Source organism: Massilibacteroides sp. (assembly GCF_028705895.1).
Taxonomy (GTDB): domain Bacteria; phylum Bacteroidota; class Bacteroidia; order Bacteroidales; family Tannerellaceae; genus Massilibacteroides.
Genome location: NZ_JAQWCQ010000018.1, coordinates 1 through 57,671 on the forward strand (window position 1 = coordinate 1; position 57,671 = coordinate 57,671).

Consider the following 57,671-nt stretch of genomic DNA (forward strand, 5'->3'; position numbering starts at 1 on the left):
TCTCATAAGCTATATTGTTGAAGTTAACACTCTGTTATTCTTGTAAATACAAAGTTAACTAAAATGATATAGCTTATTTCTTGCCTATCTAACTGGAATCTCCTTTTTCAAACATAGGAACTATTTTGTGGGAAGCCATCGTAAACGGCTTCCCTTTGTTCTTATATTCTTTACTTAACCTCGTGACGATACTGGCCGTCTCCCTGAAGATAAATAATAATTGTAGTATTTGCTCCGTCGAACTGATCTGCAAATTTCCACTTGTTGTCCCATTGTGTTACAGAAGGTGCTAATTGCATAAAGAAATAATCATCAGAACCTGTCGGAGCACTGTCCAAACCAGAGATCGTTGGTCCCCATTGAGCCGTTTCTGCATCACCGCCTTTATTAATCGTTTCCATCTGGAATTTATAACGCTGATCTCTACCCCAGCTTTCTTGTTTGAATTCAACCTTGCCGGTTCCTTCCCAAATACCTTTGCCTTTATATTCCAAATCCCAGATAGTGGCGTTGGATGGAGAGAAGAAAACGCTCATTTTAGTAATCTCGGTAAATGAGATTGTCGCAACGTTGAAATCTAATTCTATACGGTAAACACCTGTTTTCTGCGGAGTAATAGCTCCTTCTTCTTCAGCTTCTTTCAATGATGTGTTATTGTCAGTGTAGAAGATACGCGGACTTCCTGAATTGCGATCCGTGAAATAGTATGATTTTCCGGCTTCTAATTTTGTATAGATCTCGAACTCTCCTTGTCCTACCAATTTAAATGGAAGAGCGTCTGATAATGTTGTTCCCGTTTCAGAACCTTCTCCGGTAATAAATACTTCGTCCGGAATTTCGGTAAATCCGCTAAGACTTGTTATCGTTAACGTGCGGGAAGCTTCCGAGAAAACACGATTAATACCACGTGATGAAGCTACTTTCCAGATAACATCACCTGTTTCTCCAGGTGCTATACCAGCTTTAGTGGCTATTTTATTCAATACCTTATGCGTAATCGTTGCAGCATTAGTATAACCATTATTGTCTGACACAACAATATAAATTGGTTCAGAGAAGTCACCTCCTGCCTTATCGAATAATACTTCATATTGTGCTGCTCCACTATCTTCTACGCGAACAGCTTCCCATTCGAAATAAAGAGATGCTGAAGCAGAACTTAATAATTTTACAGATCTGTTATCCGTTGGTTCATAAAGCGCTTTTACAGGAGTTACTGCAGCATCTTTATAATTCATGTCGTCAGTACCGCAAGCAGAAAACGCAAATGCGATTGACAATAAAAGACTTATATTTCTTAAGATAGTTTTCATAATTATATTGTTTATTTTTTCTTCTGTTGAACATTATTTTGCATATCCCGGATTCTGTGGAGCCAGATTCTTATTCAGGTCTAACTGAGCCTGAGGAACAGCCCACAAGTAATCGCGACTTTCAATGAACTGGCGATTATCTAAACGTATATAGCTTGTGTTTCCATTTCCGAATTTTGCACCATATACATACCCATTCAGATATTGTGTCCCTGCTTTCCAACGAACAATGTCGTAGTAACGAAGACCTTCCATTGCTAATTCACTTCTACGTTCATTTCGTATTACGTCGCGTAACGCATCTGTGGACAGACTTGAAGGATAGCTTAATGCACCCGAGAGCGTAAATCCTGCTCTTTCTCTGATCGCTTTGATTGTAGTATCCCACACAGCTTGATCCATTTTTCCGGTCTCAAACATTGCTTCAGCATACATAAGTAATACGTCTGCATAACGGAACATAATAATATTTAAGCCGGCATCAAAAGTAGAAGTTGCCTTTTCATCATAATATTTCTTGACATAGTAGCCTGTTGAGGTAGAATTAGAACTTGCACTTACGTATAAATCTAATTTCTCACTTTCGGTTTCTCCTGTTCCGGGTTTGATGAAAATCGTTTTCTTTGTTCCATCAAACATTTCCCATTCTCCACCATGACGAAGGATAGTCACATCTAAACGAGGATCTCTGTTATCGTACGGATTATTGTCATCGTAATTTGAGTCGTCTGTTATTGCCTTACCATTTAATGTGATATAGCTATCAACCAAGCCTTGAAGAGGAGCAAAAGCATTCAAACGCGCACCTGCTGAAATCGGAGCCATATCGTAGAATTTAGACCATGTTTTCAAAGAAGGTACATAACCATAGTCTAAAATTACTTCTTTATTATATTCATTTTCAGCTTTAAATAGACCAGCGTAATCTGAGAATAAACCATATGTACCATATTCTCCTTGATTGTTTATCAGGCGGTTTGTGTATTCTATAACTTTTTCCCAATTACTTTCATAGAGGTAAGCCCTTGCCTGGAATGCACAAGCAGCACCTTTGGTGATACGTCCGTTTTCGTCTGCAGACAATTCACTGTTAGCCGGAAGTATTGCCATGATTTCATCTAATTCCTGATGAATGAATGCCAGAACTTCAGATTTGGATGTTCTTGAAATCGTTTTAGACTCTTCCAGCGTAATATCTTGCGTGAAGAAAGGTATATCACCATAGAAATTCACTAAGCGGAAGTAAATAAAGGCACGAATAAAACGGATTTCAGCTTTACGCCTTTCTATTAAAGAAGGATCCATATCAGGAACGTTGTCCACGTACTGAAGAAAGATATGGCAAGTCTTGATACCTCCATAAGCATCTTTCCATTCATCAGCGAAACGACCCAATGAAGGATCTGCTGTTCCATTACGTAAAGCTCTTTGAGCAGTATTGGAACGACCTTCAAAGACATTGTCGCTTAAAGCTTCGTCATTCCACATTCTATCGGCCGAATACACTTGATTATAAGCCATGTTGACCACCGTCTCCGCGTTATCTGCAGACTGCCAGAATGTAGCATCTGTGTATTTATTCGTTGGAACGGGATCCATGTCGTTACAACTGTTTAAGGAAATCATTCCTAAACAGATGCATATAATTGTAATAAATTTTATTTTTTTCATGTTCAATTTCCTCTTTTAGAATTCAATATCAAGACCAAATCCGAAATATTTCAATGAGGGATAGTTTCTTGCACTGTTCGCACTACCATCCATGTTTCCGTTGAATTCAGATGATTCAGGATCAATAAACGAGTTTTTACTGAATGTGAACAGATTCTGTGCATTTACATATGCATGGACATTCTGTAAGCCTAATTTCTTCGTCAAAGAAGATGGAATAGTATATCCAAACTGAATGTTTTTTACACGAAGATATTGTCCGTCGAATTTATAAAGCTCTGTACTGCGTTGATAGTTATTCTGTGTAGAAGTTGCACCGGCAGCCGTTAATCTTGGCCATTTAGAATCAGGATTAGTCGGAGTCCAGAAGTCTAATTGATGTTTATAGATAGCATATGAGTAATTTTCATGGAATGGTTCAACCAATTCACCACGAATCATCATATCTCTCTTGCCAACTCCCTGAAGGAATATAGATAGGTCAAACCCTTTGTACTCTACATTGTAATTAAAACCATAAGTGTAGCGAGGAAATGCATTTCCTAATACTGTACGGTCTTTAGAGTCAATTACTCCGTCTTTGTTCATATCTACATATCTTACGTCGCCCGGTCTTAGGTCTGATGCCGAAATTCCGGTTGGCAGAGCCGATGTTTCGATCTCTTCCATGCTTTGGAAGTATCCTTCCATCTTATAACCGTAGTAAGCCATGAAAGGTAATCCCTCACGAATAATTTTACTGATATTATCCGCTGTTTTAATCTGCTCTTCGCCCATAAAGCCGGTTACTTCGTTTTTGCTATCACCTACGTTCAATCCAAAATTATGATTGAACTCTCCGGTTCTCAAACGATAGTTCAGGCTGATTTCCCATCCTTGGTTTTTCATTTCACCGGCATTACTCTGGCTCAACTCTGTTCCGAATACTGTAGGTATCTCCGGTTTAATAAGGATATCTTTCGTTTTTTTGTGGAAATAATCAAAGGTTGCAGTCAAAGCATTGTTTAAGAACGAAGCATCAAATCCGATATTAAACGTATTTGTAGTTTCCCACTGTAACTCTTGATTGCCATAAGTAAATGCAGCTCCTGCAACACTACTATTATTGAAACCATAGCTATTACTACTGCTTTTATAAACTGTCAGATATTGGTAAGGGTCGATACTCTGATTACCCAACACACCATAAGTTCCACGTATTTTCAGGTCTCCTACTTTTTCTTTGTATTGTTCCATAAAACCTTCTTCAGAAATTCTCCAACCTAAGGATAGAGAAGGGAAGAAACCCCAACGATTTTCTTTGGGGAAGATAGAAGAACCGTCGTAACGGAAACTAAATTCAGAATAATATTTATCTGCATAAGAATAACCAACACGTCCTAAGAGTGAATTAATACTTGTTTCGCGCGTAGATCCTACAGAGTTATAGGTATCATCATCACTGATAACCACTTCACTACCAGTTGTTGGTGTGCCCAAAATGGGATCAGTATAACGATATTTCAATTGATTCTGACGGCGAGTATAAGATTCGTTTGTTGCTCCGAACAAACCTGTAATTGTATGATCTCCAAACGTCTTGTTATAATCTAATAATAACTGATAATTTAACAGATAAGCTTTCTCGTTGAAATCTTCTGTTTCTCTTTTAGCATTAACATAGACCGTTGGATTCTCTGCATCTGCACTTGAATAAAGAGGAACTTGTTTTCTTCTGATAAAACGATGATCAGCATAAATGTCTGCACCGAATACTCCACGTAGTTTCAATCCGTCAAAAAGCTTAACATCTAAGTTTAAATTTACGTTTACATAGTCGTTGTCTTTTTGTTCGTAACCCCCTTCACGTAATTCGCCAAGCGGATTCTGGTCTGTCAATGCATCATTGATCAGATATTTCCCGTTATCCGCCTGCATTCTATAATAGTAATATGAAGGAATACGAGAAGAATTAATTATCGCGTTTCCAGCTGTTGTCGCTTTTGAATTGTTTCTTGTATAAGCTAAGATTGAAGTCAATTTAAAACGACCATATTCGGTGGTAATATTTGAACGTAAATTATATCGGGTGATACCGTAACCATCTCCAACGAAATTACTTTCCTGATCATAAAAACCTCCCGAGAAAAGATAAGTCGTATTTTCACTACCTCCCGAAACGCTCATATTGTATGATTGTTGTAAAGCGGTACGTAAAATCTGGTCGTAATTCCATTCTTCTTCACTCTGATGATCATAAAGGTCTCTGATTTGTTCAGGAGTAAACTGAGGAGAAGAACCAACATTAGTCAATGCGAGATTTTTTAGTGTCGCATTTTGATAACCGGCTACCGGTCTGAACAACACAGTAGGGTCTTGCATCCCTATTTGTGAGTTCAAACGAACTGTGGGACGTTGATTCTTTTTCCCTTTTTTAGTAGTTACCAAAACAACTCCGTTTGATGAACGAGAACCGTAGATCGCTGCAGTCCCAGCATCCTTCAATACGGATACGCTTTCAATATCGGAAGGGTTCAATTTATTCAAACTTCCACTCTCTGATACCAATCCATCAATCACGATCAATGGACTGTTATTGTTCATCGTAGAGATACCCCGAATATTGATGTTTAATGAACCGTCATCGTTCGGGTTCATATTTCTTTGTTGGATATTTAAACTTGGTGAAGCTCCTTGTAAAGCCTGAGATACATTGGCTGTAGGTTTGCTTGCAATCATTTCTGAACGAACCTGATCAACTGCGCCAACGGCACTCTTTCTCGTTGTCGTACCATATCCGATTACGATAACTTCTTCCAATACTTCCGCATCTTCCAACATTGTGATTTTAAGAGAAGTCTGATTGCCGACAGTTACCTCCTGCATTTTGTACCCGATGTAGCTAACATGTAGAACATCGTTCGGATTACATTCGATTGAGAAGTTTCCGTCGAAATCTGTTACAGTTCCGTTGGTTGTACCTTTTACAACAATATTTACGCCGATCAATGGCTCTCCGTTTTTGTCAACAACAACCCCTTTAACCGTTGATTGCATAACAGAAGGCGATCCGGGGAGAATGTCTTTTCCTGGTTGGCTCGCGTGTGCTGTTGATGGCATCCCCGAAATAAAGGATAACAAAACGCAGATAAAAGCGCTTGTGCATAATTTCTTAATCATACCATACTTAGATTTAATAATTGTGTAGATAATTTTTTTAGAAGACCACTTTTAACTTAATGTGAATTGATTAGATTTTTTGTCTAATTCTTGATTCAGGTTATACATAGCATTTTCATTTCTTTATGATATTTTTATGTGTTTACATGTTGAGATTACGGAGGCAAATATATTTTCTTTTTAATGCAGTTATCACCCCTGCAGGTGTGAGAATTGTAGGTTGTCCTGATATCATACTAGATTGTCTCAATATGATACAAGTGTCAAAATGTACGGTAAGAAGTGTTTTAAGGCCTATTTTTCTCGTTCTGCCATGTGTTTGTCCCGATATTCTTTAGGAGTACAACCGAATTTGGCAGAGAATACACGGAAGAAAGTAGAGCGATTCGTGTATCCCGAACGATAGAGTATTTCATCTACAGTTAACTGTGTATTCAGTAATAAGTTCTGACTTATGTATAGACGGCTGTCTTTAATAATCTCAGAAAGACTTTTTTTGCTGATCGTACTTAGTTTCCGATAAAGATGGCGTGGGCTAATATGTAGTTCATTGGCTATAAATTCGGCGGATAGTTCTTTATTTGTTATGTTTTTATCGATAATATCGTATATGTCCTGTATAAATCGTATATCTTCTTTATGAGTCAGGTCTCCATCAATCATCTCGAAGGCGCTTAACGGCGAACTGTAATAATCTTTCAGTATCTCTTTTCTTGTAACCATCTGTTTGATTGTTGACTTTAATACTTCAGGATTAAAAGGCTTGGTGATGTACATCTCAGCGCCCGATTCCAATCCTTTTATCTGCGTATCCGTAGAGTGACTGGCAGAAATCAAGACAACCGGTATATGTGCTGTCTTTTTATTCTGTTTTACCATCTGGGTAATGCGAATACCGTCTAGACCGGTCATCATGACATCCGAAAGAATAATATCCGGATGTATTCTTTCAAGCAGACTTTCTACTTGCGTAGGATCGTTCACTTTTATCACATTATACTCATGCGAAAGCGTTTCATTAAGTAACCATAGCATTTCTTCGTCATCGTCAATAAGTAAGGCTGTTGGTTTGTTTTTGTCGAGTGTGATATTCGTACTCTCTTCTTTAACCGGAACGTAGGTGTTCGGAATTCTCATTTCCTGACTTAAGCTTTTGCGTGATTCGTTGTCTAAGTTTAAAGTGCTCTTACTGGCTTCCAGTTCCGGTAGTGTTACGATAAAATTCGTCAAATTATCTGGAGAATTGGTCGCTTCAATTTCACCACCCAGCAATTTGACCATACTATATGAAATGGCAAGTCCGAGTCCGTTTCGTGAAAGGATATTTTTGCTTTCCTGCTTCTCGAAATTGTCTAAAACGACATATCTGTCAAATATCCGGTCGAAATCTTTGGGAAGAATACCTTTCCCGGAATTGGCAACAGTTATGATTAATTTATCATCTTGCTCTATAAGAGAAACTCTAATCAGTCCTCCTTCAGGAGTATATTTATGAGCGTTAGACAATAGATTAGAGAGTATCGTGTAAAAGAAATTACTATCCGTATTCCATGTCATATCTTCTGCAATAGCTGTTTCCAGATGTATTTTTTTAGATTCCAATAAGTCATGGAATGACGTTAAAATATCATTGCTCATCTTTTCGATGTTCAATTGTTCGATTTGCGGCTTTTTATTTCCTGTTTCAATCCGTCTGAATTCAATCAAGTCCTGAATAAGATCATTAAGACGTACGGCGTTTCTTTGTATAATTTCAGTATAATTTTTAATGAACGGGTCAATATTATAACGAGACAAAATACGGGAACAAGGACCATATATTAATGCTAATGGGGTACAGAACTCGTGAGCGATGTTGGTAAAGAAACGAAGTTTAGACTCATAAACTTCTTCTCTGTGTCTGACTTCTTGTTTTTCTTTCTCTCTCGCCTTTCTTTTGTGTTCTTTTATTCTTGCCGACCGGATTAATAAAACTAATACACTTATTATTGCTATGCTATAAAAGAATACTGCCCAGCGGGATGCGTACCAGGGTACATGAATGGTTATCTCCATACGGTAAACGGAGCTTTCCTGTCCCGTCAAGCGATTTATAAATTTCACATTGAGCGTATAATTGCCCGGTGTTAGCCCGGTAATTGGTATTGTATTGGATATACCATTATCTATCCATGAGTCACTTAATGGATTTAACTGATAATAACAGGTGTAATTATGACTGTTTACATAATCCAATGTTACGAATGATAAGGAAAAGAAATTCTGGTTATGACGTAATCCGATATGTGTAGGAGAATCTTTATCTTCAAGAAAGTCATATAAATTAACTTCCTCCCCATATAAGATGAATTTATCAAATTTTACTTCCGGGCTAAATGGAGGAATCGTTTTACGCGTATCGGATATGGTGATAAACCCGTTTATGCCGCCGAAGAGAAAAACTTCTCGTTTCTTATCATAAAAAGAAGCACCATCACTGAACTCTATGACCTGTAATCCGTTATGTTCCGTGTATGTCTGGAATAATTGATCTGTCATGTTGAATTTAACAATACCCTTATTCGTACTCATCCACAAATTATTTGACTGATCTGCCAATATGCTGTGAATCGTATTGTTGAGGAATCCCGTTTTCGTATTAAATACTTGTAGCTGTCCGCTTTCCGACCTTTTAACCAATCCATCACTCGTGCCCAGCCAGATGTTTTTTAACTCGTCTTTATAGATTGAAAATACATCATTCATGGTTTGCTTATAAAAGGAACTAAGGGTATATATACTTGTCGGGAAAACCTCCAATGTATTTGTTAAAACGCGGAACGCGCCATAGCCACGATTTCCAAACCATAGAACAGAGTCATTTTCCTGATATAGCGTAAAGAAGTAATTATGACTTTCTTCATCTGTGTTTTTTATAATTTGTTTTGGATTGGCTAATACAGGCCTATCTTGAGTTCCTTCTATATCGAATCGGAACACACCCATGCCAACTGTCGCAATCCATAATGAATTATCCGGTAATTCCTTTAACGCATGAATGTATTTAATATCCTGTCCGTTAAATTGAATACGGGTTTTCTCTATCTTTTTACTCTTATAGGAAAAATAGTTTAATCCTTCTTCCGTTCCTATCCAGCAGATATCTCGTTTACTTTCATCGAGAACATACACCGAATTGCTTATTAATTCACTGTTATCTTCCCTGAAATGTTCAATCTCACCATCCGGAGTAATATAGCTATGCTGATTATTATTCGTTTTGAGTTTGAGTAGTCCGTCTCCTTTCGTGCCAATCCAAAGATTATCCTGTTTGTCCACCCATAACGCTCTTACCGGTTTTTCCACCTGAGGGTAAAAAAGACTGAACTCATATGATTGTATGGAGTACTGAGTTTGTGAATACATATATACTCCCTGTCCGTCTGTCCCGATCCATAGAATATCCTGACGTTGGTCTTTAAGCAAACAAAACACACCCGAATTAACATTAATCTCTTCTATAACATAGTGTTTGTCTTCCGGAGATTTCTTTTTTAATGCAATCAGACCATTTGTTTTAAAGCCTATAAAATATTCGTTGTTGAATTTAATAATAGAAGAAATAGTCCCTTTATCGATCAGTTTTTTATCTATTTTCCTTACATAAAAGGTCTTTTTCTTTAACGCATCATATTCGTACAAAACAAACTCATTGTCAATGAAATATAAAATGTTACTATTTTCCTGCTCATGAAAACAATACAATAAATTAGGGTCATGCTCAAATAATTCTACTGGCTTCAGCGTGATTTCTCCTTCTGCATTTTTCTGAATTTTATAAGCCGGATGCTCGTTTTTCTTTGTTATGATCTGTAAAATGTTATTGTCGGTGATAACAAAATCCAGAATGTCCGTATAAGATAACCGATTTAATGAAAGCGTATCAAATGCTCTTTTTACATTATTATAATAATGAATAGAATCATCCGAATTAATGATGTATATACCGTTTGAATTGTCTTTCTGAATATGATATACTCCTTTGAACTGTTCGAAAGACTCTGTTCTTTGTAAGAACGGATCAAGTCTGTCCAACCCATAATTCGTATGCACCCATAAAGTGCCATCGTTGGACTGGATAATATGTTCTATCAGATTTCCCGATAAGGCTTTACTGGCGTCGTCTGGATTATATAGACGGATATTGACCCCATTATAAATGTTTAATCCATCACATGATCCAAACCACATAATTCCGTCTTTGTCCTGACTAATTGATAGGATTGCACTGTTTGAGAGTCCATCTCGATTAGTTATTTGACGAAGATTATACGCAAAAACGGAAATTGGAATGAGTAAAAAGCAAAAAAACAGGCTTATTCTTTTTATCATAGTTGCCATGTTCAAACAAAAATAGGATTTTTATACCTTGCAAAAGTAATAAAAAGAAATAGTTTCGGATTGACTGGCCTTTTAGAGGCTGTTTAAATTTTTATTCGTGGCTTCTTAGAGCCTGTTTAAATTTTTATAGGATATTTCTTGAGGGCTTGTTTCGGTCTTCTTTCGTCTTCTTTTTTGCTTATCTGCATCTCCGCATTCAATCACATAGCCCGCTATGCTCATTCATGCGGATATACAACTAAACAAAAAATAAAATGAAATAAGCCACGAATAAGAATTAAAACAGGCTCTTATATTTTTTTCTTTATGGTGAAGAAGAACGTTACTCCTTTACCCAGACTGCTTTTAGCATAGATGTGCCCTTTGTGAAAGTTAACTCCATTTTTAACGATAGAAAGTCCGAGACCTGTTCCCCCGATTTTCCGACTTCTACCTTTGTCAACACGATAGAAACGTTCGAATATGCGGTTGATATGTTCCTCGTCAATTCCTACTCCATTATCTGAAAAGCTGAAATAATAAAATTTACTGTCCTCACGATAACAGTTTACGGTAATTAATACACCTTCACCGGAATATGCGATCGCGTTATCAAACAGATTGCGGAAGATGGAATAAAGCAATGAATAATTCCCATGTACACTCGGATCTCCAGGTAAGATAATTTCAGATGTAATCCGTTTTTCATCCATCTCCTTAGAGCATTCTTTTTGTATCTCATTAATAAGTCGTCCGATATTTATATCAGAAAGTTCGAACATATCTGATGCTTCATCCAAACGATTTAACACGGATATGTCTCGTAATAGGTCAGTCAGGCGACTACTTTGCGAATAGCACCGTTCAATAAAGAAGCGTTTTTTCTCTTCCGATAATTCAGGATTTGAGATGATTGTTTCCAGATAACCTTGAATACTACTTACAGGCGTCTTCAATTCATGCGCAATATTCTGAGTCAGCTGTCGCTTCATTCTTGTTTCCTCCTCTTGTCTTGAAATATCATTGATAGACAACTCATACGTATTGTCTAAGAATAAAAGACATTCTATCTGGAATATTTTCCCCTCTTTATCTATTGTTACAGGTTCAGGCAATACCTGTTTCTTCCTATTGGGATTATGAATATTGGAATTCAGGAAATACAAGATCGGTTTTAACTCTTCAATCTGCAACGCTTCCTCTGTCTGATCAATCCGGTTGTCTGAAATAAGATTGAGATACTGGATAAACAGGTTATTCGATAAAATCTCTTTTCCATCAGCCGTAAACATGGCAAAGCCTTCTTTGGAATATTGGAAATGCTTGATCAGTTTTTCCCTTTCCATGGAGACTTCATCCTTCGCTTTCTGCTGTTGTTGGTAAAGCGTGATGATGTTCTGTGAAATATCTCCTAATTCGTCATCCGGAAATGTGTATCTCACTTCCGGTATCCGGTTTAGATCTACATTAAGAGCGAAGTCTCTCAATTTTGAAATAGTCTTCCCAATGCTAAAGGTGAAGCGTGAAAGAACGACAAAGAACAGCAGCGTCATCAATAACATGAAATAAATAAAATCCTTATTGATGGTCAGAACATCCTTCACATACATATCGTATGGTAATGCTGTCCGGTAAATGAAATTATTAATATTACTTGCCGAATAGAAATAACGTTTTCCTGTAGAGCCTGACGAACGGATGGAATATCCTTCATTATTCGATCTGGCTTTGCGTACCTCTGTGCGATTGTTGTGATTGTCCAGATGCTCCACGCCACTGTTATCGAAAATAACTTTACCGTCAGGTGAAATAATTGTTACACGAATATCGTGTTGCGGTATTTCAACAGTGAAACCTTCTATTGTCTGTTTTATATCGTCGGATTGTGCTAACCTATAATAGAGTTGGTGGTTGTAGTTGGTTAGTACGATATTTAGTTTCTCTTGTGCAAATTCACGCTCCCGTTGATACTGGAAAATAAGAAAGCAGGTGATAAACGCCAAAAATATAGCAAAAACCGACCAGAATAGGCGGAGGCTAAACGATATTCGTCTTGGCTGTTTTGGCGGTAATTGCGACATATCTTTGATGTAAATTAATATTCAAAGCAGTAGCCAAACCCCAAACGGGTAACAATGTTTTTTCCGTACGGTCCGATTTTCTTACGCAAACGAGTAATATTTACATCCACAGTCCGATCAAGCACATATACCTCATCTTTCCAGATGCGAGATAATATTTCCTCACGGGAGAATACACTGCCTTTGTTTTCTAAAAGCAAACGAAGTATCTCAAATTCTTTCTTTGTCAGTGGAATTTCTTTATTATCAATCGTCGCTTTGATGCGTTTGGTGTCTAAGGTAAGTGATTCATACTCCAATATGTTATTTTCTGTTTCAACAGCCTTATCTGTCGTACGTCTGATCACTGCTTTAACGCGGGCAATGACCTGTCGGATCGAGAACGGTTTAGAAATATAATCGTCAGCTCCCAGACTAAATCCTGTTAGCATATCATTTTCGGTATCTTTAGCCGTAAGAAAAATGATAGGTGTATTTGCAGTAGCGGGATCTTTTCTTATCAGACTTGCCAATTTAAAACCCGATATTTCTCCCATCATGACATCCAGCAATAATAAACTGTAGTTTGTGAGTTTTAATTTTAACGCTTCTTCCGCATTAAGTGCCGTATCTACTTCATAACCTTCAGTCTCAAGATTAAATTTTAGAATTTCACACAAATCTTCTTCGTCGTCAACTACAAGAATACGTGGTATATCTGCCATAAGTCTTTGAATTAGTTATTACAAAAATAAGTATTTTATACAAAGGAACGACAGGTTTGTTTCGGTATAATGAAATACGTATTACGTTTTAATTACACCGATGCTATAACCAGATCGTAAAAACACTTCCTTTGTCTGTTTCTGATACAACTGAGATACCTACTTTCACTTGCGGTGATGGAATATTAAGGCACGCTTCAGAGGCATTTTTTTATCAGATTAATCAACACCTGCTCTATTTGTGTAGTATCGCACAAGGTATGATGGGGTTATTTATCACCGTCAGTTACTTCCCATATACCGTTTTTGTCAGCCCCTATCCGGGTTAACACACCTTGATTTTTCAGGTTAGAAATGTCTCTACGGATAGTTCTTTCATGTACGGCAAGCGCTGTTGCGAGTTGAAGGATGGTTATATAATCGTTCTCTTTTATTAATCGAATGATTTGGCGTTCTCTATCCGTCAATTTTACACGGACATTTACACGGACATCGCTGTCTGCTTCAATGCTATCATTCTCTATTGAAGATTGATAATTATGGATCATTTGCTCCATATTGCGGATATGTTCATCAAACAGAAGCTGATTCTCAATTTCCGTAACCGTAGATCCCTCGATAGCTGTAGAATGGGTAATAAGAGAGTAAAGATAAAATTTGTCATAATCTATCTGCTTGCCTATACCCAACTTTTCGAATTGGGATAGGAGGGCTAATATCTTTTGTTCTCTGTCCATTATCTATCGGCAACAGGATTTCATCCGGTTTAAATCAAATAAATTTTGATATAATGTCATTAAAACGATAAAGATAATAGAATTTCTGTGATAAATAAAAATAGTACGGCTACCTCAGGTTCCTCTCCAAGTACAACCTAATTTGGAAATATTTCCGTTTGGGCTTGTGTAATAACCAAATGCTTATTACATTTGTGATGTCAATAAATAATTAATCTTTGAAGTAATGGAAAAGGAGGAGATAGAAGAAAAAAATCAAACATGTTAAGCGCAATCTTACTTTTTTCTCAGTTTTTGGAAACGAACTCGAAAAAACAGAACAAGGGCGGCGGGACATGACGAAAACAGTTGATTACTTACTTGATCAGCTAATTGAATTAGTAAAGCAGCGAAAATAAAAACAATCCCTTTAAAGGGGGGAGGATTATACCAATAAGACATGAGCGAAATAGACAAATTACTGGAAAAATGGCATACGCTTGCCCCAGAAGAAGAAGGGTCGTTTGTAAAAGATAGTATTGAGGCCTTTAACAGCAAGACTGACAGTGAAAAAGAAAAGTTTTTAAATGACTTTCAAGAAGAAGCAAAAAAGGCGTGCGATGAAGCTGAAGAACTGATTGAAGTAATAACGATGCGTGATCAACTGGACCCTATCCTGCCTTATATTAGCTTGTCAACTATTGCGAGTGAATATTTTGGAAAGTCCAGAAATTGGTTGTATCAGCGGATTAATGGAAATTTAGTAAACGGAAAGCCTGCTAAATTTACTGCTGACGAAAAAAGGTTATTCCGGAATGCTATTAACGATATAATAAATAAACTGCAGGGCGTTAAGGCCTCTTTAGGTTAATTATTTATTGACATTTATAATTGTGCTTTGCGGGAGCCCCGGATAACTTTCGGGGCTTTATTTTTTAAAATAATCGTACATAATTATAAGACTTCCTTGTTTTTATGTCGCCTCTGACAAACGGAACCTTTTCACTGTATTCTTCCTTACCAATATATACTCATTGCCTATAGCCTGTACAAATCCCTGATTAATAAATTCATCATATGTCTCCAAAACAATGTATTCCATATCCATAAAGTCCTGAAGGGGAAATGAAAAAGAGTTATATTGTAAAGAAACTAATATTACTCTCTTGTATTCATTCACTATTTTAAATTAGCGATCACTATGACAGGATTGTCATCCTCATTTATTTCTTTATCAAGACAGTTTTTCAAATCAGAAAAACGCTCCGGATATACAATTGAAACAAGTTTGTTTTTTTCTGATCCGTTATTCTGTACCGGTGTAAAGACCGGTCCCTTTTTTAAATCCTCCTCAAATCCTGATTCGGATTTATTGTTAGTTACATTTGAGAGTGACCAGGTTGGTTTGTCCACAAACAAATAATTGAACTCGTTTTTATATATATACGTTATAAGAAGAAAACTATCATTCTCAAAAATAGTTCTTACTCCTACCTTTTCTCCGTATTTTTTGAGATTCTTGAAGTCATTCTCATCATGTTTGTTCAACTCTTTGCATACAATCTCATAATGGGGCTCCATCTTTCCTTTGTCATTAATCTTATAGACAAAATCGTGCACCGCATTTTTGTAATACACTACGTTTTTGTAATAATAAAAGAAAGGAAGATCAAACAACAGCATATCATCTTTCTCAGACTTAACACTTGTCGGAGTTTTGTTGATTACTTTCCCGTTTTTATCTACTTTAAATAATTCGAATATGTTCTTGTTTTTCTTGATTCGGTTATAGTAGTTGTTATAATAATAAATATTGTTTTCATCCATTGCAATAGTCCAACTGGATTCTTCTATCGGTATTTTCTTAATAAACCGGCCATCGTATGTGTATTTGTATAAATTTCTGTCAGGCACACTAACTATATAAACCGACTCGTCAGATTCGTTTACATGAAAGAACATAGCACCAGAATATTCACCCGGACCATTACCTTTTTTACCAATCTGATTAAGTAAGTTTCCGGCAAGATCAAACCTGAAAAACAATTGCGTCTTTTGATCACCTACGAAAACATAATCTCCACAATATATCTGAAGCTCATTACTTAGCAAACATTCAGGCGTGGTTTCCAGAGGAATATATTTAATATCTTTAGCTACGCTACTAATCGTTTTAGACTTTTTATTTGACAGATTAGCAGATAATTCGATTTTCTTCTGTGCCGATATTCCTATAGACAATAAAGTCAGTAAAGCACCAATAACTATTCGTTGTAAGTAGAACATAATCTGATGGTTTAATTAGTATTATTCATGTCTCGAATTCTATTGTCGTTCAGGATTTACAATCACAAACTTGTCTAATACAAGTATTTGCAATTTCATGTAACAATGTTGTAATTCCTTGTCTTACTCATTTAAAAGTCACAATCATTAAATACGGATTATCATCTTCATTTATTTGTGCAATTTAGTGCTTTTCAGGTAATCCAAAAGAAATATTCTTGATTTTTATTAAAAAAGAAAATGTGGTACCACTTGTTCAGATCATTGCCGGCTTAACCTGCAATTTTTTGATTACTAAAGCTCAGTCAATCGAAAGATTCCGGATCAGGTTCGGAATGACGTACATTTGACATACTTTCGACAATGATATTGTCTTTTTTTTTATTTGCCTTTTTGATGTAAATTTCCCGTTTTTGCTTTCTTTGGGAATTTTCAAAAGTGTTTAAAACTGTTTATTTGGCTTGTTTTGTGTGAAAATATGTTTCTTTGGCGCGAAAAAACGTCACTTTGTTTTCAAAAATATGAAGGTTATATTTTCGAAGATAACCTTTATGTTCGGAAAAGTATATAGTCTTTTTTTATAAACCCTATAGACTTTGATTCAAAATCCTGATATCCGCTATTTTTTGCCCTTCCGGAAAAGCGCGATCTCTGAAAAAGGCCGATAAGAGCCGGTGTGCCAAGTTTTGTTTCAAAATGGCTATGCATATTCAGCGGTATGTTAAAATGCTGTTGTGCCTAATGAGTTGAGGTGGGTTCCTTTTTGATGATAAAAACTCCTATTTATGATCAAATTGTTTTTTTTGCTCTTTGTTGGGATTTTGTCTGGCAAACCGGCAAACCGAGCAGACATAACCGTTGAGACGCAAGAAATTCATTAAGTCAATTTATAATTTGAATGAATATTCATTAAGGCGAGCATTTGTCTGTAATCGTAAGAGGCCAAATTATGCTTATAGTAACCGGGAAGAAAAAATATCTCCGAAGCCGCGAACGGTTGAATGAACTGATCTTGCGTACTCCGATAACCGGGCAACACAGTTTTCAGAATGTCATTCCGAAATCTCTTAACATCTTTATAATATATAAGAGGTGGAATCCGATATGGTGTTTTTGTCGCAAAAAAAATAATTATCTTTGCCGGATAAACAATCAAAATAACTGATCATGTTTGATTTTCTTGACGTTTATCCATGGATACTTCCTTTTATTATCTTTTTTGGACGTATATGCGATGTTTCTCTGGGTACATTAAGGATTATTTTTGTTTCAAAAGGAGAGAAATATAAAGCGCCACTTGTCGGCTTCTTCGAAGTCTTTATCTGGATTGTCGTTATTTCTCAGGTCTTATCCCGAGCGAATGGATTAGTTTCCTATTTATCTTATGCCGGAGGTTATGCGGCCGGGAATTTTGTCGGAATAATGATTGAACAACGTATCGCTTTTGGGGTAATCCTGTTTAGAGTGTTTACTCAGAAGAACGGTCTGGAACTGACTAAGGCTCTTAATTCAAAAGGGTTCGGTTCAACATGTATGAACGGACAAGGAGCTGTGTCGAATGTTGATGTTGTAGAATCTGTGTTTGACAGAAAATTTGAGAAAGATGTTGAATCCATTGTTCGTGAATTTGATCCGAATGCTTTTTATATAGTGGAGGACATACGGTCTAAGCAACGTGGTATATTTGGCAGGACTTCTTCCATATTCCGTTATGGAAGACCAGGCAAATAGTTATCTTTTCGTAAATAAAAAATCTGTTACGTTCTTTTTTCTATTTTTGAGCGTTGGTTGCAACCTTTCTTAGGTTGTTTGGTCTAAAACAAGGGGGTAATTTAAAGAAAGCATGAATACAATTCCGAAAGAAAGAATTGAGAAACTCCGGATTGAGTTGAATAGACATAATTATAATTATTATGTTCTTTCTATGCCGGAGATTAGCGATTTTGAATACGATGTGCTGATGAAGGAGTTACAGACTCTGGAGGCGGACTATCCGGAATTTGCTGACTCTAACTCGCCAACTCAACGGGTGGGGAGCGATTTGTCTAAAGACTTTGAACAAGTGGTACATCGCTATCCGATGCTTTCGTTAGGTAATACGTATTCTGAAGGTGAAGTCCGTGATTTTTATGAACGTACAGCCCGCTTCCTGAACGAACCTTTTGAAATTGTTGCGGAATTAAAATATGACGGAACATCAATTTCTCTTTTGTATGAAAATGGGACACTTGTTCGTGCGATTACGCGTGGTGACGGAACAAGAGGAGATGATGTTACGGCAAATGTGAAAACAATACGTTCAATTCCGTTGAAGTTGTTTGGGAAAGACTTTCCTGAACAATTTGAAATGCGTGGAGAAATTTTATTACCCTGGCCAGAGTTTGATCGTTTAAATAAAGAACGGGAAGAACAAGAAGAACCATTATTCGCAAATCCGAGAAATGCTGCTTCGGGTACGTTAAAGTTACAGAACTCTGCAATAGTTGCTTCGCGAAGATTGGATGCCTATTTTTATTATATGCTGGGTGAAGAACTACCGACCGACTCTCATTACGGTAATTTGGAAGCTGCTCGTTCGTGGGGCTTTAAAGTATCGGATGCTGTTCGTAAATGCACTACGCTTCAGGAGATTTTTGAGTACTTAGCCTATTGGGATAAAGAACGTAAGAATTTGCCGGTGGCGACTGATGGTGTTGTACTGAAAGTAAACTCGTTAAGGCAGCAAAAGAATCTTGGTTTTACGGCAAAAAGCCCACGGTGGGCGATTGCGTATAAATTTCAGGCTGAACGCGCCGTGACGCGTCTTAATTCCGTCTCTTATCAGGTAGGACGTACGGGTGCCGTAACTCCGGTTGCAAATCTTGAACCGGTGCAGCTATCGGGTACAATCGTGAAACGTGCCTCATTACATAATGCGGATATTATTGCCGGACTTGATTTATATATCGGAGATCAGGTATTTGTTGAAAAAGGAGGAGAGATCATCCCCAAAATAGTTGGGGTGGATGTTAACTCTCGTTCCATATTAATCGGAGAAAAGGTCTGTTTCATTAAGAAATGTCCCGAATGTGGAACAGCGCTAATCCGTCCCGAAGGAGAAGCGGCGTATTATTGTCCGAATGAAACGGGCTGTCCTCCCCAGATAAAAGGGCGAATTGAGCATTTCGTAACCCGGAAGGCTATGAATATAAATATCGGTCCTGAGACAGTAGAAGATTTGTATAATGCCGGTTATGTGAAAAACCCGGCAGATCTTTATGTTGTCAAAGCAGCAGACCTGTTACGCCTGGAACGGTGGGCTGAAAAAAGTGCCGACAATTTCATCAAAAGTGTGGATGCCTCGAAACAAATTCCTTTTGAGCGTGTACTTTTTGCGTTAGGAATTCGTTATGTTGGTGAAACTGTTGCAAAGAAATTGGCTTATGCCTTTCACTCTATAGAAAGTCTGGAGGCTACTACAATCGGACAACTTATTGAAGTCGATGAGATTGGAGAACGTATTGCCCAAAGTGTGGTTTCTTATTTTGCCAATTCTAAAAATCGCACATTGGTTAACCGACTAAAAGAATATGGCGTGCAAATGAGTCTCTCAGAAGCTGCTTTGTCAACGCGATCCAACAAATTATCAGGTAAATCTGTTGTAATAAGTGGTACGTTTGCTTTACATTCAAGAGATGAGTACAAGCAAATGATAGAACAGCACGGAGGAAAAAATGTCGGTTCAGTATCGGGAAAGACAGATTTTATTCTGGCGGGAGAAAATATGGGGCCGGCAAAGCTTGAAAAGGCAGCAAAATTAGGCATACAAATATTGAATGAGAATGAATTTCTTATGATGCTTGAGGAATGATATTTGGAGAATACTTTTTTAAACGAAAAGTTCGGAAATTAATAGAAGATTCCCGTTCGCGAGAGCATCGGTTTTGTAATTTAGACGAAGCCGGTAGCATTCTGATCCTGTGCAGAGAAGAAGATCGGTTAGCTATTGAACCGCAACTAAAAAAATTACGATCAATGAAGAAGCAGATACGCTGTGTTTTTTCCAGCAAGGATGCTGTTTCTCAACCGGATGATTCATCGTTGTTGTTTATTGATAAAAGTAAAGAAGCCGACAAATACGGTATCCCGAATGATGAAGTTAGCGCAAAGGTTGCAAAAATACCAGCCGATATATTGATCGATTTAAGTCGCGGTAAATGTCATGTGTTGAAAGTTTTGATGCTTCAACACCAAGCTGCGTTTAAGATCGGGGAGAGTCTTCCCGATAGTTCCTTTTATGACTTTTCGATTTCAATGACAGAACGTGGAGGAACGGCTGATTTGTTTGAATATCTATTATTTTATTTGCAAAGTATCCGCTCCAAATGATATAATTTTCTATTTTTGCATGACAAATAGAATAAAGAAGAGGAACTAAATCTCCATGGCAGATATTAATTTAAAAGGGATGGGGGTCGCTTTGATAACCCCATTTAAAGAAGATGAGAGTGTTGACTATGAAGCGCTGAATCGTTTGGTTGATTATCAGTTGCAGAATGGCACCGATTATCTCGTCGTACTTGGAACTACGGCAGAAACCCCGACGTTGACAGAAGATGAAAAGAGGGATATTGTGCGTGTTGTTGTTTCCAAGGTAAAAGGTCGCATCCCTGTCGTGTTGGGAGTTGGAGGAAATTGTACTCGTTCGGTGGTGGATAAACTGAAAAACGATGACTTTGCAGGAATCGATGCGATATTATCTGTTACACCGTATTATAATAAGCCTTCGCAGGAAGGATTATATCAGCATTATAAAGCTGTTTCTGGAGCAACCAAACTTCCGGTTGTCTTATATAATGTTCCGGGAAGGACAGGCGTAAACATGACGGCAGAAACAACGTTGCGTATTGCGCGTGAATTTAAAAATGTGATCGCCGTAAAAGAAGCTTCCGGTAATATCACGCAAATGGATGATATAATTAAAAACAAACCGGCTAATTTTAATGTGATATCCGGCGACGATGGAATAACGTTCCCTTTAATTACTTTAGGAGCAATCGGTGTTATTTCAGTTATCGGAAATGCATTTCCGCGGGAATTCAGTCGCATGGTCCGGCTTGGTTTGGCAAGTGATTATGATAACGCCCGTACAATTCATCACAGTTTTACGGAATTATTTGATTTGTTGTTTGTTGATGGAAATCCGGCAGGAGTTAAAAGTATATTAAATGCGATGGGATATATAGAGAATAAACTGCGTTTACCCCTGGTCCCGACGCGAATTACCACATTTGAAAAAATCAGGACAGTTCTGAATCAGCTTAATATTAAGTGTTGATGTCAGATTAGGGTGTTTTCCCTGATTGCTGTCTGTCCTGTGAGATTTTTTTTGTTTTAACAATTTAAATAGGATGTTTATGAGAGCAATTCTTGTTTTGATTATGACTGTTCTGTTTCCTGTACTAATGATTGGACAAAGTAATTCGTTTTATGATTTTACCGTTAAAACGATTGATGGGAAAGATTTTCCATTGAGCCAATTGAAAGGAAAGAAAGTATTGGTTGTTAATGTTGCTTCAAAATGCGGGCTGACTCCCCAGTACGAAGCTTTACAGGAGCTATATACAAAATATGCGGAAAAAGGCTTGGTGGTTATCGGTTTTCCTGCAAATAATTTTAAAGGACAGGAGCCTGGAACAAATGAAGAAATACAGGCATTTTGTAGGTCGAATTACGATGTGACTTTTCCGATGATGGCGAAAATATCCGTTAAAGGAGAAGATATCGCACCATTATATAAATGGCTGACAACAAAAGAAGGGAATGGTAAAGCCGATGCTGAGGTAACCTGGAATTTTCAGAAGTTTATGATCAGTGAAAATGGCGAATGGGTAGGAAGTATATCTCCGAAAACATCCCCTTTGTCTGAAGAAATAGTCAGTTGGATTAAAGGAATAAAATAAATTAAGCTAATTATTTGGCTATTTATTAAGGTTATATAGAATAGTTTTTTTACCTTTGCGCTCCGAAAGATGTAGAATCGGTATCGATCTCTGTACTTTCACGTCTTGATATCTGTTCGTGATGCTAGTTCAGAAGAAGGATGTTCGTTTTATGGGGCGTTTAGGCGGACAAAAAGTATTTTGTCAAGTTATAACCTGGCCATAAGAGTTGATAGAATAATATAAAACTAAGATAGAGATGTCCAAAATTTGTCAGATTACCGGAAAAAAAGCAATGGTTGGCAATAACGTTTCTCACTCAAAAAGAAGAACGAAACGTAAATTCAATGTCAATCTGTTTAGAAAGAAGTTCTATTGGGTAGAACAGGATTGTTGGATTAGCCTGAATGTATCGGCTGCAGGTTTGCGTACGATTAACAAGTTAGGCGTTGAAGCTGCTATAAAAAAAGCTGCTGAAAAAGGGTATTTAAACGCTTAATTGGGAGGACTAAAAAATGGCTAAGAAAGCAAAAGGTAATAGAGTTCAGGTTATATTGGAATGTACGGAACACAAAGAAAGTGGTATGCCGGGTACTTCAAGATATATAACAACAAAGAACAGGAAAAATACAACTCAGAGATTGGAATTGAAAAAATACAATCCAATTTTGAAGAAAATGACTATTCATAAAGAAATTAAGTAATAAGGAGATTAAACAATGGCAAAAAAAGCGGTTGCGACATTTAAGAAAGGTGACGGACGTACCTATTCAAAAGTGATTAAGATGGTGAAGTCTCCAAAAACAGGAGCTTATATCTTCCAGGAAGAAATGGTGCCAAACGAAGCTGTAAAAGATTATTTCGCGAAATAATCCGGCTAAAAATATAAGAAGAAGCCCTCTTTTGCATTATGCGGAAGAGGGCTTCTTCTGTTCGGAAACTTTTGTTCTCTTTCAATAGGGTAAATGAATTTATTTCTTAATTTTGTTTTTATAAATAACTGATATAACTACAAATAATATAATCCTATGAAATTTGATGTATCAAGCACAGCATTATTGTCTCGTTTGCAATCGATAAGTAAGGTGATCGCTTCAAAAAATTCTTTGCCGATATTAGACAGCTTTTTGTTTAGTTTAGACGAGAATAAACTAACGATAACTGCTTCGGATTCTGAAACCCGGTTGGTTACTTCTGTTGATGTGATAAATGGAGAAGGGCAGGGGGTATTTGCTATCTCGGCAAAGATATTGCTTGATCCGTTGAAAGAACTTCCGGAACAGCCATTGCATTTTAATATCAATGATGAGAATATGGAAGTTTTTATCGAGTTTCAGAATGGACAGTATAATTTTATCGGTCAACGTGGTGATACGTATCCACAACAGAAACCTTTTGGGGAAAACGTAACGTCCATTCAAATGGAGTCGCAAATGTTGCTTAATGGTCTTGGACGTGCGTTGTTTGCCACGGCAGACGATGAACTTCGTCCGGTGATGAATGGTGTTTATTTCGATATTAATACAGATAACTTGACGTTTGTGGCCTCAGACGGACATAAATTAGCGAGGTTGAGAAATTATACTGTAAAATCGGAGGAAAGAGCTGCTTTTATATTACCTAAGAAGCCGGCTAATCTATTGCGTTCTGTTTTGGTAAAAGAACAAGAAAATATTTTGGTAAAATTTGACGAAAACAATGCCTATTTTACTTCTTCTAATTTTGAAATGGTATGTCGCCTGATCGAAGGGCGTTATCCTAACTACAACAGCGTAATTCCACAAGATAATCCGTTTAAGGTAGTAATTGACCGGGTGTCTTTTCTGAATGCCCTAAAAAGAGTCTCCGTCTTTTCAAGTCCCGCCAGCAGTTTAGTGAAGTTGCATCTTCTCGATAATCAGATGATTGTTTCTGCTCAGGATATAGACTTTTCTACTTCCGCAGAAGAAAAGATTGTTTGTCAATATTCAGATCAGGAATTGAAGATTGGATTTAAAGCAACTTATTTAATAGAGATACTTAGCAATATAGCTGCAGATGAAATCATCTTGGAATTAGCTGATCCAACCCGTGCCGGTACGATTGTTCCTGCGGAAAATGAAGAAAACGAAGACTTGTTGATGCTGTTGATGCCGATGATGTTAAATGACTAAATAAGAAAGAAAAGATATAATGCAATTAAATTTGAAGAATCCGTTGGTGTTTTTCGATTTGGAAACCACCGGGATTGACATAGTGAAAGACCGGATCGTTGAGATCTCTTTTATGAAAGTTTATCCCAATGGGAAAGAAGAATCAAAGACACGTCGGATTAATCCGGGTATGCCTATCCCTGCAGAATCTACAGCTATTCACGGAATTTCGGATGATGATGTAAAGGATTGCCCGACATTCAAAGAAATAGCAAAATCGCTTGCCACACAGATTGAAGGCTGTGATCTTGCTGGGTATAATTCGAATCGTTTTGATATTCCTATGTTGGCAGAAGAGTTTCTGCGTGCTGATGTAGATATCGATTTCAGTAAACGTAAGTTTATTGATGTACAGACGATATTTCACAAAATGGAACAGCGTACATTGGCGGCTGCATATAAGTTTTATTGTGATAAAACGTTAGAAAATGCGCATACAGCTGAAGCCGATACGATGGCTACGTACGAAGTGCTGAAAGCGCAATTAGATCGGTATCCGGATTTGGAAAATGATATGAGTTATCTGTCTAAGTTTTCCAGTTTTACGAATAATGTGGATTTTGCCGGTCGTATTGTCTATAATGACAAAGGAGAAGAGGTGATTAATTTTGGAAAATATAAAGGTCGTTTAGTTATAGACGTCCTTGAAACAGATCCCGGTTATTACGGCTGGATTATGAATGGAGATTTTCCATTGAATACCAAACGTGTATTAACAGAGATAAAATTGAGAGGTTTTAATTCAAAATAATAGATGAATAATTTTGAGTTTTGTAACCCCGTAAAGATTGTTTTTGGAAAAGGAACGATTAGCCGTTTGGCGGATCAGATTCCCGAAAGATCAAAAGTGATGATTCTTTATGGAGGTGGAAGTATCAAAGCAAACGGAGTATATGATCAGGTGAAGAATGCTTTGGCAGACTTTGACGTCGTGGAGTTTGGTGGAATCAGACCGAACCCTGATTACGACATTTGTATGGAAGCGGCTGATCTTGTCAAAAGAGAAGGCGTGAATTTCCTTCTGGCAGTTGGCGGTGGTTCTGTTATAGATGCAACCAAATTTATTGCAGCAGCAGTGTGCTTTAAAGGAACAGATCCTTGGGATATTTTACGAAATGGAGCTGAAATAAAAGAAGCTCTTCCCTTGGGGTGTGTGCTTACCTTAGCCGCTACAGGCTCTGAGATGAATGAACGCTTTGTAATTTCCAGACATGAGGCCAACCTTAAATTGGGATATGCTTCTCCGCTTGTTTTTCCTCGATTTGCCATACTTGATCCCGAAGTGACTTTGTCATTGCCGTTGCGACAGGTAATAAATGGTGTGGTTGATTCATTTGTTCATGTTATCGAGCAATACCTGACTTATCCGGTTAATGCCCGTGTGCAGGATGCTTTTTCCGAATCTTTAATGCGAATAATTAAGGAAGAAGGGAAAAAGGTATTAAAAAACCAGAACGATTATGATATTCGTGCAAATTTAATGTGGGCAGCCTCTAATGCTTTAAACTCATGGATTGGTCAAGGAGTTCCTCAAGACTGGTCTTCGCATCGGATCGGCTATTCTCTTACGGCATTATTCGGATTGGATCATGCTCAAACATTGGCAGTGGTATTACCCGGTGTGATGGAATATAAGAAAGAGGCAAAGAAGGAAAAAATACTTTCATTAGGCAAAAATGTATTCGACTTAATGCTTGGAATAGAAGATGATAAAATGGTTGATGATACAATCCATGCCGTAGAGGACTTCTTCCGTTCTATGGGACTGTGTACTCGTTTGTCAGAATATGGTATTAAGAAAAAAGATTTAGATATATTGGTTGAGCATGTCCGTGACATGAATTGGAAGCTTGGGGAACATGCCGATATTGATTGGCAAGCTGCTCGTGAGATACTTCGATTAAGGTTGTAGATTATAGAAGTGCAGGAAATAGATATATAATGTTGAAAGGTAAAAATATAATATTAGGTGTAACTGGAAGCATTGCTGCTTATAAAGCTGCCTATCTTATCCGAGGGCTGGTAAAAAGAGGAGCAAAAGTACAGGTCGTCATTACTCCTGCAGGAAAAGAGTTTATCACTCCGTTAACTCTCTCTACGCTGAGTGGTGCTCCGGTAATCAGTGAGTTTTTCTCGAATCGGGATGGAACATGGAATAGTCATGTGGACCTTGGTCTTTGGGCAGATGCTATGTTAATCGCTCCGGCAACGGCCGCAACAATCGGAAAGATGGCTAATGGTATTGCCGATAATATGTTGATCACCACCTATCTCTCCTGTAAAGCTCCTGTTTTCGTTGCCCCTGCAATGGATCTGGATATGTTTGCCCATCCTTCAACTCAACAAAATCTGGAACGTTTACGTGGATTCGGCAATCGTATTATAGAGCCAGCCGAAGGAGAATTGGCAAGTCATCTGACGGGTAAAGGGCGTATGGAAGAACCGGAGAATATTATACGGATACTTGAACACTTTTTTAAGGAAAAAGAAGACCTTCAAAAAAAAAAGATCGTAATAACTGCTGGCCCCACATATGAAAAGATAGATCCTGTCCGTTTTATAGGTAATTACTCTTCCGGCAAGATGGGTTTTGCTTTGGCTAAGGTTTGTGCAGAACGCGGAGCTGAAGTTATTTTGATCGCTGGGCCTGTAGCTGAACTTATTTCGCATCCGAATATAACACGTGTAGATGTTGAATCTGCCGATCAGATGTATGAAGCGGCAATGGCTACCTTTCCGGATGCAAATGCAGCTATATTGTGTGCCGCAGTTGCCGATTATAAACCGATCCATCCCAGAGAAGAGAAAATTAAGCGAGAAGTATCCGGCGAGTTGAGTTTACAGCTTACTCCGAATAAAGACATTGCAGCTTCTTTGGGAGCAATTAAAAAGGACAATCAGTTTTTAGTTGGCTTTGCATTAGAAACAAACAATGAAGAGGTACATGCAATAGATAAACTAAAACGAAAGAATTTAGATTTTATCGTATTAAATTCTCTTCGTGAAAAAGGAGCCGGATTCCGTTACGATACGAATAAAATATCAGTTATAGACAAAGACGGTGCTGTTTCCCATTATCCATTGAAGACGAAACAAGAAGTAGCATCTGATATTGTAGATAAATTGGCAACCTTATTGTTATGAAGATTTTAAAAGTTATTATTCCGATTCTCTTGTTTTGCTTTACTTCATCGTTGGCTGAAGCACAAGAACTGAATGCCAAGATCACGATTAATAGTGATAAGATACAAGGAGCAAGCAAGCAGGTTTTTACCACCTTGCAAAATGCATTGATGGAGTTTGTGAATAATAAAAAATGGACTGATGCGACTTTTGGGGTGAACGAACGGATAGATTGCACGATGAATATCATCATTAATGAAAGGCCGACAGACGATAGTTTTAAAGCCGAACTACAAATACAGGCACGTCGTCCGGTATTTAATTCATCTTACACAACGACCTTATTAAACTTCCGTGATACGCAATTAGACTTTAATTATGTTGAATTCGAACAATTAGTATATACCGAGAATACGTTGGAAAATAATTTGACGGCTGCAATTGTGTTCTACATCTATGTAATACTTGGTTTAGACTTCGATAGCTTTTCTCCCTCAGGAGGAACTGCTTTCTTTCAACAAGCAATGCAGATTGTCAACCTTGCGCAATCAGAATCTTCATGGAATGGATGGAAACCATTTGACAGTCAGAGGAACAGACATGCTTTAGCCACTGCTTTAACCGAGAGTGCTTCTGAAGGGTTTCGTTCAATGTGGTACACTTATCATCGGAAAGGGTTAGATGAGATGGCGGCCAATGCTGATAGAGGAAGAACTACAATCATCTCTTCCTTGCCTGCTTTACAAGAATTAAAAAGCAGTCGTCCTTCATCCGTTTTATTGTCAGTCTTTTCAGATGCCAAATTAGATGAATTAGTTGCAATCTATTCTAAGGCCACTATGCAGGAAAAACAAGAAGGATATAAATACCTCTCAGAAGTTTACCCGGCCGAATCTACCCGATTAGAGCCATTAAAGAAATAGCCAGAACTTATGTTGAAGTCATTGCTTATACGGAACTTTGTCTTAATAGATAATCTTGATATACAATTTGATGATAGTTTTTCTGTTATCTCCGGAGAGACGGGTGCCGGCAAATCAATTATATTAGGTGCTCTTGGTTTGGTATTAGGTCAGCGTGCCGATGGGAAAAGTATTAAAGCCGGTGCCGATAAATGTACGATCGAAGCGGTTTTCGATATCGCAAAATATGATCTTGCTTCTTTTTTTCAGGTAAATGATCTTGAGTTTGATCCTGCTGTTTGCCTTTTTCGAAGGGAGTTGTATGTTTCAGGAAAATCCCGTGCTTTTGTAAATGACTCTCCTGTGTCTCTTGCAATAATGAAAGAACTCGGTAGTTATCTGATCGATATTCATTCGCAGCATCAGAACTTACTGCTTGGAGATTCTCTTTTCCAACTACGCGTAGTAGATGTACTTGCGGATAATAAGCGAACACTACAACAATACCGTCAACATTTTACATCCTATGCTCAAATGCGAAAGTCGCTGAAAGAGATGGAAGAGAAAGCAGCGCAGGCAAAACAAGAAGAAGATTATATCCGTTTTCAGATAGAACAGTTAGATGAGGCCAACCCTCAAACGGGAGAGGTTGAAGAATTAGAAAAGGAACAAAGCTTATTGTCACATGCGGAAGAGATTAAAAGTTCTTTGTTTAGGCTCCATGAATTACTGAACGGAGAAGAATCCGGTATAGTCCGCGAGTTAAAAGACGCAATTTCGTTGACTGCTTCTTTGGAACATTTTTACCCAAAGGCAAAAGAAATGGAAGAACGCTTGCGTACAGCTTATATTGATCTTGACGATTTAGCATCTGATGCCGAAACGCAGCAGGAAGATATCGAATACAACCCCGCACGGATGGAACAGGTTAATGATCGCTTGAATTTACTCTATTCGCTTGAACAAAAACATCGTGTTTCGTCTCTGGATGAATTGATCGAACTGCATGATCGTTACCGGAACCAATTACAAGAGATTGATTCTTATGATGAACAAATAGCAGAATTAGAACAGCAGATCGCTGAGCAATATAAAATAGTCCTTTCCATTGCCGGTAAATTACATGAGGCGCGCAGAAAGTCGTCAGAACTAATGTCTCGTAAATTAGTGGATATGGTCTTTCCGTTGGGTATGCCGAATGTGCGCTTTCAGGTAGAATTGACAACGAAAAAAGAGCCGGATGCGAATGGTATGGACGACGTCCGTTTCCTTTTTTCGGCAAACAAGAGTGGAATCTTGCAACCGGTGGCTGAAACAGCGTCGGGAGGTGAAATTTCAAGATTGATGCTTTGTATTAAAGCGATGATCGCAGGCTCTACGGCACTACCTTCTATTATATTTGATGAAGTAGATACAGGCGTTTCGGGCGATATTGCAGCCAAGATGGGTGATATAATGCGTGACCTCGGGCAGAATATGCAGGTGTTGGCAATTACTCATTTGCCACAGATAGCAGCAAAAGGCGAGGTACATTATTACGTCTATAAACAAGATATGCCTGATAGCACGGTAACGATGATAAAACGTCTCGATACAGAGGAACGGGTAACAGAAGTAGCACGCATGTTAAGTGGAGCAACATTGACAGAGGCCGCAGTTGCAAATGCACGTGATCTGCTGGGATTTAAAGGGTAAAAAATAAACAATATACATGAAAGAAAACGAATTGATCTTTGGCACACGTGCCGTGATAGAAGCGGTTCAGGCCGACAAAGAGATAGATAAAATATTGGTTCGCCGCGATATAAAAAGCGAACTGTCCAAAGAGTTGTTTGCAGTGTTAAAGGGGCGGGATATTTCTGTCCAACGTGTACCGCCGGAGCGTTTGGACCGGATAACACGAAAGAATCATCAAGGAGTGATTGCGTTTATCTCATCGGTTACTTATCAGAAACTGGAAGATATTATTCCATTTCTGTATGAACAAGGAAAGAATCCTTTTATTGTTTTGTTAGACGGAGTAACGGATGTTCGTAATTTTGGAGCTATAGCCCGTACTTGTGAGTGCGCAGGCGTCGATGCAATCGTTATCCCTTCCCGGGGAAGTGTAACCGTAAATGCTGATGCAGTTAAAACCTCAGCAGGAGCGTTGCATATACTCCCCGTTTGTAAGGAGAAAAGTATAAATGAAGCAATTCGTTTTCTACAAGCAAGCGGTGTGACCGTTTTTGCTGCGACTGAAAAGGCGACAGATCTTTATACCGGAATATCCTACGATGGTCCTGTTGCTATTGTGGTTGGAGCAGAAGATACAGGAGTGTCCAATGAAAACCTGAGGATAGCAGACCATATGATTAAGATTCCTCAATTTGGAACAATTGGTTCCTTAAACGTGTCGGTCGCTTCCTCTATTCTTATCTATGAAGTTGTCCGTCAGCGAATGAATACAAACAATATATAAAACGAGAAATACAATGAAAAAAATTATTGCAACAAACAATGCGCCTGCTGCATTAGGTCCTTATAGTCAGGCTGTACAAGCCGGAAACACCCTTTTCGCTTCAGGACAATTAGGAATTGATCCGGTAACAGGCGAATTTGCCGCAACAGATGTAAAAGGCCAAACCATGCAGGTCTTTAAGAATATTCAGGCAATTTTGACTGAAGCAGGTTATAGTATGGAAAATATTGTGAAAACAACGGTTTTCCTGGCCGATATGGCTGATTTTACAGCAATGAATGAAGTTTATGCAACTCAATTTAAAGGTGCATTTCCAGCACGTTCAACAATCGCTGTTAAAACACTTCCAAAGAATGGACTTGTTGAAATAGAAATTATCGCGGTCAAGTAATATATTAATCAGGGGATTTATAAGGCCTTCTCGAATTTTTACGGGAAGGCCTTTTCTTTATCAACCGAAAATATATCTAAGCACAAAGAGAACAGACAGAATGTACAATGTGAGGGATACTTGTCTGAATTGACCGGTCAATACTTTTATTAAAGTATAACAAAGCAGACCTAAGGTAATACCTTCAGCGATTGAATACGTCAGAACCATCGTGAGTATAATTGTGAACGCAGGCATGGCTTCACTAAGATCAGTCAGTTTAATCTCCTTGATTGTCTTCATCATCATCACCCCAACCACAAATAAAGATCCGGTAGTTGCTGCACTTGGAACCAGCAGGAACAGAGGAGAGAAAAACAGAGCGAACAAGAATAAAACGCCAACTGTCAGAGCCGTCACTCCTGAACGTCCGCCTTCAGCAATACCCGCTGCACTTTCCACATACGTTGAGACTGTTGATGTTCCGCATATAGCACCGAATGTTGTGCCGACTGAGTCCGCAATCATCGCTTCTTTCATATGCGGTAAGTTTCCGTCCTTATCCAGCATCTTCGCTTGGGCTGCCGTCCCAACTAAAGTTCCTACTGTATTAAAAATATCCATAAAGATCAGAATCAAAACAATGATCATCATGTCGAAGCTGAAAAGCGGTGCAAAATCGAACTTCAAAAATGTTGGAGCCATTGATTGAGGCATAGAAATCGGCATGAAATTATCCGGAAGCAAGGTTACGCCAAACGGGATACCTATGAGTGTGCAGATTATAATACTATAAAACAATCCACCACGTACTTTATGCCATAGGAGTGTGGTGCTTAGCAGTATTCCGAATATGGCAACAAGAGCAGCCGGGGTGAATTTTCCTAATGTTACGTAAGTAGCCGGACTTGCCTCAATTATTCCTGCATTTTTTAGTCCGATAAAGGCAATAAACATACCGATACCAACCGAGATAGAATAACGAAGATTAAGCGGAATACTGTTTACAATCTTTTCACGTATATTGAAAAGAGAGATTAAAATAAAGATAATTCCTTCCAAAAATATTGCTGCTAAGGCCGCCTGCCAGGAATACCCCATACCTTGCACAAGAGTAAATGCAAAAAAAGCATTGATCCCCATACTCGGGGCAAGAGCAAATGGCAATTTGGCGATAAAGGCCAAGAGGATTGTTGCCACAGCAGAAGATAACGCCGTAGCTGTAAAGACTGAGCCCTTATCCATCGACGCCTGACTTAATATATCCGGGTTTACTGCCAGGATATAGCTCATTGTCATAAATGTAGTTAAACCTGCGATCAATTCTGTGCGCAGATTCATTGTGTTTTTATCAAATCCGAATAGTTTCTTGAGCATATCTTCAGGGATTAATCGAATGACCATTTAATTGCCAATGTAGGGATTGCGTAAAAGCCATCCACAAACGCAAAATCATTTCTTAGCTCTACCTCCGAACCGATACTGAGATTGAATTTTTCATCCACTCCCTTAATCTTATTCAGGTTTAACCAGATCTGCGGTTCTGCAAGAAATTGATAATCTCCAATAGTCGGGAGTGTCTTTTCACGCCAGAAATCAGCAAAACCACTGAAAGTACAAAGGCCTTTCTTCCCAAAATGAAGATACCAGGTTGCCGTCAACTGAAAGTTGTTTGGACTGTCATTCCTATGTATATACTTGTACATGGGAGTGAAGGTGAAACCTTTTGAAAAATCCGAACTATTATACGTATAGGTCAAACCACCCAGATAAGCATTATTGATATAAGTTCCTTTTACATTTCCTCCATTATACTCTACATGGACAGAAATAGGTGATTTCCAGAATGATAATTCACGGGCAATTTCCCAATACGCGCCTACTACACCAGCTCCGGTATAATCCATATCCACAAAAAAGAACGTACTACCCCATTTGTCCGGTTTGAACATTTCTACGGTTGTAGTAAGTTGAGGACGTGTCCCGAAATCTTTATCATAAAGCGTTTTTCCGAAATCATAATGAAACTGAACATTTTGTGCTTTTACGGAGAAACAGAGTAAAACGAGGAAAGCGAGAGCGAAAAGTTTCTTCATCTTTTTATTAATTAGAGTTTTCAAAATAAGCCGCAAATATAATTAAAAATGCTATAAAGGCATTGTTCTATCAGTTTTCAACAGGGCATATACTGAAATCGTAAAAATAAACAGAGTCTTAATAGAAAAGTAATTGAAGAATAGCGTTAAAACGTTATTTTTGTGAAAATCATATATTGTTTACTCTTAAAAATCTGAATCATGAAGAATCGAATGTGGAAGAATGTTGTTATTTTCTTTTTATTGGTTTGTGTATATCCGTTGCACGCACAGGAAAAGTATGTAGCACCTGAATTATCAGATCAGGATTCGTGGTCTATGGTTTTGATCCCCGATCCGCAGACTTACGTAAAGTTTGCCCGTAATCAGGGGATACTGAACCTGATGACTGCCTGGGTTAGTGAGAATGTTGAAAAACTGAACATTGGCTTTGTGATGTGTACCGGTGATATGGTGGAACAGAATGATTTACTAAATCCTAACGGTAAAGCAGCCAATCAGAATAGTCCGCAGCAATGGCAGGCTGTTTCGTCTGCTTTTGGTCGGTTGGACGGAGTAGTTCCATATATTGTGACTACCGGTAATCATGATTTCGGTATTCTTAGTGCCGAGAATAGAAGAACACATTTTGATGAATATTTTACGCCTAACAAGAATATTTTGAATAAAAAAATCCTTCGTGATGTAGGCCTCACAGAAGAAGGAGTGCCTACATTAAGAAATGCGACTTATGAATACATCACCCCTCAAGGAAAGAAAATCCTGATTTTGGTGCTCGAGTTTGCTCCCCGCGATGCCGCAATAGAATGGGCAAAAGGAATAGTGTCGCAAGATAAATATAAAGATCACGAAGTGATTCTGTTAACACACTCCTATATGAATTCAGACAATGAACATATTGTGAAGGAGGGATATAAGGTGGCTGATGCAAATTATGGAGCAGCTATCTGGGAAAAATTAGTGAAACCATCTACCAATATCCGTATGGTATTTGCCGGTCATATCGGTGCTCCCGATAACGAACAGAAACACATTGCTTTTCGTACGGATACGAATGCAGCCGGAAAAAAAGTGCAACAAATGGTTTTTAATGCACAAGCCTTAGGAGGCGGTTGGCATGGCAATGGAGGTGATGGATGGTTACGTATCCTGGAGTTTCTTCCAGATGGAAAGACGGTTAAGGTGAAGACTTTTTCTCCACTTTTTGCAATTTCGCCCTCAACTCAAAATTTAGCATGGCGCAAGGCTGCCTATGATGAATTTACATTTACATTAGATTAAGAGCCTGTTTAAATTTTTATAGGATATTTCTTGAGGGCTTGTTTCGGTCTTATTTCGATTTCTTTTTTGCTTATCTGCATCTCCGCATTCAATCACATAGCCCGCTATGCTCATTCATGCGGATATACAACTAAACAAAAAATAAATCGAAATAAGCCACGAATAAAAATTTAAACAGGCTCTAAATATATACGAATTTACCCCTTCAAACGGGCTTGATTTTCCTCCTTCAAAAATTCCTCCGGGAGCATACGCATTGTATTGTTATTGCCCTAAAACGGACAGACTGTTCGTTTTCGAACAACCTTTTAACTTGTATTTGATAGATTATCAGCTTGTTAATTTCATGGCATGGCTTTTGCTTTTTAGCTGTGGAATTAAACTATGCTGATAATGAAAATTGTATATAGCTGTATTTTATCTCTATTGTCAATGAGTGTTTGTCTCAAGGCTGAAGATCAGACAATCAGTTTAACGCTTAAAGAAGCGATTCACTTAGCGCAAAGGCAGTCCGTTGATGCGGCTGTTGTGCTTAATGAATTGAAAACTGCCTATTGGGAATATCGGACGCACCAGGCAGACCAACTTCCTGAGGTGAGTTTTACCGGTACTCTTCCTGCTTATAGCAAACAATACAACAAATATTTGCAAAGTGATGGGAGTTATACGTATCTGAAAACGAATAGTCTTGGTCTTTCGGGAGAAGTTTCTGTTGTTCAGAATATCGCATTGACCGGAGGAACGATTTCACTTAATACGTCTATGGATTTTACCCGTCAATTGGGAGGAAGTAAACAAAATGAATTTATGAGTGTGCCGATTGGGATTACGTTGAATCAGCCGATTTTTGGTGTTAACAACCAGAAGTGGAAAAGACGTATCGAACCGGTGCGTTATCAGGAGGCTAAAGCGGCCTATATCGAAAGTGTGGAGACTGTAACTATTAAGACGATCTCTTACTTTTTTGATTTATTAGGTGCAGTGGAAGATAAACGGATTGCAGAACAAAATTATCAGAATGCCGTAAAACTTCACGATATTGCGATTGCCCGTCGGAAAATCGGTCATATATCGGAGAGTGAATTGATGCAGCTTAATCTTACGGCTTTACAGGCTAAAGCGGATTTAACAGAGGCTCAGTCGGCTTTGAATGCTTCCCTTTTTCAATTGCGCGCATTTTTGGGATTAAGCGAAAATGATGTGATAAATCCGGTGTTGCCTGACTCGGTGACTGATTTACATATGGATTATCAAATTGTTCTGACCAAGGCTCAGGAGAATAATTCATTCGCCCGTAACATTCTGCGTCGTCAGTTGGAGGCAGATTATGCTGTCGCTACGGCAAAAGGAAATAGACGGAACATAAACTTGTTTGCTTCTGTAGGATATACCGGAAAAGACCGTATGTTTAGGAACGCATACAATCATCTTAGTGAGAATCAGATCGTAGAAGTCGGGGTGACGATTCCGATATTAGACTGGGGTAAACGTAAAGGGAAAGTGAAGGTTGCCGAATCTAATCGTGATGTTGTTTTGTCGCGAACGAAACAAGAGCAGATGAAGTTTAATCAGGATATTTTCTTGTTGGTGGAGAATTTTAATAATCAGGCGGCTCAATTGGAAATAGCAGAAGAAGCCGACCGGATTGCACAGCAACGTTATGATATGGCAGTTGAGACTTTTATGATCGGTAAGATCAATATTCTCGATCTGAATGATGCCCGTAATTCGAAAGATGATGCTCGCAGGCAACATATTCTGCAATTGCATTTGTTTTGGAACTATTATTATAATGTACGTAGTGTGACGCTTTATGACTTTATGAACCAAACGACATTGGATGCCGATATTGAAGAGATTGTGAGACATTGACGTTTCTTAGCAAAAAAAACAGTACGTTTGAATTAAAATTGACGGATTTATGATATTGATAATTGATGACGATTCGGTAGTACGTTCATCTCTGACGTTTCTTTTAAAACGGGCTGGATATGAACCTGAAGCCGTATCCGGGCCTAAAGAAGCGCTTGTTGTGGTTCGTCAAATGGAACCGGAACTTATTCTTATGGATATGAATTTTACGCTTACTACTACCGGTGAGGAAGGAATTCAACTACTACGTCAGATGAAAATACTTTGTCCCGAAGTTCCTGTTATTCTAATGACGGCATGGGGATCTATCTCTCTCGCTGTTCAGGGTATGCAATCCGGAGCTTTTGATTTTGTGACAAAGCCATGGAATAATCTGGCTCTTCTTAATTCTATCAAAACAGCTTTAGAGCTGAATAGACAGAAGAAAAAGAATTACGAACCATTCAGCAGAAAAGAAGCGGATAAACAAGACTTCTTTGAAAATATTATTGGGAAAAGCAATGCGTTGATGGAGATACTAAGTACCGTTTCGCGTATTGCGCCTACCAACGCTTCCGTATTGATAACCGGTGAAAGCGGAACCGGTAAAGAATTGATTGCAGAAGCGATACATGCCAACAGTCCGCGCAAAAAGGCTGGTTTTGTTAAAGTCAATCTTGGCGGTGTGTCGCAAAGCCTTTTTGAGAGCGAAATGTTCGGACACCGTAAAGGAGCTTTTACAGATGCTTATATCGACAGGACAGGTCGTTTTGAATTGGCGGATAAGGGCACGATCTTTCTGGATGAAATAGGCGACCTGGAACTATCTTGTCAGGTGAAATTATTGCGTGTCTTGCAAGATCAGACATTCGAAGTCTTAGGAGATAGCCGTCCGCGTAAGGTAGATGTCCGGGTAGTCAGTGCAACTAACCGCAATTTATCCGAGATGGTTGCCGCCCGTTCGTTTCGTGAAGATTTGTTTTATCGTATAAACCTGATCACCTTACATCTTCCTCCGCTTAGGGAAAGACGGGAAGATATCCCTTTACTTGCCCGTTATTTCGCAGATAAACAATCGGATGTTAATCGTTTGCCGAAAACGGAATTTACCTCAGAGGCTTTGACTTTTCTCCAGCGTCTTCCTTTTTCGGGGAATGTCCGTGAACTGAAAAACTTAGTGGAACGTACCGTGCTTATTTCGGGAAAGTCGCTTTTGGATGTGTCTGATCTGGAAAAAGAAACGAATGCTTTGCCGGAACAAGTTGCCATGTCAACTTCGTTTTCGGGACTTACATTAGACGAATTGGAGAAGCAACGCATACTTCATGCTTTAGAATCCACAAACAGTAACCTCTCTCATGCTGCCGCAGCTCTTGGCATAAGTCGTGCCGCTCTTTACAGACGACTGGAAAAGTATAATATCAGTACGGATACAAAACGCTGAAGATGAAAGTTAAGGGATTATTCTGGATATTATCTGTTTTGCTGTTGCTTACACTGGCAATTCTCTCCTGGTTCGTTTTTAAAGATTCTTCCCGGTTACTCTTTTTTATTGTAGAAGGCCTTATTTTGATAACCTTAATTTACCTTTTCCAATTTTACCAACGGATTGTCAAGCCTTTGCATACGATCGGCAGTGGAATGGAATTGCTGAAAGAACAAGATTTTAGTTCCCGCCTCAGCCGGGTAGGGCAGACAGAAGCAGACCGCATTGTGGATGTGTTCAACAAAATGATGGAACAGCTAAAAGAAGAACGTCTTCGCTTACGGGAACAAAATCATTTTTTGGATCTGATGATAAACGCTTCTCCGATGGGTGTTGTAATTCTTGATCTGGATCGTAAGTTGCAATCAGTCAACCCCTCTGCTTGTAAAATATTAGGAATTAAGTCTGCAGAAGAAGTCGAAGGAAAGAGCCTGCTGGAGACAGAATTGCCAATCGCCAAAGAATTAGCCGATATCCCCTTGTCTTATTCCAAGACATTGCGACTAAATGATGCGAATATTTATAAATGCACCCATTCCTCTTTTGTGGACAGAGGTTTTCAACACCCTTTTTATTTGATAGAAACATTGACGCGCGAAGTTTTTGTTGCCGAACGCAAAGCCTATGAAAAGGTCATCCGTATGATTGCTCACGAAGTAAACAATACAACAGCAGGAATAATATCGACTTTGGATACAATTGTGGATACTTTCGATGATAGTTCAGATATGGCTGAAATAAAAGACGTGCTTAATGTCTCCGTAGATCGTTGTTACAGCATGAGTCGTTTCATTACGACGTTTGCCGATGTAGTGCGGATTCCGGAACCTGAATTTGGTGAAGTCGATTTAAATAACCTTCTGGTAAGCTGTACGCGTTTTATGGAACGCAGTTGTCTGGAGAAAAATATTCGTATCATTTCGGAACTAAATGAAAATCAGTTGAAAGTAAAGATAGATACGACACTCTTTGAACAGGTTTTGCTCAATATTATCAAAAATGCAGCAGAATCAATAGAAGAAAACGGAACGATCTATATCCGCACAGCCACTAATCCTTTATCTATAGAGATTGCAGATACAGGCAAAGGTATTACGAAAGAAGTCGAATCAAAACTATTCAGTCCGTTTTTCTCTACCAAACCAAATGGACAAGGAATCGGACTAATCTTTATTCGTGAGGTGTTATTAAAACATGGCTGTACTTTTTCACTTCACACCTATGCGGACGGACTTACCCGCTTCCGTATTCTTCTTGAATAGTATTCCTGATGTTTTTATAAAAACCTTCTTCTTTTATTTTAAGAATGCAAATATTGTGGATCAGTCCGAAACCCCGGTTGTTATTACACTTGGATTATGTCGTTTTTTAATGGGATTACCTCGATAGGTTAAAACAAATCGTGGACAGCAAATATAAAAAAGCGAAAAAACAAAATAATAGCGAAATTTGTCATTTTCAGACAAATTGTCGTCGGCTTCAATAGCGTTGTTTTAACGCGCTTTATTAAATAAAATGAGAATATATGTACCCGAAAAACAAACACCGAAAAACCACACTTAAAACATACGATACGGCATGCCCGTTTTTTTAAATTATCAAAATTGAACAAAAAAAGGCAATGGATAAAATCGCCCTATTCTTTTTGGAAAAAGATTCTATTCTTTTTTTGAATATAAAGGATATTTTTCAGAAAATAACCTTTATATTTTCGGTAAAAAACGGGCTATTTTAGTCTAAATGCAATATTTATTGGTCTAAAACGATGCTATAAATCAAAAAACAAGGATGGACATTTTTTTACGCGTAAGTAAAAGGCTGGAAAAAGTATCTATTTGTCAAAATAAAACACAAAAAATCAAAACTATTCGATTGGCTTTAATGTATTGTAGATCAATAATATGAACGGGATTTATTTTGTTGGAAGCCTCTGCTCAGCGTAGTCTCTAAAATGCCAGTTTGCAGTATAGACGTATCACGATGGATGATTACCATAACAACCGGATATTTTGCCTGATCCAATATTGTTTGGTTTTGTAGGAAATAACTCAATGTTGTATCTGATTTTAGGGCATATTTCCGTTTTTTTACAAGGCGTTGGGGATATTAGAAATAAATAGCTATTTTTGTATTTCTATTAATAAGGTTAGAACAAGAAAACAACAAAAATGGCTGCAACAAAACGAATTAGACGAGCTCTTATATCTGTTTTTCATAAAGAAGGGCTTGATGAAATATTAAAGAAATTACACGAAGAAGGCGTTAGTTTAATTTCAACAGGAGGTACGAGAACTTTTATTCAATCTTTAGGATTGCCTTGTGATGCAGTAGAGGATCTGACCGGTTATCCTTCCATACTTGGCGGACGGGTAAAAACACTTCATCCGAATGTGTTCGGAGGTATTCTGGCACGCCGGGAAAATGAAACTGACCAAAGTCAACTTGCCGAATATAATATCCCTGAGATCGATTTAGTGATTGTCGATCTTTATCCGTTTGAAGAGACTGTTGCTTCAGGCGCAGAAGAACAAGCAATTATTGAAAAAATAGATATAGGCGGAATCTCATTGATCCGTGCAGCAGCGAAAAATTTCAAAGATGTTGTGATCGTAGCTTCTAAAGATCAATATTCCCCGCTTTACCAACTTCTTGAGGAAAAAGGGGCAGAGACTACAATTGTGGATCGTAAATGGTTTGCAAAAGAGGCTTTTGCTGTTTCTTCAGGATATGATACCGCTATTTTTAATTATTTTGACGAAAGAGATGGTTCTGTATTCCGCGTGGCGGTAAATGAAAAGAAACATTTACGTTATGGTGAAAATCCGCATCAGAATGCAGATTTCTATGGTAAGTTTGAGGCGATGTTTGATCAGATACATGGCAAGGAGATATCTTACAATAATTTGTTGGATATTGATGCTGCTATAGGTTTGATAGATGAGTTTGAAGAAACGACATTTGCTATACTCAAGCATAATAATGCCTGTGGAATAGCTTCTCGTCCTGCCATACTTGATGCATGGAAAGATGCGCTGGCCGGTGATCCGGTGTCGGCTTTCGGAGGAATATTAGTTTCCAATGCTATTATCAACAAAGAAGTGGCCGAGGAAATTAACAAAATATTTTTTGAAGTAATCATTGCTCCGGATTATGATACGGATGCTCTGGATGTACTGATGCAAAAGAAAAATCGTATTATTCTGATACGTAAACAATCAAAAACCTGTCCTGTTCAGTTCCGTTCTTTATTGAACGGAGTGTTGGTTCAACAAAAGGATTTAAGTATTCAGACGGCTGCTGATCTGGAGCCGATCACGAATAAAAAACCCGATGCAAGAGAGATTGAAGATTTGTTGTTTGCTAACAAATTGGTAAAGCATAGTAAATCCAATGCAATAACATTAGTAAAGAATAAACAACTTTGTGCAAGTGGAATCGGACAGACTTCACGTGTGGATGCCTTAAAACAGGCTATTGAAAAAGCCAAATCTTTTGAATTTGACTTGAATGGTGCAGTTATGGCTTCGGATGCCTTTTTCCCTTTCCCTGATTGTGTGGAAATTGCATCAAAAGAGGGTATTACGGCGGTTGTTCAGCCCGGAGGGTCAGTGAATGACGCTCTGTCTGTTGATTATTGTAATAATCACGGAGTGGCGATGGTCAAGACAGGAGTACGCCATTTTAAACATTAATTAGAAAAGTAAGAAACAATGGGATTATTCTCTTTTACGCAAGAGATTGCGATGGATCTCGGAACTGCCAACACTATAATTATTGCCAATGGAAAAATTGTAGTTGATGAGCCTTCCGTTGTCGCTTTAGACAGAAGAACTGATAAGGTTCTGGCCGTGGGCGAAAAGGCGCGACAGATGCACGGCAAGACGCATGAAAATATAAAAACGATACGTCCGCTAAGAGATGGTGTTATAGCCAACTTCTTTGCTGCAGAACAGATGATACGAGGAATGATCAAGATGATCAATCCCCGTGGACGTTGGTTTTCTCCTTCACTCAAGATTGTTGTTTGTATTCCATCCGGAAGTACGGAAGTGGAACTTCGTGCTGTTCGCGATTCTGCAGAACATGCCGGTGGGCGTGAGGTGTATATGATCTATGAGCCAATGGCTGCGGCAATCGGGATTGGAATAGATGTTGAGGCGCCCGAAGGAAATATGATTGTTGATATAGGTGGTGGTACAACTGAAATTGCCGTTATCTCACTTGGCGGTATTGTTTCGAACAAATCAATCCGTATTGCCGGTGATGATCTGACTTCGGATATTATGGAATATATGCGCAGACAACATAACGTGAAAGTGGGTGAACGAACGGCAGAGTTGATTAAGATCAATGTTGGATCAGCACTGACGTCGTTGGAAAATCCGCCGGAAGATTATATTGTACACGGACCTAACCAAATGACTGCCTTACCTATGGAAGTGCCTGTTTCTTATCAGGAAATAGCTCACTGTCTTGAAAAGTCTTTTTCTAAGATGGAGGCTGCTATTTTAAGTGCATTGGAACAGACCCCTCCTGAGTTATATGCCGATATTGTACGCAATGGAATCTATCTGGCAGGAGGTGGTGCTTTGATGAGAGGTTTGGATAAACGCTTAACTGACAAGATTAATATCAAATTTCATATTGCGGAAGATCCACTTCATGCAGTGGCAAAGGGAACAGGTATTGCATTGAAGAATATAGATAAGTTTAATTTCCTTATTCGATAACCGGATATAAATTGACTGTGGAGTAGTGTGGTACTATTCTGTCGATTGTCGGTTGTTGACAGTTTGAAAATAGGGTGTTATGCGTAAACTGCTCGAGTTTTTAGTCAGCAAAAGGCATTGGTTCTTATTTATTTTACTGGAGGTTATCTCGTTTGTATTCGTTTATAGAAATAATGCGTATCAAAGGAATATAATCTTTAGTTCAGCCAATGTTGTGACCGGACATATCGCTTCGATTTCGGGTTCAGTAATATCCTATATGAATCTTCGCGAGATAAATCGTGATTTGTCGGAGAAGAATAGCCAGATGGAGATGGACTTGCTTAGGTTGCAAGAGGAACTTGAAGATCTGAAAGCGGATACTGTTTCTTTTAAAGGGGCTGTTTCGGATTCGACAGAACAATTATTTCCTTTTGACTTTGTGATGGCGCGGGTGATATATAACAGTATAAGTTATGTGTCAAACTACATTACCATTAATAAAGGAAAGAACGATGGCATAGCTCCTGACATGGGTGTTATTTCAGATCGTGGTGTTGTTGGTGTCGTATCTAAGGTGTCTGATAATATGGCACTCGTAATTCCGGTGCTTAATCCGAAATTTAATCTGAGCTGCAAGGTAAAAGGGAGCAATTATTTTGGATCGATGACCTGGAACGGCCGTAGTATTCAATATGCTAATCTGGAACAATTACCGAGGCACGTCGAATTTGTACAGGGAGATACTATTGTTACCAGTGGCTTTTCGACTATTTTCCCGTCTGGTATTATTGTAGGTACAATTGCTTCTTTTGAAAAAGAAAAAGACGATAATTACTTTTCATTGGAAGTGAAACTTTTTACTGATTTTTCATCGCTCAGCAATGTTCGGGTATTGCGCAATTACAGACAGAAGGAACAAAAAACTCTGCAAGAGGAGGTGAGACGAAATGATTAATAATATAATAAGAGGAATAGCTTATTTTGTAATTTTTGTGTTAATACAGATATTAATACTGAATAACATACACTATCTAAGGATAGCTACTCCTTTTTTATATCTTTATTTCCTGATTAAGATTCCGGTTGGTATATCCCGGTCGAATCTATTATTGATCTCATTTGCTACAGGCCTGATAATAGATACTTTTTCAAATACTCCCGGAATGCATGCGGCTGCTTGTACTTTTGTCGGATTCTTCAGATCGGGATTAATTCGTTTTTTTATAGGTAAAGAGTTGCTTGAAGGGGCATATCCTTCCTATAGCGTGTTCGGCGTAGGAGGATTTTTACGCTATGTGATTTCTTTTGTATTATTACATCACATCGTTTTATTTCTTGTCGAATCTCTGACACTATTTGATCCTATATACCTTATTCTGCGTATTCTCTCCAGTACACTCTTGAGTGTTATTCTGATAGCTATTGTTGAAGCCTTTAATATGGAGGCCGTTAAAAGTGGAGAATAAAGCAAAATATAATCTTCCTGACAGACAATATGTGTTGATTGCAGCAATTGTGATTGTTGTAGTTATCTTTATAATCCGACTGTTTTATTTACAGGTTCTTGACAATGATTACAAGACCTGGGCGGATAATAATGCATTTCTGAATAAAACGCTTTACCCGTCAAGAGGATTGGTTTATGACCGTAACGGCAAGTTGTTGGTCTATAATCAGCCTGCCTACGATGTTATGCTTATTATGCGTGAAGTTGAACCTTTTGATACGACTGATTTCTGTAGCATATTGGGGATAACGAAAGACCTTTTCCTAAAACGGATAGAGGAGATAAAGGACAGGAAACAGAATCCCGGTTATTCATCCTATGTTCCTCAGGTTTTTATGAATCAGCTGTCAGCGCAGGAATATGGTGCGTTGCAGGAGAAACTATATAAATTCCCTGGCTTTTATATTCAGAATCGTACGATTCGAGAGTATGAGTATCCGTATGCTGCGCATGTGCTGGGAAATGTAAGCGAGGTGAGTAAAAAAGATATTGAAGCTGATGAATATTATGTGCGCGGAGATAATACGGGGCGTACAGGTGTGGAACGTTTCTATGAGAAAGAGTTACGGGGTGAAAAAGGTGTCGAAATATTGCTTCGCGATGCTCACGGACGTATTAAAGGACGTTATGAAGAGGGAAAGCATGACCAGGATCCTGTGTCCGGTAAAAATCTGACTTTATCTATCGACATTGATCTTCAGGCGTACGGAGAACAACTGATGCAAAATAAGTTGGGAGCTATCGTTATGATTGAACCCAGCACTGGAGAGGTGCTTTGTATGGTTTCATCTCCAACCTTTGATCCGGGTAAATTAGTCGGTAGAGAACGCGGTAAAAACCATAAAATACTCAGTAATGATCCGAACAATCCTCTTTATGGACGGGCATTTATGGCTGCTTATCCTCCGGCATCAACATTTAAGCCAACTCAGGGGCTTATCTTTCTTCAGGAAAAAGTGATTACGCCTCAAACATTATATACTTGTGCGCATGGTTATCCGTATCGCAACGGTAAACCGGCTTGTCACTGGCATGCATCTCCACTTAACCTTGTTAGTGCCTTGGCTACCTCTTGTAATTCTTATTTTTGTTGGGGATTACACGATATGTTAGACAGTCGTAAACGTTATCCAAGTGTGCAGGAAGCTTTTGAGGTTTGGAAAAATTACCTTGTATCTATGGGGTATGGCTATAAACTCGGATTAGATCTGCCGGGAGAGAATCGCGGCTATATTCCGAATAGTATGACGTACGACAAGGTATATAAGAAAAGGTGGAATTCAAGTACAATTATATCAAATGCAATCGGGCAGGGAGAGATATTGGCTACTCCTTTGCAGATTTGTAATCTGGCAGCAACTATTGCCAATAAAGGGTATTTTATTACACCTCATGTAGTGAAAGGAATACAAGATATGTCTTTAGATACTCTTTATACAAACAGAAGATATACATCTATTGACAATAAATATTACGATATTACTGCTGAGGGAATGCGTATGGCGGTCTTATCGGGAACTTGTTATGGAGCATCAATCCCGGATATTGAAGTCTGCGGAAAAACGGGAACTTCTCAGAACAAGGGGAAAGACCATTCTGTCTTTATGGGATATGCTCCTTATGATAAACCGAAAGTAGCAATTGCTGTTTTCGTAGAGAATGCCGGATTTGGTGCTACTTATGCTGTACCTATTGGACGGTTGATGTTAGAAAAATACCTGAAGGGAACTATTCCCGAATCCAGCCTATACATAGAACAATATGTAAAAAACACCGTAATCACTCCGACAAATGTATATTAGGAAAACAAGCATATGGAAGTCGATCGACTGGATAACCATCATCTTCTATTTGTTGATGATTATTGCCGGATGGTTCAGTATTTGCGGAGCAAGTTATGAGTATGACAGTATGAGCTTGTTTGATATTGCCGGACGTCCCGGTTCTCAGTTGCTCTGGATGGGCTTATCTGTTGGTATTATCTTTGTTATTATGATGCTGGAAAAGGATCTTTTTGATGTTTTTGGCTATCTGATTTATTTCATTATAATTCTACTTCTGATTGCTACCATATTTTTTGCCCCCGAAATAAAAGGTTCAAAATCCTGGTTAGTCCTTGGCCCGATTCGTTTACAGCCCGCTGAGTTTGCGAAATTTGCTACGGCTTTAGCTGTTGCTAAGTTTATGGGGCAGTACAATTTCAAATTGATGACCTTTAAGAATTTCAGCACAACGTTACTGCTGATCTTTTTACCCATGTTCTGTATTCTTATGCAACGTGAAACGGGTTCAGCTCTTGTTTATCTGTCCTTCTTTCTGGTGTTATATCGAGAAGGGATGTCCGGAAAAGTTCTTCTGATAGGTCTGTGTGCCGTTTTGTTTTTTGTTACAAATATGAAATTCTCTGAAGTGGTCGTCGGGATAACTCCTTTGGGTGAATTGATTGTAACAGTGATGATTTTGGTTATTACGGCTTTGCTGACTATTACCACAAGCCGGAAAAAATATATGTTGTATTGGCTTGGAGGGGTAATCGCTATTGCATTTCTTCTCGCATACGGCATTTCGTTTCTTCTTCCGGTTAATTTCTATTGGATAGCCTTCGGACTTACCCTCTTACTGGCCGGTTATCTTCTTTATTTATCCATTCGAACCTGGATGATGAAGTATGCTCTGATCGCCTTCTTCGCTTTAGGCTCACTCTTATTCCTTTTCTCTATTGAATACGTATTTAATAACGTTTTGGAACCTCATCAGCAGGTTCGCATAAAGGTTTCACTTGGCTTGGAGGACGATCCGACGGGTGCAGGCTATAATGTGAATCAATCTAAAATTGCAATTGGTTCGGGTGGATTGACAGGGAAAGGCTTTCTCAATGGTACGCAGACGAAATTGAAGTACGTTCCCGAACAAGATACCGATTTTATTTTCTGTACAATAGGAGAGGAGCAAGGTTTTGTAGGTTCTACATTGGTGATATTACTTTTCGGAGCGTTTATTATTCGGTTAGTACAATTAGCCGAACGTCAAGAAACGGACTTCGCACGCATCTATGGCTATAGTGTAGCCTCGATCTTTTTATTTCACCTGGTGATTAATGTAGGTATGGTGTTAGGACTTACTCCAGTGATAGGTATCCCTTTGCCTTTTTTTAGCTATGGTGGCTCTTCGTTTCTGGGATTTACTATTCTTCTTTTTATTTTCCTTCGTTTAGATTCGTCGCGGCGGGAGCGTTAACTGATTTAGATACTCTGAACCCTAACTCCTGTATTCCTTTTAATTGGTCATTTCGCATTCCCTGTCTGAAACTAAAGGTATATTGCCCTTCATGTGTGAAATAATAATTTGTCTTTAGAGGAATGCTTAATTGGAATAAAGAAATACCTTTACCATACCACTTACCGAACTCGTCTGCAAGCATACACTCAATAGTGTCTCTTTTGATCGTTCCTACCGGCCGTTCTTCACTGCTGAAAAGCCAGAGATTCTGATAAGGATATTGATTATTGTTTCTTATTTCTAAAGTAAGGTCATAGGGAACTGTAATATCTTTTACCATGAATGTAAAATAATACTCTTTATCCTTTCCCCATACGGTATTCTCTATGATCTGATATTGATCATAGAGAACATCGTATTGACAGGCAAAGAATACCGTTCCGATAAACAATAGAAGAGCAGTTTGCTTAACTTTCCTGATCAGGTGAAGATGGCGCATTCTTTGTTTTAGGTTTGTTGTTGTTCAACTCTTTTCCGCTTTTGTCATCAGGTCTTCGTTTCGGACGATTACCTCTGTTTAACGGAGCCTTTTTACTTTTCCCATTTCCGTTTTCCTTGCCTTCTTCAACGGACTCCCCTTCCTTTTGAGGCTTCTGAGGTCTTTGCTTTACTTTTATAGGAGGAGCTAAAGTTGTTGACGGCGCTTCTCCGTTTTCTTTACTTTCCGGCGATTTATTCTTGTTTTTCTTTTTCTTCTTTTTAGGTGTGGAAGAATCAAAGCGAGTTACACTATCTTGCCCGAGAATGTCCATGGCATCCCGTTTCGGGGGCTGAGGTTTAGCATCGGCTTCTAAGGCAACCGGCTTATTCCCTTTTTTATTCATGTTGATAATGTCAAAAGCACGATTTGCCGGTATTGTGACTAAGTTGGCCGCAAAAGATTTATCCGTTGAGTAGGTAATCTCACGTTTGAATATATCTGTTTTAAAATGATAATATGAATTATCTTTTGTCTCCAGTACGACTTCACGCGAAGGTAATCGCTTCTGCGCCTCTACATAAGCATCCACTTCATAGTTGAGACAGCATTTTAATTTGGCACACTGGCCGGCCAGCTTTTGCGGATTCATTGAAATATCCTGATAACGAGCAGCTCCGGTTGCTACCGAAACAAAGCTTGTCATCCATTTGGAGCAACAGAGTTCGCGTCCGCAAGGGCCTATCCCACCAATTCTTCCCGCTTCCTGACGCGCTCCGATTTGTTTCATTTCTATACGTACTCTGAAATTCTCGGCTAATACTTTGATTAGTTGACGGAAATCTACGCGCTCATCCGCTATATAATAAAAAATGGCTTTATTGCCATCTCCCTGATATTCGACATCTCCGATTTTCATATTTAACCCTAATTCAGCAGCAATCTGTCGTGAACGGATCATCGTAGCATCTTCTTTCGCTTTGGCTTCATTGTATTTTTCAATGTCGGTGGGTTTTGCCAAGCGGTAAACCTTCTTTGCTTCTGCTTCTTCCGGAACGCGGACATTATTTTTTTTCATCTGTAAGGTGACAAGCTTTCCCGTCAGAGTCACCGTGCCGATATCATGTCCGGGACTGGCTTCTACGGCAACCACATCTCCTTTTACTAAAGATAGTTTAGAACTGTTCAGGTAATACCCTTTTCTGGTATTCTTAAACTGCACTTCAATGAAGTCCGTCGCCTTTTCTGCATCCGGAACATCACACAGCCAGTCGTAAGTATTTAATTTATGATCTTGCTTTTTGCAGCATCCTTTACCACTCATGCCGCAACAGCTTCTATATTGTTTGAATTCCATTTGTTTTGTATAAAAAATATATATAGTATATGTTGAATATACAAAATTAGTCAATAATTTGTATTACGTGGTATGATGTTTACTGAAAACGTGTTGTCGGAGTCTAAAACAAAACAATCCCAACAACTTGTATTTAAGTTTGTTGGGATTGTTTTTCTTCTTTGTAAGAAGGAATCTGCGATCTCTTTTTCTATAAAAGTAAAGATATTATAACCATTCTTTCATGAAATCTTCCATTTCAACGGCATGTTCTTCAAGACTTTGCAATAGTTTAAACTGCGCCTTAGTCCGGATAAGATTATGTTTCGGACTATGAATTTTATAATACGTATCTCCGTTTATATAATCAGTCAGGAAACGTACCGTCTGCATATAAGTTAATAACCTCCCTCCATAAGGCAACATGCTGATCTCGATTGGAGTGAGGAATGCTTTTGCTGTTTCCATATATCCACGCGTATAAGCTTTGAAAATATCCATGTTCACATACACACGATCAAGATTTTCATCATCTTCAGCTCCCGCATTAGCTCCTGTACGGATAAAGTCACCTATGTCAGACAATACGAAACCGGGCATAACCGTGTCTAAATCAATAACACATAAGACCTTGCCGTTTTCATCGAACAAGATGTTGTTTACTTTAGTATCACAATGGTTTGTCCGTTTCTTCAATTTGCCTTCGCGATATAATTCCTCCTGAATACACATCGCTTTAGCCCGTTTCTCGATTTCATCTACTAAAGATTGAACTTCATTTAAACGGCCGGCTGCATTTTCTTTGATCGCATCATGAAATTGTTGAAGCCTGAATTCCATGTTGTGAAAATTAGGAATCGTTTCACCAAGCGCACCTTCCGGTAAATCAGACAACATAAACTGGAAGTCTCCGAATGCTTTACCCGCTTCATACGAAAGTTCAGGAGTGATTTCTTCAAAACTCCGGCTGCGAGGGATAAACAAACATACACGCCAATAGTTTTCACCATCGTAATAATATAATTTCCCATCTTTAGTAGGCAGGAAAGTCAAGACCTTACGATCTATATCTTTCTCACCATGTTCCTCTAACTTTTTACGAATATGCTTAGTTACTTTATCGATATTCCCCTGAAGCATATCCACATTCGTGAATATATGATGGTTGACACGTTGCAGGATGTACCTTATTTCTCCTGAATCGGTTACAACTTTCAGTGTGTCATTAATGTGTCCGTTTCCAAACGGCTCAATAACCTCTACCGAACCTTCTATCGGAAAGTGGGAAAGGATTTCTACGTACTGTTCTTTTGTTTTAGACATGGTATTTTGTTTAAGTTAAGCTATTACTTAATTCGCAAAAATAACAAAAGGCTTTCTTATTTAAGAACAGATCGGTGAAATATAATATCCCGATATCCGTATATCATCCTTTTTTTTAATTATTTAAGCTTTCGGATTAAACCTTTTACTTTCTGATTGTCTTATATATATAAAGATTGGTGTTTTTAGTTTTTAAGATTATGAAGATTAGTAGGTTTTTAATTATGCTGGGGATTGTCTCTCTTTTTGGAGGACAATCCCTGTTTGCTCAGGAAAAGAAAGAAGAAAAAGCCCGGCTAATTAAAGAATTAATTGATGCCGGTAATTATACCATAGATGTTGATCGGGCACTGCCGATGAGTGGCCGTTCCGTTAATCTGACTTCTTCGTACAGTGTTGAAATAAAAGGAGACTCTATTTACTCACACCTTCCTTATTATGGGCGAGCATATTCAGTTCCATATGGAGGAGGCAGTGGCTTGATGTTTAAAGAACCGGTGACGGATTATAAAATGGCCTATGATAAAAAGGATAAAGCAACCATTACGTTTACTTCTCGTTCCGATGAAGATCGATATGAGTTCAGAATAGAAGTTTATTTAAATGGTACGGCTACGATCTTTGTACAGCCCGTAAATCGTCAAAGCATTACTTATCATGGGGATATCCTGCTGAAGGAGGAGTAAACAAACGACCCTGAAACGTTTCTCTCTCCGCAAGTCGCTTATGGACTTTTGCTGTAAATTCATAGTTTTTTAATCCCCAGTCGGGAGCAATCAGTAGTTCCTTTGGAGATTGAGATACAAACCTCTCTACAATAATAGAGGGGTTTAATTTTTCAATAAAATCGATGACCAGATCAATGTACTCATCTACGTCATAGAGGTGGAAATCTTCCGGTTTCTTTGAAAAATCGTATGCCATCTTTGTGTGACGTATTAACTGCAATTGGTGAAGTTTGAGAGTTGTCAGCGGTAATGCTGATAAAACCTCTGCATGATGTATTATTTCTTCTCTGCTTTCACCCGGCAATCCCAATATCATGTGCGCCCCGGTATAGATTCCTTTAGCAGCTGTTCTACGTATCGCTTCTTCAGACTCTGCATGGGTATGACCGCGATTAATCAATTCCAATGTACGGTCTAATGTGCTTTCCAATCCATATTCAATCATCAGAAATTTCTTCTTTGCCAGTTCGGCAAAATAGCAAAGCAATTCTTCCGGCATACAATCAGGACGCGTACCGATGATTAATCCGGCCACATTCGGATAGGAGAGCGCCTCTTCGTATTTGGGGATTAGTTTGTCGAAACGTTCATATGTGTTAGTATAAGCCTGAAAATAGGCAAGATATTTCATGTCTGCATATTTCCGGGAGAAGAAGGTAACCCCTTCATCTAATTGTTCTCCTACTCCTTTTTCAGTATGACAATATTCCGGACTGAACGTCTGATTATTGCAATAGGTACATCCTCCGCGTCCTTTTGTTCCGTCTCGATTGGGACAGGTAAAGCCCGCATTTACTGAAATTTTCTGAACCTTATAGGGAAATGTTTTTTTCAGGAAATCCCCGAAATCATTGTATCGTTTAATCTCTTCTGCCACGACACAAAGATAAGTTTCTGCAGCTTAAATACAATGTTCCGAATGCAAAAACTATTCAGTATATAATTCCCGCATTCGATTCAGATCAACCCCCAACTGATTTGTCAGGTATTTCTCCATTCCTCCATATTCATTGTCAATTACGTCGAATGCCCCAAGTATGTATTCTTGGCGTACCTCAAACAATGGCTTTAATATAGGCATACGGGCTGTCAAATCTGCATATTTATCTTTCAGACATTCATTCGTGAGTAGATAATCATTAATAATAGTCTCCCGGTCAACACCGAGAGAAGCGAGAAACAGAGCTGCAGCAAATCCTGTCCTGTCTTTACCGGCCGAACAGTGGAATAGGAGCGGAGATTTTTCGCCATCCATTAATATCTCAAAAAACCTTTTATAAGTATTCTGACTCTCTCTCACAAAATATTTATTAATATCCACCAATGCCGTTTCAGCAAACTCAGGAGTCATTTTTTGAAAAGAAAGAATATTTCCGGTTTCAACAGGTAAATGAAACTGATTTATTATAGATACTGGATATTTGTCCGGAGCAGATCGTATTTCTTCCGAATGACGAAAATCAACATAGGATTTTAACGGTATAGCCTCAAAGCAAACAAGATCTTTATCTGTCAATAAGTTCAGATCCCCGGATCGGATTACCTTTTTCCACTTGACCGTTTTGTTATCAGCTGCCTGATATCCGCCTAAATCACGAACATTATAAGCTCCTTCTATTGGAAGAATACGTGACGGCTCTTCGGCGGGATCGTTTTTATAAGAACACGAGTTAAACATAAGTGATAAGATAATGAATTTAAGTTTCAGATAAGTCTCTAAAGCTTAGATCAAGCTTTTTTCTTTTTTGTGTTATCTTTCTTTGCTAAAACAAAAACCTGATAGACAAAATCTGAAATCCATTGTTCCGAGTATCCAAGAGATTCCTGGTACTTACGAACACTCCAGGCTGCTTTTTGTATGGAAATATCACTCCATTCCGATTGAGTCAGAATTTTATGTATGGCTTTATTTACGCTTTTGCGCAGCATGCCGTTAAAAAGCATCGACAGTCGGAAACGAATATTCATCATCTTCTCCATAACAGCAAACAACTCGGTGTTGAATCCCTGAAATTTATAGAAATAACCGTTTACGTCGTTCTGTGTTTTACAGTTTTTCTTAATAGAGCGATCTATTTCCTTGAAAAAATCTTCACTCAAATCATAATCTTGCATTAAAACCTTGCGCGCTCTTGCTTTTTCTGCCACTCCGAGTTTTCCTCCCTGCGTTGGGATCTTCAGCATACGCTTAAACAAGGCCATGTCGGGGAGCATATTCAGGTTTGTAATGCCAAGCTGAGTAGCAATCACTGCCTGATAATAAACACGAATAAGTGTCATAAACTCTTCCGTATGATTAGATGAAGGTTGTTCCGTGTCTTCTGTTCGTTTTTTGAAAATCTTGGAAAATAGTCCCATGTTATATGTTAAGTTAGTTTATATATACAATTGATGCGGACAAAATTAACAGTATTTTTTCAATATCTTTGTCCTTCCCCTGAATTCTTAGGGACTATCTTGATTTAAAGCTGGTATTAAATGAATAAAAAAGAAACTGAAGAACATCCATTAGGCTTTTTTCTTCCTGAAAAAGCAAAAATATTGATGTTGGGTAGTTTTCCGCCTCCACAGTTGCGCTGGAGTATGAACTTTTATTATCCGAACATACAGAATGATATGTGGCGGATTATGGGGTATTTGTTCTTTGATAATAAGAATCACTTTTTAGTAGAAGGAAAGAAAGCGTTTGATGAAGTGCGAGTACGTGCATTCTGTACGGAAAGGGGAATTGCGCTTGGCGATACGGCAGTTGAGATAATTCGTCTGAAAGATAATGCTTCGGATAAATTTCTGGAAGTCGTAACTACTTTTAATCCGGCCGATGTGCTAAGCCGGATTCCGGATTGTAAAGCTATTGTGATAACGGGACAAAAAGCGATGGATACCTTGTTGACTGTAATACCCGCAGAGGAACCTGCTGTAGGTGAGTTTACCTGTTTCGGGTTTATGGGAAGAGAAATGAAACTATTCCGGATGCCTTCTTCTTCAAGAGCTTATCCCAAACCAGTTGAAGAAAAGGCTAAAAGTTATGCCGGAATGTTTCATGAATTAGGTATGCTATAAAATCATTTCCCTAAAGTAACGCCGAGTCGGAGACCCAATACCGGATAAAGCCCTTTGTAGCCAAACCCGAAAATGGAATCGAACATCGGAATTTCATCGTTGTAAAAACTATGCGTATAGCCTATACCCATATAAGTGTCAAAAAATATCTTGTTGTAAATTGGGATACCCACTCCTAAATAAATATTTCCTGCTGTTCGGTTGAAGTATTTGTTTACTTTTCCGAATCCATATTCATAGAATGTTAAACCGTCCTCCTCGTATTTATGAATCGTCTGACCATCGTACTTCGTTTGATAATAACCGTAAAACAAATCACCTCCCGCATACATAACTCCCGGAATGAAATAATATTTATACGTTAGGTCAAGTCCTGCTCCTTTAAGTGATTTCAGATAACTATTATAATCAATCGTATTTCTGGTTTCCCAGGTTTCCCTCGTTTTCTCGGGTAGGAAAAAACCGGAAATCCCCACACCAATCCATTGTCTGTCAGAATGTAACTGCTTTTCAAAACTTAACTTATATTCGCCATCAAACAGAAGAGAGGGCTTGGTTGATATAATGTATTTAGGATAGCTGACCTCTTTTTTCTGCGCATGAAGGCAGCCTGTTCCCACTATCAAAACCAAGAAGATTGTAAATGTTGTTTTTAACAGACTATTCATCATGATTCTCCTTTCACTTCTATTTTACTAACGAACTTCATCTCCTCGCCGGTATAGTCTAACTGATAAAAACCACCCTTTGCACTGACCAATAATATCCCGTTCATCGGAATGACATCATATGTGTCTATATTCTGCATCTCGGGAATGTAACTTAGGTCATCTATCCATGCCGGATTAATGGGGTCTGAAATGTCAAAAACTTTGATGCCGGCAGACTTTTCACAGATAAATAATTTATTGCCGTCTATCCCAAGCCCTTTAGGAACATTGAGTTGAAAAGTTGCCTGTAGAAGAGGATTTGTCGGATCTGTAATATCATAAATATCCAATACATTGGATGAACCTCCACACCAGGATCCTGCTGTGTTTAATGTAACATACGCATAATTCCCTGATGCCACAACCGGATCGCAACTTCTGAAGTGTTGCGTGTGAGAAAGAAAGTTTGGAAATGCCGGACGTTTGATGTTGAATATATAAAGCCCGTCCTGAGAACCGATAAGCAATAAAGTATCTCTTGTTGAAATAGTCTCAATTCCAAAGGTTAGATTTTGGTCTTTACCCGGTAAATATCTCGGCGAGTTCGCGTCGGAAACGTCAAAAAGCTTTAAGTTCTGCTGATCCACTGTATATAGATAATCCCCGCTAATTGTAAATCGTGCCATAGAGCCTCCTTTACCTGAAGAACCATCTGGGGAATAAAACCCGTCACTTTCTGAACTACACGCAGAGAAAAATGCACTTAACATTATAAATGCAATAAATCGTATTCTTATATTATTTTTCATCATCTGATTTCTCTTTTATTCCATCCTACTAAAATCAAATCATCCTTCCGATCCCCATAATAGCTATAATTCTGAGGAGAGAGTGGTTCTGGAAAAACGAAAGGAATACGTTCAGTAACTGTTCTCGTTTCCAGATTAAAAGCAACCAGATCCACCGCATTGTCAAGATACAACGTGCTTCCCTTGATTGCCATGTCTATGCAGCCCGGTGCAACAATAAAACCTATTTGTTTAGGAGATGCCGGAGTCGTATTGTCGATTACATGAATACCTTTGTACTTTTCATTAATAAAGATGTAGTGATCTTTAGTGTAAATTTTTCCGGGGTTTTTCAAGTCTCTGCTTTCTTCATTAAAGAAAACTGATTTTTCCAATTCTGTTCGCTTCATAAATACCGGAACATAATCTCCTTCCCATCTCTCATCCCCCGAAGACGAGGTTCCGATTAGTAAAGTACCACCTAAAAGAAGGATTGGTAATAATTGTTTGGCTTTTTTTATCATACTCTTAATTAATTAGGGTTAAGTAACATACTCTGAGTTTCTACAAAAGAAGATGCATAAAGCATAAAAAAAGCTGCCTAATACTTAGGCAACTTTAAATAAAATTCGAAAAAACGATTATCTTTGCAGCCGCAATACGGAAGTAGCTCAGTTGGTAGAGCACTGGTCTCCAAAACCAGGTGTCGGGAGTTCGAGCCTCTCCTTCCGTGCTTCAGGCGTACTCCTCTTTTTTATTAATACAATATAAAAACAAAATGAGATTTATTCAGAAGAAGGCATTTCATATTCCTTCCAGACCTTATATTTCTCAATCTCTCCCCTTATCTGATTCATGCAAAATAAAAATACAGCCGCATCATCAATATACCCTCCGATAGGAATAAAATCGAAAATCAGATCCATTGGAGAAAGTACGTAGAGCAGCGCTGCTCCCGCAGCCGTAATAACATACCAAGGAACCTCCTTATATCTGCCATGATAATAATCATTGATCATGGCAAATATGACCTTAAAATCATTTGTAAACTGAGTCAATTTGTTTTGAGTCTTGAATTTAGACTCAATCTCTTTCTCTTTGTCAATAACTCGTTTTACATCCTCCTCTGAAAACTTTTTCTTTCTTCGTTCTAACTCTGCTTTCGCATTTTCTTCTGAATATTTCCCCATAAACAATTAAATTTCATCTTTAATTATTGACTCAGATAAATTGTTGATGCCTTATTCCCATGCCGAACAAGCTGTCCGGAACGAACTAAAGTATTCAAATCCTTAAGCGCAACATAACGAGAACAAACATTCAGTCCCATGCAACGCGAGCTCTGAATACTCCCCTTAGCTGCAACATAGTTAATAATCCTTTTCAACCGTTCCTTTTCGGTATATACTTTCTTTTCCGAACCCACATACTCAAACCGCATCCTTCTAAGCTCATCGTTTAATTTCACATTACTTCTGAAGTTCACCTTTTTAAAACGAATATTAAGAGCCTGTTTAAATTTTATAGAAATAAAAGGTTAAGAATGTTTCCGTATTAGTCTTCACATGACTTTATTTGAAGTGACGAAACTAAGAATAAAGATGTATCAGACTAATATAACGGAAACAGAGTGGCAATATATAACAAAAGTATTGGATTTGAAAGGATCAAGGAAACGAAAATATGATTTACGCATGATTTGGAATGCGATCTTCTATTTAGTAAAGACTGGTTGTCAATGGCGTATGCTTCCCAAGTACTTTCCTAAATGGGAATCCGTCTATTACTATTACAGGAAGAGGTCCTCTCTTGATGTTTTTGACTTATTGCTTGAGCAATTACGTGGAGACATACGTGTAAAACAACAGCAAAACAGGGAACCAAGCCTTGGAATC

52 protein-coding genes and 1 tRNA gene (1 of these 53 running past the window's edge) are annotated in these 57,671 nt (G+C 38.4%); 31 read left to right on the forward strand and 22 right to left on the reverse strand.

The features are described 5' to 3' along the window. Positions 1 to 170: 170 nt before the first annotated feature. The 7 genes from PHT93_RS06360 to PHT93_RS06390 all read right to left on the reverse strand — a co-directional run bounded on the left by PHT93_RS06360 (position 171) and on the right by PHT93_RS06390 (position 14,024). Entirely contained in the window at positions 171 to 1,313 is a 1,143-nt protein-coding gene (locus PHT93_RS06360) for a SusE domain-containing protein (RefSeq protein WP_300240825.1), read from the reverse strand. Positions 1,314 to 1,346: 33 nt separating this feature from the next. Further along, positions 1,347 to 2,984, reverse strand: coding sequence for a RagB/SusD family nutrient uptake outer membrane protein (locus PHT93_RS06365; RefSeq protein ID WP_300240827.1), 1,638 nt, complete (start codon positions 2,982 to 2,984; stop codon positions 1,347 to 1,349). Positions 2,985 to 2,999: 15 nt separating this feature from the next. Then, positions 3,000 to 6,020, reverse strand: coding sequence for a TonB-dependent receptor (locus PHT93_RS06370; RefSeq protein ID WP_300240938.1), 3,021 nt, complete (start codon positions 6,018 to 6,020; stop codon positions 3,000 to 3,002). A gap of 417 nt (positions 6,021 to 6,437) precedes the next feature. Beyond that, positions 6,438 to 10,514, reverse strand: coding sequence for a hybrid sensor histidine kinase/response regulator transcription factor (locus PHT93_RS06375; protein ID WP_300240830.1), 4,077 nt, complete (start codon positions 10,512 to 10,514; stop codon positions 6,438 to 6,440). Positions 10,515 to 10,813: 299 nt separating this feature from the next. Then, entirely contained in the window at positions 10,814 to 12,583 is a 1,770-nt protein-coding gene (locus tag PHT93_RS06380) for an ATP-binding protein (RefSeq protein ID WP_300240833.1), read from the reverse strand. A 14-nt stretch (positions 12,584 to 12,597) separates the two neighbouring features. After that, the gene (locus PHT93_RS06385) at positions 12,598 to 13,287 is read right to left on the reverse strand and encodes a response regulator transcription factor (RefSeq protein WP_300240835.1); all 690 of its coding nucleotides are present in this window, start codon (positions 13,285 to 13,287) and stop codon (positions 12,598 to 12,600) included. A 269-nt stretch (positions 13,288 to 13,556) separates the two neighbouring features. Continuing rightward, on the reverse strand, positions 13,557 to 14,024 hold the full coding sequence (locus PHT93_RS06390) for a DeoR family transcriptional regulator (RefSeq protein ID WP_300240837.1): 468 nt from the start codon (positions 14,022 to 14,024) through the stop codon (positions 13,557 to 13,559). Between the two features lie 439 nt (positions 14,025 to 14,463). Between PHT93_RS06390 and PHT93_RS06395 the strand changes: the two genes are divergently transcribed. Then, a complete protein-coding gene (locus PHT93_RS06395) occupies positions 14,464 to 14,874 on the forward strand; it encodes a DUF5053 domain-containing protein (protein WP_300240839.1) in 411 nt (136 codons plus the stop codon). A 308-nt stretch (positions 14,875 to 15,182) separates the two neighbouring features. Here PHT93_RS06395 and PHT93_RS06400 read toward each other — a convergent pair whose 3' ends face one another. Further along, entirely contained in the window at positions 15,183 to 16,289 is a 1,107-nt protein-coding gene (locus PHT93_RS06400; protein ID WP_300240841.1) for a 6-bladed beta-propeller, read from the reverse strand. 1,167 nt (positions 16,290 to 17,456) lie between these two features. Between PHT93_RS06400 and PHT93_RS06405 the strand changes: the two genes are divergently transcribed. The 16 genes from PHT93_RS06405 to PHT93_RS06480 all read left to right on the forward strand — a co-directional run bounded on the left by PHT93_RS06405 (position 17,457) and on the right by PHT93_RS06480 (position 31,279). Beyond that, positions 17,457 to 18,020 carry a DUF2179 domain-containing protein gene (locus PHT93_RS06405; protein ID WP_300240843.1) on the forward strand — a complete coding sequence of 188 codons (564 nt, stop codon included), beginning with the start codon at positions 17,457 to 17,459 and terminating at the stop codon, positions 18,018 to 18,020. Positions 18,021 to 18,132: 112 nt separating this feature from the next. Beyond that, positions 18,133 to 20,139 carry an NAD-dependent DNA ligase LigA gene (ligA, locus tag PHT93_RS06410; RefSeq protein WP_300240845.1) on the forward strand — a complete coding sequence of 669 codons (2,007 nt, stop codon included), beginning with the start codon at positions 18,133 to 18,135 and terminating at the stop codon, positions 20,137 to 20,139. After that, positions 20,136 to 20,657, forward strand: coding sequence for a hypothetical protein (locus PHT93_RS06415; RefSeq protein WP_300240847.1), 522 nt, complete (start codon positions 20,136 to 20,138; stop codon positions 20,655 to 20,657). Before ligA ends, PHT93_RS06415 begins: the two co-directional genes overlap by 4 nt. Before the next feature lie 55 nt (positions 20,658 to 20,712). Beyond that, the gene (dapA, locus tag PHT93_RS06420; RefSeq protein ID WP_300240849.1) at positions 20,713 to 21,606 is read left to right on the forward strand and encodes a 4-hydroxy-tetrahydrodipicolinate synthase; all 894 of its coding nucleotides are present in this window, start codon (positions 20,713 to 20,715) and stop codon (positions 21,604 to 21,606) included. A 79-nt stretch (positions 21,607 to 21,685) separates the two neighbouring features. Next, positions 21,686 to 22,231, forward strand: a complete 546-nt coding sequence (locus PHT93_RS06425) for a glutathione peroxidase (RefSeq protein WP_300240852.1) — start codon at positions 21,686 to 21,688, stop codon at positions 22,229 to 22,231. A gap of 238 nt (positions 22,232 to 22,469) precedes the next feature. Next, positions 22,470 to 22,709, forward strand: coding sequence for a 50S ribosomal protein L28 (rpmB, locus tag PHT93_RS06430; RefSeq protein WP_300240854.1), 240 nt, complete (start codon positions 22,470 to 22,472; stop codon positions 22,707 to 22,709). Between the two features lie 16 nt (positions 22,710 to 22,725). Then, positions 22,726 to 22,914, forward strand: a complete 189-nt coding sequence (gene rpmG / locus PHT93_RS06435; protein WP_300240856.1) for a 50S ribosomal protein L33 — start codon at positions 22,726 to 22,728, stop codon at positions 22,912 to 22,914. Positions 22,915 to 22,929: 15 nt separating this feature from the next. Then, a complete protein-coding gene (locus tag PHT93_RS06440; protein ID WP_085535058.1) occupies positions 22,930 to 23,082 on the forward strand; it encodes a DUF4295 domain-containing protein in 153 nt (50 codons plus the stop codon). 156 nt (positions 23,083 to 23,238) lie between these two features. Then, positions 23,239 to 24,363 carry a DNA polymerase III subunit beta gene (gene dnaN, locus PHT93_RS06445; RefSeq protein WP_300240859.1) on the forward strand — a complete coding sequence of 375 codons (1,125 nt, stop codon included), beginning with the start codon at positions 23,239 to 23,241 and terminating at the stop codon, positions 24,361 to 24,363. Positions 24,364 to 24,382: 19 nt separating this feature from the next. Beyond that, positions 24,383 to 25,153, forward strand: coding sequence for an exonuclease domain-containing protein (locus tag PHT93_RS06450; RefSeq protein ID WP_300240861.1), 771 nt, complete (start codon positions 24,383 to 24,385; stop codon positions 25,151 to 25,153). A 3-nt stretch (positions 25,154 to 25,156) separates the two neighbouring features. Then, positions 25,157 to 26,314, forward strand: coding sequence for an iron-containing alcohol dehydrogenase (locus PHT93_RS06455; RefSeq protein ID WP_300240863.1), 1,158 nt, complete (start codon positions 25,157 to 25,159; stop codon positions 26,312 to 26,314). A gap of 29 nt (positions 26,315 to 26,343) precedes the next feature. After that, complete coding sequence (coaBC, locus tag PHT93_RS06460) at positions 26,344 to 27,546, forward strand: bifunctional phosphopantothenoylcysteine decarboxylase/phosphopantothenate--cysteine ligase CoaBC (RefSeq protein WP_300240865.1); 1,203 nt, start codon at positions 26,344 to 26,346, stop codon at positions 27,544 to 27,546. Next, complete coding sequence (locus tag PHT93_RS06465; RefSeq protein ID WP_300240867.1) at positions 27,543 to 28,448, forward strand: DUF4835 family protein; 906 nt, start codon at positions 27,543 to 27,545, stop codon at positions 28,446 to 28,448. The genes coaBC and PHT93_RS06465 overlap by 4 nt, the downstream gene beginning before the upstream one ends. A 9-nt stretch (positions 28,449 to 28,457) precedes the next feature. Next, on the forward strand, positions 28,458 to 30,122 hold the full coding sequence (gene recN / locus PHT93_RS06470) for a DNA repair protein RecN (protein ID WP_300240869.1): 1,665 nt from the start codon (positions 28,458 to 28,460) through the stop codon (positions 30,120 to 30,122). Positions 30,123 to 30,138: 16 nt separating this feature from the next. Continuing rightward, entirely contained in the window at positions 30,139 to 30,888 is a 750-nt protein-coding gene (rlmB, locus tag PHT93_RS06475; RefSeq protein WP_300240870.1) for a 23S rRNA (guanosine(2251)-2'-O)-methyltransferase RlmB, read from the forward strand. 13 nt (positions 30,889 to 30,901) lie between these two features. Further along, complete coding sequence (locus PHT93_RS06480) at positions 30,902 to 31,279, forward strand: RidA family protein (RefSeq protein ID WP_300240873.1); 378 nt, start codon at positions 30,902 to 30,904, stop codon at positions 31,277 to 31,279. Between the two features lie 60 nt (positions 31,280 to 31,339). On the opposite strand, the gene PHT93_RS06485 is transcribed toward PHT93_RS06480, so the two are convergent. Both PHT93_RS06485 and PHT93_RS06490 read right to left on the reverse strand, forming a co-directional pair. Further along, on the reverse strand, positions 31,340 to 32,635 hold the full coding sequence (locus tag PHT93_RS06485) for an NCS2 family permease (protein ID WP_300240940.1): 1,296 nt from the start codon (positions 32,633 to 32,635) through the stop codon (positions 31,340 to 31,342). 11 nt (positions 32,636 to 32,646) lie between these two features. Then, positions 32,647 to 33,354, reverse strand: a complete 708-nt coding sequence (locus tag PHT93_RS06490) for a DUF5020 family protein (protein WP_300240876.1) — start codon at positions 33,352 to 33,354, stop codon at positions 32,647 to 32,649. 201 nt (positions 33,355 to 33,555) lie between these two features. Between PHT93_RS06490 and PHT93_RS06495 the strand changes: the two genes are divergently transcribed. The 4 genes from PHT93_RS06495 to PHT93_RS06510 all read left to right on the forward strand — a co-directional run bounded on the left by PHT93_RS06495 (position 33,556) and on the right by PHT93_RS06510 (position 39,234). Beyond that, complete coding sequence (locus PHT93_RS06495; protein ID WP_300240879.1) at positions 33,556 to 34,635, forward strand: metallophosphoesterase; 1,080 nt, start codon at positions 33,556 to 33,558, stop codon at positions 34,633 to 34,635. Between the two features lie 393 nt (positions 34,636 to 35,028). Next, on the forward strand, positions 35,029 to 36,507 hold the full coding sequence (locus tag PHT93_RS06500) for a TolC family protein (RefSeq protein WP_300240881.1): 1,479 nt from the start codon (positions 35,029 to 35,031) through the stop codon (positions 36,505 to 36,507). A 49-nt stretch (positions 36,508 to 36,556) separates the two neighbouring features. Then, positions 36,557 to 37,930, forward strand: coding sequence for a sigma-54 dependent transcriptional regulator (locus PHT93_RS06505; RefSeq protein WP_300240884.1), 1,374 nt, complete (start codon positions 36,557 to 36,559; stop codon positions 37,928 to 37,930). A gap of 2 nt (positions 37,931 to 37,932) precedes the next feature. Continuing rightward, positions 37,933 to 39,234 carry an ATP-binding protein gene (locus tag PHT93_RS06510; RefSeq protein WP_300240886.1) on the forward strand — a complete coding sequence of 434 codons (1,302 nt, stop codon included), beginning with the start codon at positions 37,933 to 37,935 and terminating at the stop codon, positions 39,232 to 39,234. 631 nt (positions 39,235 to 39,865) lie between these two features. On the opposite strand, the gene PHT93_RS06515 is transcribed toward PHT93_RS06510, so the two are convergent. Continuing rightward, positions 39,866 to 40,024: a hypothetical protein gene (locus tag PHT93_RS06515; protein ID WP_300240888.1), complete on the reverse strand. Its 159-nt coding sequence runs from the start codon at positions 40,022 to 40,024 to the stop codon at positions 39,866 to 39,868. A 116-nt stretch (positions 40,025 to 40,140) separates the two neighbouring features. Here PHT93_RS06515 and purH point away from each other — a divergent pair, with 116 nt between their 5' ends. From purH to rodA, 6 genes are all read left to right on the forward strand, one after another. Then, complete coding sequence (gene purH / locus PHT93_RS06520; protein ID WP_300240891.1) at positions 40,141 to 41,664, forward strand: bifunctional phosphoribosylaminoimidazolecarboxamide formyltransferase/IMP cyclohydrolase; 1,524 nt, start codon at positions 40,141 to 40,143, stop codon at positions 41,662 to 41,664. An 18-nt stretch (positions 41,665 to 41,682) separates the two neighbouring features. After that, positions 41,683 to 42,702 carry a rod shape-determining protein gene (locus tag PHT93_RS06525; protein WP_300240893.1) on the forward strand — a complete coding sequence of 340 codons (1,020 nt, stop codon included), beginning with the start codon at positions 41,683 to 41,685 and terminating at the stop codon, positions 42,700 to 42,702. Between the two features lie 79 nt (positions 42,703 to 42,781). Then, positions 42,782 to 43,639: a rod shape-determining protein MreC gene (gene mreC / locus PHT93_RS06530; protein WP_300240896.1), complete on the forward strand. Its 858-nt coding sequence runs from the start codon at positions 42,782 to 42,784 to the stop codon at positions 43,637 to 43,639. Continuing rightward, positions 43,632 to 44,150: a rod shape-determining protein MreD gene (gene mreD / locus PHT93_RS06535; protein WP_300240898.1), complete on the forward strand. Its 519-nt coding sequence runs from the start codon at positions 43,632 to 43,634 to the stop codon at positions 44,148 to 44,150. Before mreC ends, mreD begins: the two co-directional genes overlap by 8 nt. Further along, positions 44,140 to 45,993, forward strand: a complete 1,854-nt coding sequence (gene mrdA, locus PHT93_RS06540) for a penicillin-binding protein 2 (protein ID WP_300240900.1) — start codon at positions 44,140 to 44,142, stop codon at positions 45,991 to 45,993. The genes mreD and mrdA overlap by 11 nt, the downstream gene beginning before the upstream one ends. Further along, on the forward strand, positions 45,983 to 47,428 hold the full coding sequence (gene rodA / locus PHT93_RS06545; RefSeq protein ID WP_300240902.1) for a rod shape-determining protein RodA: 1,446 nt from the start codon (positions 45,983 to 45,985) through the stop codon (positions 47,426 to 47,428). Before mrdA ends, rodA begins: the two co-directional genes overlap by 11 nt. On the opposite strand, the gene gldH is transcribed toward rodA, so the two are convergent. From gldH to PHT93_RS06560, 3 genes are all read right to left on the reverse strand, one after another. Then, positions 47,388 to 47,909, reverse strand: a complete 522-nt coding sequence (gene gldH / locus PHT93_RS06550) for a gliding motility lipoprotein GldH (RefSeq protein WP_300240904.1) — start codon at positions 47,907 to 47,909, stop codon at positions 47,388 to 47,390. The genes rodA and gldH overlap by 41 nt on opposite strands. Next, positions 47,878 to 49,212 (reverse strand): regulatory iron-sulfur-containing complex subunit RicT, encoded by a 1,335-nt coding sequence (gene ricT, locus PHT93_RS06555; RefSeq protein WP_300240942.1) that lies wholly within the window; start codon positions 49,210 to 49,212, stop codon positions 47,878 to 47,880. Before ricT ends, gldH begins: the two co-directional genes overlap by 32 nt. A 240-nt stretch (positions 49,213 to 49,452) precedes the next feature. Beyond that, on the reverse strand, positions 49,453 to 50,547 hold the full coding sequence (locus PHT93_RS06560; protein ID WP_300240907.1) for an aminoglycoside phosphotransferase family protein: 1,095 nt from the start codon (positions 50,545 to 50,547) through the stop codon (positions 49,453 to 49,455). Between the two features lie 200 nt (positions 50,548 to 50,747). Between PHT93_RS06560 and PHT93_RS06565 the strand changes: the two genes are divergently transcribed. After that, positions 50,748 to 51,233, forward strand: a complete 486-nt coding sequence (locus tag PHT93_RS06565) for a DUF4251 domain-containing protein (protein ID WP_300240909.1) — start codon at positions 50,748 to 50,750, stop codon at positions 51,231 to 51,233. Here PHT93_RS06565 and PHT93_RS06570 read toward each other — a convergent pair. From PHT93_RS06570 to PHT93_RS06580, 3 genes are read right to left on the reverse strand one after another with little or no spacing between them, the layout of a single operon-like run. Beyond that, positions 51,196 to 52,152, reverse strand: a complete 957-nt coding sequence (locus PHT93_RS06570) for a TIGR01212 family radical SAM protein (protein WP_300240911.1) — start codon at positions 52,150 to 52,152, stop codon at positions 51,196 to 51,198. The genes PHT93_RS06565 and PHT93_RS06570 overlap by 38 nt on opposite strands. Positions 52,153 to 52,203: 51 nt before the next feature. Next, positions 52,204 to 52,953 carry a tyrosine-protein phosphatase gene (locus PHT93_RS06575; protein WP_300240913.1) on the reverse strand — a complete coding sequence of 250 codons (750 nt, stop codon included), beginning with the start codon at positions 52,951 to 52,953 and terminating at the stop codon, positions 52,204 to 52,206. A 50-nt stretch (positions 52,954 to 53,003) separates the two neighbouring features. Further along, entirely contained in the window at positions 53,004 to 53,633 is a 630-nt protein-coding gene (locus PHT93_RS06580; protein ID WP_300240915.1) for a hypothetical protein, read from the reverse strand. A gap of 120 nt (positions 53,634 to 53,753) precedes the next feature. On the opposite strand from PHT93_RS06580, the gene PHT93_RS06585 reads away from it, so the two are divergent. Beyond that, the gene (locus PHT93_RS06585) at positions 53,754 to 54,338 is read left to right on the forward strand and encodes a uracil-DNA glycosylase family protein (protein ID WP_300240917.1); all 585 of its coding nucleotides are present in this window, start codon (positions 53,754 to 53,756) and stop codon (positions 54,336 to 54,338) included. A gap of 2 nt (positions 54,339 to 54,340) precedes the next feature. On the opposite strand, the gene PHT93_RS06590 is transcribed toward PHT93_RS06585, so the two are convergent. The 3 genes from PHT93_RS06590 to PHT93_RS06600 are packed head-to-tail and all read right to left on the reverse strand — an operon-like array spanning position 54,341 to position 56,300. Next, positions 54,341 to 55,009, reverse strand: coding sequence for a hypothetical protein (locus PHT93_RS06590; protein WP_300240921.1), 669 nt, complete (start codon positions 55,007 to 55,009; stop codon positions 54,341 to 54,343). Next, on the reverse strand, positions 55,006 to 55,800 hold the full coding sequence (locus PHT93_RS06595) for a hypothetical protein (protein ID WP_300240923.1): 795 nt from the start codon (positions 55,798 to 55,800) through the stop codon (positions 55,006 to 55,008). The genes PHT93_RS06590 and PHT93_RS06595 overlap by 4 nt, the downstream gene beginning before the upstream one ends. Next, positions 55,797 to 56,300 carry a hypothetical protein gene (locus tag PHT93_RS06600; RefSeq protein ID WP_300240926.1) on the reverse strand — a complete coding sequence of 168 codons (504 nt, stop codon included), beginning with the start codon at positions 56,298 to 56,300 and terminating at the stop codon, positions 55,797 to 55,799. Before PHT93_RS06600 ends, PHT93_RS06595 begins: the two co-directional genes overlap by 4 nt. 136 nt (positions 56,301 to 56,436) lie before the next feature. Between PHT93_RS06600 and PHT93_RS06605 the strand changes: the two genes are divergently transcribed. Further along, positions 56,437 to 56,509, forward strand: a tRNA-Trp gene (locus PHT93_RS06605). A gap of 52 nt (positions 56,510 to 56,561) precedes the next feature. Here PHT93_RS06605 and PHT93_RS06610 read toward each other — a convergent pair. Both PHT93_RS06610 and PHT93_RS06615 read right to left on the reverse strand, forming a co-directional pair. After that, positions 56,562 to 56,966 (reverse strand): YkvA family protein, encoded by a 405-nt coding sequence (locus PHT93_RS06610; RefSeq protein WP_300240929.1) that lies wholly within the window; start codon positions 56,964 to 56,966, stop codon positions 56,562 to 56,564. A gap of 23 nt (positions 56,967 to 56,989) precedes the next feature. Continuing rightward, positions 56,990 to 57,262 carry a hypothetical protein gene (locus PHT93_RS06615; RefSeq protein WP_300240932.1) on the reverse strand — a complete coding sequence of 91 codons (273 nt, stop codon included), beginning with the start codon at positions 57,260 to 57,262 and terminating at the stop codon, positions 56,990 to 56,992. Positions 57,263 to 57,341: 79 nt separating this feature from the next. Here PHT93_RS06615 and PHT93_RS06620 point away from each other — a divergent pair, with 79 nt between their 5' ends. Continuing rightward, positions 57,342 to 57,671, forward strand: partial view of an IS5 family transposase gene (locus PHT93_RS06620; protein ID WP_300240935.1) — the start only. The gene runs 420 nt beyond the window's last position; only the first 330 of its 750 coding nucleotides appear in the window; the start codon lies at positions 57,342 to 57,344; its stop codon lies off the right edge, out of view.

Coding starts and splice junctions, on each gene's coding strand:
- PHT93_RS06360 (WP_300240825.1), bottom strand. CDS start 1,313: ATGAAAACTATCTTAAGAAATATAAGTCTTTTATTGTCAATCGCATTT.
- PHT93_RS06365 (WP_300240827.1), bottom strand. CDS start 2,984: ATGAAAAAAATAAAATTTATTACAATTATATGCATCTGTTTAGGAATG.
- PHT93_RS06370 (WP_300240938.1), bottom strand. CDS start 6,020: ATGCAATCAACGGTTAAAGGGGTTGTTGTTGACAAAAACGGAGAGCCA.
- PHT93_RS06375 (WP_300240830.1), bottom strand. CDS start 10,514: ATGATAAAAAGAATAAGCCTGTTTTTTTGCTTTTTACTCATTCCAATT.
- PHT93_RS06380 (WP_300240833.1), bottom strand. CDS start 12,583: ATGTCGCAATTACCGCCAAAACAGCCAAGACGAATATCGTTTAGCCTC.
- PHT93_RS06385 (WP_300240835.1), bottom strand. CDS start 13,287: ATGGCAGATATACCACGTATTCTTGTAGTTGACGACGAAGAAGATTTG.
- PHT93_RS06390 (WP_300240837.1), bottom strand. CDS start 14,024: ATGGACAGAGAACAAAAGATATTAGCCCTCCTATCCCAATTCGAAAAG.
- PHT93_RS06395 (WP_300240839.1), top strand. CDS start 14,464: ATGAGCGAAATAGACAAATTACTGGAAAAATGGCATACGCTTGCCCCA.
- PHT93_RS06400 (WP_300240841.1), bottom strand. CDS start 16,289: ATGTTCTACTTACAACGAATAGTTATTGGTGCTTTACTGACTTTATTG.
- PHT93_RS06405 (WP_300240843.1), top strand. CDS start 17,457: ATGTTTGATTTTCTTGACGTTTATCCATGGATACTTCCTTTTATTATC.
- ligA (WP_300240845.1), top strand. CDS start 18,133: ATGAATACAATTCCGAAAGAAAGAATTGAGAAACTCCGGATTGAGTTG.
- PHT93_RS06415 (WP_300240847.1), top strand. CDS start 20,136: ATGATATTTGGAGAATACTTTTTTAAACGAAAAGTTCGGAAATTAATA.
- dapA (WP_300240849.1), top strand. CDS start 20,713: ATGGCAGATATTAATTTAAAAGGGATGGGGGTCGCTTTGATAACCCCA.
- PHT93_RS06425 (WP_300240852.1), top strand. CDS start 21,686: ATGAGAGCAATTCTTGTTTTGATTATGACTGTTCTGTTTCCTGTACTA.
- rpmB (WP_300240854.1), top strand. CDS start 22,470: ATGTCCAAAATTTGTCAGATTACCGGAAAAAAAGCAATGGTTGGCAAT.
- rpmG (WP_300240856.1), top strand. CDS start 22,726: ATGGCTAAGAAAGCAAAAGGTAATAGAGTTCAGGTTATATTGGAATGT.
- PHT93_RS06440 (WP_085535058.1), top strand. CDS start 22,930: ATGGCAAAAAAAGCGGTTGCGACATTTAAGAAAGGTGACGGACGTACC.
- dnaN (WP_300240859.1), top strand. CDS start 23,239: ATGAAATTTGATGTATCAAGCACAGCATTATTGTCTCGTTTGCAATCG.
- PHT93_RS06450 (WP_300240861.1), top strand. CDS start 24,383: ATGCAATTAAATTTGAAGAATCCGTTGGTGTTTTTCGATTTGGAAACC.
- PHT93_RS06455 (WP_300240863.1), top strand. CDS start 25,157: ATGAATAATTTTGAGTTTTGTAACCCCGTAAAGATTGTTTTTGGAAAA.
- coaBC (WP_300240865.1), top strand. CDS start 26,344: ATGTTGAAAGGTAAAAATATAATATTAGGTGTAACTGGAAGCATTGCT.
- PHT93_RS06465 (WP_300240867.1), top strand. CDS start 27,543: ATGAAGATTTTAAAAGTTATTATTCCGATTCTCTTGTTTTGCTTTACT.
- recN (WP_300240869.1), top strand. CDS start 28,458: ATGTTGAAGTCATTGCTTATACGGAACTTTGTCTTAATAGATAATCTT.
- rlmB (WP_300240870.1), top strand. CDS start 30,139: ATGAAAGAAAACGAATTGATCTTTGGCACACGTGCCGTGATAGAAGCG.
- PHT93_RS06480 (WP_300240873.1), top strand. CDS start 30,902: ATGAAAAAAATTATTGCAACAAACAATGCGCCTGCTGCATTAGGTCCT.
- PHT93_RS06485 (WP_300240940.1), bottom strand. CDS start 32,635: ATGCTCAAGAAACTATTCGGATTTGATAAAAACACAATGAATCTGCGC.
- PHT93_RS06490 (WP_300240876.1), bottom strand. CDS start 33,354: ATGAAGAAACTTTTCGCTCTCGCTTTCCTCGTTTTACTCTGTTTCTCC.
- PHT93_RS06495 (WP_300240879.1), top strand. CDS start 33,556: ATGAAGAATCGAATGTGGAAGAATGTTGTTATTTTCTTTTTATTGGTT.
- PHT93_RS06500 (WP_300240881.1), top strand. CDS start 35,029: ATGAAAATTGTATATAGCTGTATTTTATCTCTATTGTCAATGAGTGTT.
- PHT93_RS06505 (WP_300240884.1), top strand. CDS start 36,557: ATGATATTGATAATTGATGACGATTCGGTAGTACGTTCATCTCTGACG.
- PHT93_RS06510 (WP_300240886.1), top strand. CDS start 37,933: ATGAAAGTTAAGGGATTATTCTGGATATTATCTGTTTTGCTGTTGCTT.
- purH (WP_300240891.1), top strand. CDS start 40,141: ATGGCTGCAACAAAACGAATTAGACGAGCTCTTATATCTGTTTTTCAT.
- PHT93_RS06525 (WP_300240893.1), top strand. CDS start 41,683: ATGGGATTATTCTCTTTTACGCAAGAGATTGCGATGGATCTCGGAACT.
- mreC (WP_300240896.1), top strand. CDS start 42,782: ATGCGTAAACTGCTCGAGTTTTTAGTCAGCAAAAGGCATTGGTTCTTA.
- mreD (WP_300240898.1), top strand. CDS start 43,632: ATGATTAATAATATAATAAGAGGAATAGCTTATTTTGTAATTTTTGTG.
- rodA (WP_300240902.1), top strand. CDS start 45,983: ATGTATATTAGGAAAACAAGCATATGGAAGTCGATCGACTGGATAACC.
- gldH (WP_300240904.1), bottom strand. CDS start 47,909: ATGCGCCATCTTCACCTGATCAGGAAAGTTAAGCAAACTGCTCTTCTA.
- ricT (WP_300240942.1), bottom strand. CDS start 49,212: ATGAGTGGTAAAGGATGCTGCAAAAAGCAAGATCATAAATTAAATACT.
- PHT93_RS06560 (WP_300240907.1), bottom strand. CDS start 50,547: ATGTCTAAAACAAAAGAACAGTACGTAGAAATCCTTTCCCACTTTCCG.
- PHT93_RS06565 (WP_300240909.1), top strand. CDS start 50,748: ATGAAGATTAGTAGGTTTTTAATTATGCTGGGGATTGTCTCTCTTTTT.
- PHT93_RS06575 (WP_300240913.1), bottom strand. CDS start 52,953: ATGTTTAACTCGTGTTCTTATAAAAACGATCCCGCCGAAGAGCCGTCA.
- PHT93_RS06580 (WP_300240915.1), bottom strand. CDS start 53,633: ATGGGACTATTTTCCAAGATTTTCAAAAAACGAACAGAAGACACGGAA.
- PHT93_RS06585 (WP_300240917.1), top strand. CDS start 53,754: ATGAATAAAAAAGAAACTGAAGAACATCCATTAGGCTTTTTTCTTCCT.
- PHT93_RS06590 (WP_300240921.1), bottom strand. CDS start 55,009: ATGATGAATAGTCTGTTAAAAACAACATTTACAATCTTCTTGGTTTTG.
- PHT93_RS06595 (WP_300240923.1), bottom strand. CDS start 55,800: ATGATGAAAAATAATATAAGAATACGATTTATTGCATTTATAATGTTA.
- PHT93_RS06600 (WP_300240926.1), bottom strand. CDS start 56,300: ATGATAAAAAAAGCCAAACAATTATTACCAATCCTTCTTTTAGGTGGT.
- PHT93_RS06610 (WP_300240929.1), bottom strand. CDS start 56,966: ATGGGGAAATATTCAGAAGAAAATGCGAAAGCAGAGTTAGAACGAAGA.